Here is a 56,905-nt window from a genome sequence, read left to right as displayed (position 1 = left end):
TTGCGCTTATCTTGTTTACTACTGTGAAACACGGCCCCACTCAACTGAAAATGCCCCGCCATGAATATGCACCGCGATACCGCTGCCACCTTGGGGTTTTTGCTGTTCCCCGGCTTTCCGATGGCGTGCCTGACCTCGGCGATTGAGCCGTTGCGGGCGGCCAATGAGATCACCGGGCGGAAAGAATTTGCCTGGAAGCTGATCGGCGAAGAGGCAAGCCCGGTGCGGTCCAGTGCCGAGGTGCGCTTTGACCCGGATGTGACGTTGAGTGACGCGGCTGGGTTGGATTATCTGTTTTTCCTGTCGGCACCGACGGCGCAATTCCAGAACCCCAAGCGCGGCAATGCGCAGGTGCGCTGGCTGGATCGCTCTGGCGTGGTATTGGGCGGGTTCTCGGGTGGGATCTTTCCGCTGGTGCGATCCGGGGTGATGGATCGGCACGCGGTCTCGGTGCATTGGTGCTATGAGGCGGCGTTCAAGGCTGAGTTTCCCGAGATGCAGGCGTCGCAGGCGGTGATCTTGCGGGATCGGCGGCGCTATACGGCCTCGGGGGCCGGAGCGGTGTTTGATCTGATGCTGCGGCTGATCGAGGAGCGGCTGGGGCGCGATACGATGACGGAAGTGGCCTGTTGGTTCCAGCATCCGTTCGTGCGCACCGAAGACGCGGCGCAGAAAGTGCCGGTGCAAAAGCAGGGCGGCACCGATGATCTGTTGCCGGATACCGTGCGGGCGGCGATTGCGATTTTCGGCGAGAACATCGAGGATCCGTTGCAGATCGCTGATGTGGCGGAAGCCTTGGCCATGTCAGAGCGGCATCTTGAGCGGTGTTTCAAGCAGGCGACGGGGCAAAGCCCGTTGAAATATTACCGGCTGATGCGGCTGCGCAAGGCACGCCAGCGGGTGCTGTATTCCACGCAAAGCATCCGCGAGATTGCGCAATCGGTGGGCTATGCCAGTTCTACCCCGATGACCAAGCATTACGCCGAGGCGTTTGGGGTCAATCCGAATGACGAGCGCCGTCGGTTGGTGGGGTTGCGGGGGCTGGCCGGGGCGATGCCGCCGAATGACTAGGCTTTGGGCCAGCCCCGGGGGATTTCGCATCCCCCGGACCCTCTGCGGGATGTTCTGCGGAATATGACGACAGGCGTGTTGTTTTTCGGCAACCGCCGGGGGTTTCACACCCCCGGACCCCGGTGGGATATTTAGGAACAGATGAAAGGTTAAGAGAGCGCTTTTGCGGCGGTGGTCAGCGCGTGGTGCAGGCTGTGGGCCGAGGAGCGGGGGCCGAGGATGGTGACGCGCGTGTCCGTGCGGCGGATGACGTAACAGCCGAGATGGTCGATCACGGTGCGGGTGGCGGCCCCTGCCCCGGCCTTGTGCAGATCAAAGCTGCACAGGCGTTCAAACAGCGCGGGCAGGGTTGTTGAGGTCACATCGAAGCGCACCCAGGCGTCGGTTTGTTCGGTGATCGAGGCAGCTTCGCCGAAAATCGGTTTCAGGATCGCGGAAATGTCTTCGTGGGTGGCGAAGGCGGCCTCAACCATCCATTGCTGCGGGCCGAGCCAGATCGCGCCGTAAGTCGCTGCGGCTTCGCTTTGGCCCGGGCCGGGCAATGGGATGCCCGCTGCGGCGGCAAGGCTGGCCACTTCGGCCTCGCGCCCCAAGCGCGCGGCGAGGGAAGCGAGCGCGGTGTTGGGGTTTTCAGTGATGGTGATTGCACCGATGGTGTCGCTTTGCGGCGCGTCATGGCCAAGCGGGGTCAGGGGTTTCAATGCATTAGCCACGGAGGCGCTCTCCTTCCGGGTCAAAGAAATGGGGGCTGACGATTTCGACCTCGATATCGGTTTTCGCCAACAGGTTGACGCTGCGCAGGCGTTCGCCGCGGCGGTTGTCACCGGATTTGAGATATCCAAGCCCGATGGAATGGCCCAGATGCGGCGAATAGACCACCGAGGTCAGCCAGCCGCCGTCATTGTCGGCGGTGGCGGTGGCACCTTTGACCAGAAAATGCGCGCCTGCGGTGAGGCTTTCGGCGGGATTGACGGGCTTGACGCCGACAAGGCGGTAGCCGTTCGGGGCAGTCATGCCTTCACGCTGCGACAGCACCATGCCGATGGCGTCTTTCTTGCGCGACACCATTTTTCCAAGGCCCATGTTGAGGGCCGAGGATTGGCCGTTCAACTCATTGCCCGCGACATGGCCCTTTTCGACGCGCATCACGCCCAAGGCTTCGGTGCCGTAAACCACGGCGTCAAATTCGCGGCCAGCCTCGACGAGTGCGCGGATCATTGCATCGCCGTAGCGGGTGGGCACGGCGATTTCATAGGCCAATTCGCCCGAGAAGCTGATGCGGAACAGCCGCGCGCGGGAGCCTTGGACGGTGACAGCACCGCAAGCCATATAGGGGAAGGCGGCGTCAGAGATATCCTGATCCACCAGTTTTTGCAGCAATTTCCGCGCATTGGGGCCAGCGACGGAATATTGCGCCCAAGCCTCGGTGGTTGAGATCAGTTGCACGTCGAGATCAGGCCACAAAACCTGGCGGCAGTATTCCAGATGGCGGAACACTGGCACGGCATTGGCGGTGGTGGTGGTCATCACATATTCATTCTGCCCCATCCGCGCGGTGGTGCCATCGTCCATCACCATGCCGTCCTCGCGCAGCATCAACCCGTAGCGGACCTTGCCGACAGCGAGGCTGGCGAAATTGTTGGCATAGACGCGATCCAGAAAGGCGCCGGCGTCGGTGCCTTGGATGTCGATCTTGCCCAGCGTCGTCACGTCGCAGATGCCCGCCGATTTGCGGGTTTGCAGCACCTCACGATCAACCGATTGCCGCCAAGTGGGTTCACCGTTGCGCGGCAGCCATTGGGTGCGCAGCCAGTAGCCCACCTCGACAAACACCGCGCCTTGCTCTTCGGCCCATTTGTGGCTGGGGGTCTGGCGGGTGGGTTTGAAATCCGCCCCGCGCGCACGGCCCGCCAAAGCGCCCATCGCCACTGGCGTATAGGGCGGGCGGTAGATCGTGGTGCCGGTTTGCGGGATGGTCTTGCCGGTCAACTCGGCCATCACGGCCAAGCCAAGCACGTTGCCGGTCTTGCCTTGGTCGGTGGCCATGCCGAGGGTGGTGTAGCGTTTGAGGTGTTCGACCGAGACGAAGCCTTCCTGTTTGGCAAGCTTTACATCTTTCACCGTCACATCGTTTTGCGGATCGACCCAAGCGCGGCCCTTGCCGGAATGGACATACCAGAGCGGGGTCAGATTCAGGGGGGCGTCTTCGGCACTGGGGGTGTCGGCGGTGGCTGTGACGCCAAGATCGGCGAGGGCCGCGATGGCGTGGGCGACCCCCATGGTGAGGGCTGCATGGGTTGAGAAAGCGCCCGCAGCGGCCCCTGCGCAGGTCAGACCCGCGATGCTTTCGGGGGCGGGCAGGAAGGCCGCGATGGTGTCATCCCAGACCGGGCGGCCCCGGTGGTTTGAGGCGATGTTGAGGTTGGGGTTCCAGCCGCCAGAGACGCCCAGCGCGCTGACGTGTATCGTCTCGGTTTTGCCATTGGCGCGGCGGATGGTGATGGATTTCAGGCCAAGTCGACCTGCGGAGTCGATGACTTCGTCGCCTTTGCGTGCGTCGATCAGGGTGACGTTCAGGCCCTTGGCTTGCAGATCATTGACGGTGCGCAAGCCGTCGTCGTTGTTGGTGAACACGGCGACCTGCTCGCCCACAGCCACGCCCCAGCGGTTGGCATAGGCGCGGAGTGCGCCTGCCAGCATGATGCCGGGGCGATCGTTGTTTTCAAACGCAATCGGGCGCTCGATGGCCCCTGCCGCGAGGATTGTGCGCTTGGTGTAGATGCGCCACAGGATTTGGCGGGGTTTGCCGGGCAAGGGCTGGGCGAGGTGGTCGGAGACACGCTCAACCGCGCTGTAGATGCCGTGGTCGAAAGCGCCGATCACTGTGGTGCGGGGCAGCAGGCGGACGTTGGGTAGGCTGGCAAGTTCCAGCACCGATTGTGCGGCCCAATCGGCACCCGAGGTGCCGCCGACCTCCAGCGTTTCGGCGTTCAAGCGCCCGCCCATGCGGAAATCTTCGTCGGCGAGGATGACCCGGGCCCCTGCCCTGCCAGCCGTCAGCGCAGCAGACAGGCCAGCGGGGCCTGCGCCGATGATCAAGAGATCACAGTGCAGGAAGCCTTTGTCGTAAGCGTCGGGGTCGTCTTGTTTTGACAGTCTGCCCAGACCTGCGGCGCGGCGGATGATCGGCTCGTAGATCTTTTCCCAGAACGCGGCGGGCCACATGAAGGTTTTGTAGTAAAAGCCAGCCGCGAAGAACGGTGACAGGCGGTCGTTGATCGCCATGGCGTCGAATTTCAGGCTGGGCCAGCGGTTCTGGCTTTGCGCGCTTAGGCCATCGAACAATTCGGTGACAGTCGCGCGGGTGTTGGGTTCTTGGCGCGCGCCGGTGCGCAACTCGACAATGGCGTTGGGTTCTTCGGAGCCTGCGCTGATTGCACCGCGCGGGCGGTGGTATTTGAAGCTGCGGCCCATCAGGCGGACGTTGTTGGCCAGCAAGGCCGAGGCGAGGGTGTCGCCGGGATGGCCGGTGTATGACACGCCGTCAAAGCTGAAGCGCAGGGTTTGGCTGCGGTCGATCTGACCACCGGAAATACGGCTCATTTGCTGCGCCCCTCGGCTCGGGCCACGTCGCGGGCCATCTCGACTGCGGTGATTTCGTGGGTGGTGGTGTCGCGGGTGACAACCAGCCAGCTGCGGTCGCCTTGCTCGTGATACCAAAGCTCGCGGTGGCTGCCTGCGGGGTTGTCGCGCAGGTAGGTGTAATCAACGAAACGCTCCAGCGCGCCCTCGGCCATGCCATCGGGGCGGTGGATGAGTGCTGCATCGCCAAGATAGATAAACTCCTGAGAGTCGCGAGGCCCCAGCAGGGGATGGTTGATGATCATGTCAGACTCCTTGCGGGCGGCTGATGAAGGGAGCCGCACCGAAAGCAAACTCTGCGGGGCAAAGTTTGCCGGTGCGTTGGCCAAAAGGCCGAAGGCTGTTGGCCAAGGGGCGTAGGCCCAAGCGCGGCGCTCGGAAATCAGGCCGCGCCTGACTTGGCTGGCGCGGAAACGCGCCTGCCATAGGGCAGGCAGGCGCGGCCTGATTTGGCACGGGCCAAATTAGGCAAGACAAACGAAGGGCGGCGTTATACATCACGGCCTCAATGCAGGTTCGGCTGGGCGCCTTGGCCCTTTTCGTCGATCATCAAGCCCTTGGCGAAACGGTCAAACCGGTAGGCGGTGGCGGTCTTATGTGGCTGATCGGTGGCCAAAAGATGCGCAAAGGCCCAACCGCTGGCGGGCGTCGCCTTGAAGCCGCCGTAGCACCAGCCGCCATTGAAATAGAGGCCCTCGGTGTCGGTCTTGTCGATAATGGGCGAGCCATCCATCGACATATCCATGATGCCGCCCCACATCCGCAAAAGCCGCGCGCGGCCGATCATCGGCATCAGGGACATGCCGCCTTCGGCCACATCCTCGACCACCGGCATGTTGCCGCGTTGGGCGTAAGAGTTGTAGCCGTCGATATCGCCGCCAAACACCAGACCACCCTTGTCGGATTGGCTGACATAGAAATGCCCCGCGCCATAGGTGATCACGCCGTCGATCAGCGGTTTTAGCCCTTCGGACACAAAGGCTTGCAGCACATGGCTTTCCATCGGCAAGCGCATGCCCGCATGGGCCATCACCTTGGACGATGACCCCGCGACTGCCACGCCAACCTTTTTGGCCCCGATAAATCCGCGTGAGGTTTCCACCCCCAACATCCGGCCATTCTCAATCCGCATACCGGTGACTTCACAGTTCTGGATGATGTCGACGCCGCGCTGGTCCGCGCCGCGCGCATAGCCCCAAGCCACCGCATCATGCCGCACCGTGCCACCGCGCCGCTGCATCAGCGCGCCCTTGATCGGGAATCGGGCGTTTTCAAAGTTCAGGAACGGATACAGGCTGCGCACCTGTTCCTTGTTCAACAGCTCGGCATCTGCGCCGTGCATGATCATCGCATTGCCGCGCCGGGTCGCCGCATCACGCTGCGCATCGGTGTGGAACAGGTTGATGATGCCGCGCTGCGACACCATGGCGTTGTAGTTGAAGTCTTGCTCCAACCCCTCCCACAGCTTCATTGAAAATTCGTAGAACGGCTCGTTGCCATCGAGCAGATAGTTGGAGCGCACAATCGTCGTATTCCGCCCGACGTTACCGCCGCCGATCCAGCCCTTTTCCAGCACGGCAATCCGCGCCTGTTTGAACTCTTTTGCCAGATAGTAGGCGGTTGCCAGACCATGCCCGCCGCCACCGACGATGATATAATCGTAGGACGCCTGCGGTGCCGGATCGCGCCATGCCGGTTTCCAGCCTTTATGCCCGGTCAAAGCCTCGGCAATCACTCTCAAACCCGAATAGCGCATCTGGTGTTCCTATGGCCTGCTTGCGCTGAATATGGCGCGAAGCGCTGCGATGGGTGCTTTCATTCTCGACATGCGATCTTTCGTTTCCGCCACGCCTGTGCATTTCAGCGCGACCACCTAGACCAAGCCCAAGGCCGCCACGCCAGCAAACACAATCGCGGCCCCCAGCCATTGCGCGCGGGTCATAGGCTCGGCCAGAAACCGCCATGCCAGCAGGATTGTCACCAGACCAAAGCAAGAGGATGTCACCGAAGCAAACTCGGGCCGCGCAAAGGCTCCGGCAGCGGTGACGGCAAACATCCCCGCCACATCCAAGGCCCCCATCAGCAACAGCGTCGGCCAGATCGCCAGCGCGGGCCGGACGGGGATGCGCCGCGCCACCACCCAAAGCAACATGCCCGCAAAGCCTGCCAGCCGCGCAATCAGCGCCACGGGCAGATCGGCGACGCTTTGCGCCGCTTTGTGCAGCAGATCAAAGCTGATCGCAAAGCCAGCCGCCGCCAGAACCGCCCAAGCAATGGCGGCAGCCTGCCCACCTTGCGCCGCGCCCTTTTCTCCCTGCGCCACAACCGCAATTCCCGCCAGAACTGCCAGCCAGACCAAGGCCCCCGCATGCTGCCCCTGCGCCACCGCAATTGCCACTGACAACAAAGGATATGCGCCGCATATCGGTGCCACCAGGCGCACCGGACCAATGGCAAAAGCCCGATATAAGGCATAGACTCCAAGCGCATAGACCAAGCCTGTGCCGACGCAGAACAGCGTCAAGGCCGGGGTCAGGCGCTGCCAGCCCTCGGCGCTGGCCGCGAATGGCGCCAGCAGCAACGCCCCCATCGCCAGCACAATCAGGTAAAGCGCCGCCGCGTCGGCTTTGGCACCGATCCGGCGCACGGTGAAATCATGCACGCCCCAAAGTAGCGCCGCAACGAGCCCAAGGATCAGCGATTGCACAGGGAGTCTCCGGGTTTGAGATGCGGTTTCGGGTGGCGGTTTGTGATTTGATCAGAAACTAACCGCGCAAATCTCTTGCGGAAATCCCTGATCGCTATATTCTTAAAAAGAAACATTTTTGCCATGCATGCAAAATGAGGTCTGAAATGCTTGACACTTACCCCGTTGTGCGCCCCGGTCCACCCCGCCCCAGCCAAATCCTGACGCCCGAACCTTTGGGCGCCCGCACGGGGCTGGAACGCTTTGAGGTGCCGGGTGGCGGCGCTTGGCTGATTGCCTTGGGCGCGGGCGACCGGGTGAGCGTGGTGAACCTTGAAGGCGGTCAGCGGGTGGAATTGATCGCAGCCGATGATCAAGGCCGGGTCGATCCGGGGATTTTGGGGGTTGCCGGCAATGCCGACGCGGCCGGGCTGATCGCCTTGTTGGCCGAGGGCCGCGCGGCAGGTCTTGCGGGCTTGCGGCTGGGGATTGAACGGCGCGGGATCAAGCTCGCCGGGGCACGGGCGGTCGCCTGTTTCGACAGCCAATCGACCGCCGGGGACAGCCAAAGCTTTACCGCCACCCGCGACGGCGTGCTGATTATCGCGGCCCCTGCGGCGGCGATGTCACCCGACGCACAAGATACCGCGACGCCGATTGGGGTGCGGGTGCAGCGGGCAACCCTGCTGGGGGTCAAGCGCTATGAGCTGCCCGATCCGCTGGCCAATCCTGTGCTGGACCTGCGGGTGAAGTCGGCAACGGCGGAAAGCTATTTCGTCAAAGCTGGCGACTACATCCAGATTTTGGACGTGGATGGCCGCCAATGCACGGACTTTCAGTGCTTTTCAGCGCGGAAATTGGATAAGGGCATCGAGCATCCGCTGGATGTGACCACCTCGCGCACGCTGATGGGGCATGCCTATTCGATGCCGGGCCTGCACGCCAAATACTACGATCAGGACTGGCTGCCGCTGGTCGAGGTGATCCAAGACACTGTGGGGCGTCACGATGCTTTTGCGATGGCCTGTGCTGCGAAATATTATGATGAGATCGGCTATCCCGGCCACGTCAATTGTTCAGACAATTTCAACGCAGCTCTTGCCCCGCATGGCGTCACTGCCCGCCCCGGCTGGATGGCGGTCAATCTGTTCTTCAACACCGCGATTGACGCGCATGGCGTGCTGATCGCCGATGAGCCTTGGTCGCGCCCCGGCGATTATGTCTTGCTGCGCGCGCTGACGGATCTGATCTGCGTGAACTCTGCCTGCCCCGACGATACTTCGCCCGCGAACGGCTGGTATCTGTCCGATATTCATGTGCGCACCTATGACGGTGCCGAGAATTTCCAGCGGTCCATCGCCTACCGCCCCACCCCCACATCGGAGCCTGTGATGACCAAGGAAACCGCTTTTCACGCGCGCATCGCCGAGAAGACCCGCAACCTTGTGGAATACAAAGGCTACTGGCTGCCGCAGACCTATGCGTCGAATGGCGCGATTGAGGAATACTGGGCCTGCCGCGAAAAGGCGGTGGTTCTGGATCTGTCGCCGCTGCGCAAGTTTGAGGTGACCGGGCCGGATGCCGAGGCTTTGCTGCAGTATTGCCTGACGCGGGATGTGAAGAAGCTGTCGGTGGGACAGGTGGTCTATTCCGCGATGTGCTACGAGCATGGCGGGATGATTGATGATGGCACCCTGTTCCGGTTGGGAAAAGATCAGTTCCGCTGGATTGGTGGCGATGATTATTCCGGCATCTGGCTGCGCGAGCAGGCTGAAAAGCTGGGGCTGAAGGTGATGGTGCGCTCGTCCACCGATCAGCTTCATAACCTTGCGGTGCAGGGGCCGAACTCGCGCGAGATTATGAAGCGGATGATCTGGACCGCGCCGCATCAGCCGACGATTGAGGAGTTGGGCTGGTTCCGCCTGACTGTCGGGCGCTTGGGCGGGCCGAATGGGGCGCCGGTGGTTGTGTCGCGGACGGGGTATACGGGCGAGTTGGGGTTTGAGGTGTTTTGCCACCCGAAAGACGGTGCTGCGGTTTGGGATGCGGTCTGGGAAAACGGCGCGGATCAGGGGCTGCGGCCGATGGGGCTGGCTGCGCTGGATATGGTGCGGATTGAGGCCGGGTTGATCTTTGCGGGCTATGATTTCAGCGATCAGACCGATCCGTTCGAGGCCGGGATTGGCTTTACCGTGCCTTTGAAATCGAAGACCGATGATTTCATCGGGCGGGAGGCTTTGATCCGCCGCAAAGAAAACCCGCGTGAGAAGTTTGTCGGCCTTGAGATCGAGGCGGCCGTGGATGTGGGCCACGGCGACGGGATTTATCTGGGACGGGCGCAGGTGGGGGTGGTGACCTCGGCGGTTCGGTCGCCTTTGCTGGGCAAGAATATCGCGCTTGCCCGCGTTGACCTGGCCCATTCCGAGATTGGGACGGCGGTGGAGGTCGGCAAGCTGGACAGACAGCAAAAACGGCTTCCGGCGCGGATTGTGGGCCTTTCGGCTTATGATCCGAAGAAGACCCGGCCGCAGTCATAGGGGGCGGCACGGCCTCGGTGATCGAAAAGATCGGTAGCGAGGCGGCGGTGCAGGCTCTGGTGGATCGGTTCTATGATCTGGTCGAAACCGCGCCGGAGGGGCGGCAGATCCTGCACCTGCATTTCCGGGGGCACGGGATTTCCCACGTCAGGGCGGCGCAGTTTGAGTTTCTGTGCGGCTTTCTGGGCGGGCGGCGAGATTATATGGAACGGGTGGGCGCGCAGAGTTTGAAAGACCAGCACGCCCACGTTCCGATCAGGCCCGAGGATGCCGAGGATTGGCTGACCTGTATGGGGCAGGCTTTGCGGGATGCGGGGGTTTCCGAGCCGGTTAGGGTGCAGGTTTTCGGGGCCTTCCAGCGGGCCGCCCGGGCTCTGATAAACCGGGAGGCCGGCTCGCCTGCGGAGTAGTGTCCACGTGTGGACAGAGGGGTGGAGTTAGAGATATCAAGAGGTTAGATGGGGGTTGTTAACAGAATTTTAAGATTTTGAACTTTAGCCATCCCACCTTCGTAATTAACTAGCTTCCCAGTTTACCGCATGATCACCCTTGTTATGACTTATGTGCAAGCCCTGACAGCAATGCGTTAAAAGTTAACACATATACAGTTTTCGCTGTGCTGCCCACCTGACCATTTGCGCCCAGCTTGGTTTCAGCAAGTAATTTTGCCTTTTGAACCACATCGTAGGGGCAACGTTTAGCGATCCACTTCCCCACTCGCTCGATGTTGTACTCTTCAATCCAGTCAGCCCCAGCCCAACCATCCAAGAAAACCTCCAAAGCAGAAGCAAACTTGTCAGGGCTAGAATTCGCAGCATTCAAAAGCACTTCGCGCTCAGAAGGCCTGAACGAACCAAACAGAAACGCTAAGCTGCTCATTTGCCTAGATGACCTAGGAGCAATCATATTCATACTCTAGCTCCAAACGCTCTCAGTCTTCATCCCAAATTACCGTATCTTTGATCATCTTTTCAAACAGATCTCGAACGGCTTCGCATTGCGAACGACTCGGCGGCAAAGACCGACAGTATCTACCGGACTCTGCATTAAGATACCACAACAAATTATTTTCGTGTTCGTCAAGCAAAAGCTCACCTGCCATCCGCGCGTGACCAGAGTTCAATAGGGTAGGGTGGCCTAGCTTTTTTTCTTTTGCAGGATGAGTTGGAAACCCACGCCTGCGAGGATGGCCGTATCGTAAAGTCGGGTCAGAAGCGTCATCCGGTGGCAAGACTTCCTCAAAAGCAAGAAAGACCTTTCCCTCCACGTCCATCGCCCAAATAAACAAAAAACACGTCGCCGATGCCCGGAATAGCTCCGTAGCAGAAATCTGGCGATAGTCCTTCAGTGCTTTCCCGCTTACAGCATCTAAAAGCACCTTCGACACAGGAACGGTTTCTTGTTCCCAAGGCTGAACATTCGAAGGCGCTCGCGGCATGCCGAACATCAAATCGTGATCTATCACCGCAACAAACTCATTTTTCAATCTTGAGGACTTTGTCGGTCTTGAAATTACTTACACGCGGCATGGCGCAGACAAGCTTAAGTTGTCAAGCCTTCGCTCACTGTAATGCGCCGTTGTCCGGACGATTAGCAGAGCGATGTCACAGAAAGACTTTGGTTTTGTGCAGCAAGATTTGGAGCCTTGCTAGCGCCACGGCCAACGGAACCGTTTCTCACTTGGGTTGGAAGTAGCGTTCTATGTGATCCATGATGTCGTCCATCAGCGCGCCGGAGCGGGTTTCTGGGCCGGAAAAGCGCATGATCCAACTGTCGCCGGATTTTTCGCGCCGGATCGTTAAGCCTTGTTTCAAATGCAGAATTCGTCTGGGGCGGCCCGGTTGGGTTGCGGTGGCGTCCTCGGCGGGCTCGTCCAGCGACTCGGACAGGATCGGCAGCAGGGCTTGCCATTGCGCGGGCAAGGCAGAGCGGCGGTGGTCGCGTAAGGTGTGGTGCATCAGCTCGGACAGGCCTGCGCGCAGGGCGGCGGACAGGCGGTGCATTTGGCGGCCTGTCAGGCGTTCTGGGGTGGCGATGGCGTCTTCAAGGTCTTCGACGACCTCGGCGAAGGCGCGCAAGCGGGCGCGTTTTTGGCGCGACGCACTGGCGTGCAGGGTTTGGGTGGCGGCGTCCAGCGTGTCGAAAATGCCCTCGCGGGTCGCGGCGAGAAGGGTGGCGCCTTTCTCCCATGGGCTTATTTCCGCGCGGATTTCATTTTCGGCGACCATATCGGCCATGGCTTGCGGGATGCTGTCTGGAGTGCGGATGAAGGCTGCGATTTCGGTGAATGTGCCGTTCTGGCGCAGATCGGCGAGGCGCTGGTGGGCGGTGAGGCGGCGCAGGCCCGAGATCAGGCCGTAGCGGTGGATCTCGGTCGGTTGCGACAATTGCCAGACCTCGATCGGTTGGCGCAGACCCGAGGTGGCGATCGAGGTGGTGAGTTCGGCCATCGCCTCGGGGTCAAGTTGGGTGCGGTCGCGCGGCAGGGCTTCGGCGTCGATGTCAGCGATGGGGATAAGGATGTGATGGGTCATTGGCTGCTCCGGTTCTTTGGGGAATTGGAGCGTGGTTTGGTTAAGATGGCGTGGCGGTTGCGGGCGGTGGTGGGGGCTTTGCTACAGAACCGGGGTCAGCAGGGGGCGATTTGCGAAATGGGCGGCCAGGTTGTCGCGCATCAGCTGGCCCATGGCGCGGCGGGTGGCATGGGTGGCCGAGGCGTGGTGCGGTTGCAGCAGCGCGTTGGGAAGCGGGGCGAAGCGCGGGTTGATGTGGGGTTCGGCGTCAAACACGTCGAGGGCGGCTCCGGCGATTTGATGGCTTTCGAGGGCGTCGAGCAGGGCGGATTCGTCGACATTGGCGGCGCGCGAGATGTTGATCAGATAGCCGTCGGGGCCGAGGGCTTTCAGCGTGGCTGCGTTGACGATGTGGCGGGTTTCGGGCGTGGCCGCGGCGGTGACGAACAGAAAATCGGCGTGGGCGGCGAGGGCAATGGGATCGGGGATGTATTTGTAGGGCAAAGGTTTTTCGCTGCGGGCGGCATAGGCGATGTCGATGCCAAAGCCCGTCAGGCGGGTGGCCAATTCTTGGCCGATGCGGCCCATACCGAGGATGCCGGCTTTTGCGCCCCAGACGCGGCGTTGCAATGGGAAGCTGGTTCGCGTCCACGCGCCTGATCGGGCGTGATGGTCGGCGCTTGGGATCTGGCGGGCGATGGCAAGCATCATGCCCACCGCAAGATCGGCGCAATCGCCGGTCAGCACATCGGGGGTGTTGGTGATCTGGATGTGGCGTTCGGCGCAGAGGCTGAGGTCGATATTGTCGTAGCCGACGCCGTAGATCGCGATGAGTTTCAGGTTCGGACAGGCTTTGATGATCTCGGATGGTACCCCTGCCCCGCCGCTGGTGGCGATGGCCTCGATCAGGTCGGGGGCGCTGAGGGGAAGGTGGTGGCAGGTGTAGGTGGCGTCAAGCGCGGTTTGGTCCCAATCGGGGTAGCTGGAGAGTTGCAGGATATGCGGTTTCAGCATCGCGTGCGGCATTGGGGGGCCTCGGATTGACAGGGCGGCGTTACCGGTAACATAACTGCGCGGCGGCGCTGGTGTCGAGCGGGGGATGGGATGAAGCTGTTTGATTTGACGGGTAAGCGGGCGTTGATCACGGGATCGTCGCAGGGCATCGGCTTGGCTTTGGCAAAGGGGCTGGCAGAAGCCGGGGCCGAGGTGGTGCTGAACGGGCGCGATGCGGCGCGGTTGGCGTTGGCGGTGGCGCAGGTGCCGGGCGGGCGCGGGCTGGAATTTGATGCAAGCGATCATAAGGCGGTGCGCGCGGCGGTGGATGGCTTTGAGGCCGAGGTGGGGGCGATTGATATTCTGGTGAACAACGCCGGGATGCAGCATCGCGGGCCGCTGGAAGAATTCCCGGAGGAAGCGTTTCAGCGGCTGTTGCAGACCAATATCACCACGGTGTTCAACGTGGGGCAGGCTTGCGCGCGGCATATGATCAAGCGCGGGGCGGGCAAGATCATCAACATCGCCTCGGTGCAGACGGCCTTGGCGCGGCCGGGGATCGCACCCTATACCGCAACCAAGGGGGCGGTGGGGAACCTGACCAAGGGCATGGCGACGGATTGGGCGAAGCATGGGCTGCAATGCAATGCGATTGCCCCGGGGTATTTTGAAACACCGCTCAATGCAGCTTTGATCGCGGACCCTGCGTTCAACGATTGGCTGATCAAGCGCACGCCTGCGGGGCGCTGGGGACGGGTCGAGGAATTGGTGGGGGCTGCGGTGTTCCTGGCCTCGGCTGCGTCGAGTTTCGTCAATGGGCAGTGCCTGCATGTGGATGGCGGCATCACGGTATCCCTGTGAAAATCGTGCTGATGGGGGTGGCGGGGTCGGGGAAATCCTCGGTCGGGGCGGCGCTGAGTGCGGCGCTGGCCCTGCCCTACCGCGACGGCGACGACCTGCACCCGGCAGAGAATATCGCCAAGATGCGCCGGGGTGAGGCTTTGACAGATGCCGACCGCTGGCCGTGGCTGGCGCTTGTGGGGCAGGCTTTGGGCGGGCCGGGGATCGTGGGATGCTCGGCCTTGAAGCAGAGCTACCGCGCGCTGATTGATGCGCAGGCGGGCGGCGGGGTGGTGTTTGTGCTGCTGTCGGGGTCGCGCGCAGTGATCGAGGCGCGGATGGCGGCACGGGTGGGACATTTCATGCCAAGTTCGTTGCTGGACAGTCAGTTTGCGACTTTGGAGGTTCCGGGGGTGGGCGAGCGGGCGGTGATCGTCGACATTGATCAACCGTTGGTGGATGTGGTGGCGGAGATTGTTTTCAAGCTGGGGGCATTGGGGCTGGCCGCTGGGGGCTCGCGCCCAGACCCCGAGGATATTTGAGCCCGTCTCAAAACAAATTTAAGTTAAATTTTAGGGGATGGGGTGGGGTTTTGCCTAAAGGGCGACCCGTCTCGCACGAGTTGATGATTTCACATGGGTCCAAGTATTCCATTGGGCGGACGGGGGGGAGCGTGGCTCCCTCCCGGCGGTTGGTGAGGGGCGGCGCGGTTACAGCAGGGTCATGCTTTGGATCTCGCGTGCCAGTCGTGCGGCCACCGGCGGCAGGATCGCGCCTGCGCGGGTGACGAGGCCGAAGGGTTCGACCTCGATGCCAAGATTGATCGCAAGTTCGGTATAGGGCGCGTCCGGGTGCGCTGAAAAGCTGGTCACCACGGCGCGCGCAAGGGGCGCTATGGCGTTGGATTGTTGCAGCAGGGCAAAGATCAACAGGAACGACGCGGTGGACAGCCGTTGCGGCGGGCTGGGCAAGCCGCTGGCGTGCAGGCGGGCATGGACGGCGCGCGACAGCAGCGAGTCTGGCGGCGGCATCACCCAATCATAAGCCAGCAGATCCTCGGGGCGCGGGTTGGGGTGATTGGCCAATGGGTGGCCCTTGCGCACCACGAGGCTGACCGGTTCGGGCGCGATGGGTGTGAGGCTGAACAGATCGCGGGTTGGGCCTTCGGGCAGGCGACCAATCACGAAATCAAGGCGACCAGCCAGCATTTGCTCGCACAGAAGGTCGGAAGGCGAGACCACGACCTCGACCGTCACTTGCGGCGCGGTCAGGCGGGCGTTGCGCAGGGTTGGCAGCACGCGGTCGATGGCAGGGCCGGTCACGCTTCCGATCCGCACATGGCCAACCGTGCCAGAGGCGACCTCGGTGATGTCGCGGGCGGCGTCGCGCAGCTCCATCTGGATGCGTTGCGCGCGCAGGGCAAGGGCTTGCCCCACTGCCGTCAGCGTCATGCCGCGCCCGGTGCGATGATGCACCGGGGCACCGACGATACGTTCAACCTCGGCCAAAAGCCGCGAGGCGGCGGGCTGGGTGGTGCCGATGCGATCTGCGGCAAGGCTGATCTGACCCATTTCGGCCAAAGCTGCCAGCAGCCGCAGATGGCTGAGTTTCAGGCCGCGTTGTGCCATAATATCGGCGGTGATTGATTTTGGCATATCATTCTCGACATATATCTATGCTATTTCATCATTTGACCGATATATTTCGCTGTTGCAAGAGTGCCGCACGGTCTCGGGAGGGCCTTCATCCGTTTTGCTCTGTCGATCCGTCAGGTTTTCACGGCTTTTGCCGTTTGGGAGGATAAAGAATGCAAGTTTCAAGAAGGGCGCTTTTGGCGCTGGGCGGCGCTGCGGCTGCATCGAGCATCGTCGGTCTGCCGGCTTTCGCGCAGGACAAGGGCAGCATCGGCATCGCCATGCCGACGCAGTCTTCGGCACGTTGGATTTCGGACGGCAAGTCGATGGTGGATCAGTTCACCGCAGCTGGCTACACCGCTGATCTGCAATATGCAGAAGACGACATTCCGAACCAGCTGGCACAAATCGAAAACATGATCACCAATGGCGTGAAAGCGCTGGTGATTGCGGCCATCGACGGCACCACTTTGTCGAACGCTTTGGATGCGGCCAACAAGGCTGGCATCAAGGTCATCGCCTATGACCGTCTGATCCGCGATTCCGGCTCGGTCGATTATTACGCGACCTTTGACAACTTCAAGGTTGGCGTGCAGCAGGCGACCACTTTGGTTGACGGCCTGAAAGAGCGTTTTGCCGACACCAAGCCGTGGAATGTCGAGCTGTTCGGCGGCAGCCCGGACGACAACAACGCGTTCTTCTTCTACAATGGCGCGATGTCGGTGTTGCAGCCGATGATCGACTCGGGCGAGATCGTGATCCCGTCGGGCCAGATGGGCATGGAAGTTGTCGGCACCCTGCGTTGGGATGGTGCTGTGGCGCAGGCGCGCATGGACAACCTGCTGTCGTCGAACTACGGCGACAAAGTGCTGCATGGCGCACTGTCGCCTTACGATGGTCTGTCGATCGGGATTCTGTCTTCGGTCAAGGGCGTGGGCTATGGCTCGGGCGATCTGAAAATGCCGATCGTCACCGGGCAAGATTGCGAAGTGCCTTCGGTCAAGTCGATGATCGCGGGCGAGCAGTATTCGTCGATCTTCAAAGACACCCGCGAGCTGGCAAAAGTCACCGTGAAGATGGTGGATGCGATCCTGTCGGGTGGCACTCCGGAAATCAACGACGAGAAAACCTATGACAACGGCGTCAAGGTTGTGCCGTCGTATCTGCTGGAAAGCCAGCCTGTCACTGCAGCGAACTACGAAGCTGTGTTGGTGACTTCGGGCTATTACACTGCTGAAGAGCTGAAGTAAGCTTTTCCCGTGCCCGTCTGGTTGGGCGGGCACGGGGTTTTACGGGGGAAGTCATGACAGCACTGTTGGAAATGCGGGGGATCAGCAAGGTCTTTCCGGGCGTTCGGGCGTTGGACAATGTGTCATTAAGCGTCGAGCCGGGCGAGATCCACGCGATCTGCGGCGAGAATGGCGCGGGCAAATCGACGCTGATGAAGGTGCTGTCGGGGGTGTATCCGTTTGGCTCTTACGAGGGCGATATCATTTATGACGGCGAGACTTTGGCTTGCCGCAATATCCGCGACAGTGAACATCGCGGGATTATCATTATTCACCAAGAGCTTGCGCTGGTTCCGCTACTGTCGATTGCCGAGAATCTGTTTCTTGGCAACGAGGTGGCGAAGAACGGGGTGATCAACTGGGGCGAGGCTTATCAGCGCACGGAAGGGCTGCTGAAGAAAGTCGGTCTGAACGAATTGCCGACCACCAAGGTGGAAAAGCTGGGCGTCGGCAAGCAGCAGTTGATCGAGATCGCCAAGGCTTTGGCCAAGGATGTGCGGTTGTTGATCCTCGACGAGCCGACCGCTGCTTTGCAGGAGAATGACAGCCAGAAGCTGCTGGATCTGATGCTGGAGTTGAAGGCGCAGGGCGTCACGCAGATCATCATTTCGCACAAGCTGAACGAGATTTCCCGTGTGGCTGACAGGATCACCGTGATCCGCGATGGCGCTTCGGTGTCGACGATGGACAAGCACGAGATCACCGAAGACCGCATCATCCGCGATATGGTCGGCCGCGATATGGCGCATCGCTATCCTGAGCGGACCTCCAACCCGGGCGAGGTGTTGATGGAGGTCAAGGACTGGAACGTCTGGCATCCTGAACAAGCGGATCGGCAGATCATCAAGAACGCCGCGTTCAACGTCAAAAAGGGCGAGATCGTTGGCATCGCGGGGCTGATGGGCACCGGGCGCACCGAACTTGCGATGTCGATTTTCGGCAAGTCTTATGGGCAGGGCCACAAGGGCAGCATCAAGATGCACGGGGTTGAGGTGGATGTGTCCACTGTGCCGAAGGCCGTGAAGGCTGGGATTGCTTATGTGACCGAGGATCGCAAGGGCTTGGGCCTGATCCTTGAGGAGCCGATTGTGAAGAATATTACGCTGGCCAATCTGGCGGGCGTGGCGATGAAGGGCGTGCTGGACAAACGGCGCGAAACCCGTGTGGCCGAGGGCTATCGCAAGCAACTCGCGATCCGCACGCCGGGTGTGCAGCAAAAGGTGATGAACCTTTCGGGCGGCAACCAGCAAAAGGTGGTTTTGTCGAAATGGCTGTTCACCGAGCCCGAGGTGCTGATCCTCGACGAGCCGACGCGCGGCATCGACGTTGGTGCCAAGTTTGAGATTTACACCATCATGAAGGAACTCGCCGAACAGGGGCGGTCGATTGTGATGATCAGCTCGGAAATGCCCGAGTTGCTGGGGATGTGTGACCGGATTTATGTGATGAATGAAGGGCGTATCGTGGGGGAATTGGATCGGTCAGAAGCCAGCCAAGAGAAGATCATGGCGCTGATCCTGAAGGGCGAAGGGAAGGCTGCATAATGGCACAAGACAAGAAATCAGGCTCGGCATTGGGCGAGCGGCTGCGCGAAAACGGCATGTTGCTGGCGCTGGTGGCGATTGTGGCGCTGTTCTCGATCCTGCTGGGCTTGCAAGGCAAGACGTTCTTGCAGCCGCAAAACATCACCAACATCTTCTTGCAGAATGGCCATGTGATCATTCTGGCCTTGGGCATGCTGCTGGTGATTGTCGCCGGGCATATCGACCTTTCTGTCGGGTCGGTTGCGGCGTTCACCGGGGCAGTTGCGGCGTACCTCACGGTCAAAGTCGGCCTGCCGTTCTATATCGTGATCCCCGCGACGCTGATCGTTGGCGGCTGCATTGGTGCTGTGCAAGGCTATTGGGTGGCGTTCTGGCGGATCCCGTCGTTCATCGTCACGCTGGCGGGGATGATGGTGTTCCGGGGTGCCACGATGTGGATGCTGGGCGGGCAGAACATCGGGCCGTTTCCGAAAGAATTCCAAGCGATTTCAAGTGGTTTCCTGCCCGATCTGACCGGGATCGGCCAACCGCATGGCTTGACGGTTCTGCTGGTGGTGCTGGCGATTGGCGCGCAGTTCTGGCTGGGGTTCCGTGCACGCGCACGGGATGCAGAGTTCGGGATTGAGCCAGAGCCGATGGCTTTGTTCATGGGCCGCACCGTGTTGATCGCGGCGGCGACGGGCTTTGTCGGCTATCAACTGGCGTTTCTGAAGGGCCTGCCGAATGTGCTGGTGGTGCTGATCGTTCTGACCGTGCTCTATGCGTTTTTCACTGAAAACACCACGATGGGACGGCGGATTTACGCGGTGGGCGGCAATGAAAAGGCCGCGAAACTGTCGGGCATCAACTCGGATCGTCTGGTGTTTGCGTGCTTTGTCAACATGGGCGTGCTGGCATCGCTGGCGGGGATGATGGTGACGGCGCGTCTGAATTCGGCGACGCCCAAGGCGGGCACCGGGTTCGAGTTGGATGCGATTGCTTCGGTGTTCATTGGCGGTGCGTCGATGACCGGGGGTTCGGGCAAGATCGTCGGTGTGGTGATCGGCGCACTGATCATGGGCGTGATGAATATGGGCATGTCGATCATGGGCATCGGCATTGATTATCAGCAGATGATCAAGGGCCTTGTGCTGTTGGCCGCCGTGATCTTCGACGTATACAATAAAGCGAAATAAGGCAGAAATATCATGCTGTTGTCTCAGATTTTGAATGTGGATGGGTCGATCAGCGTCGTGGCGCGGGAAGGCTCTGAGGCGGCTGTGGTGCGCGGGGCTGTCAGCACCTATGCGCTGGCTATGGAAGCTTTGGCGCAGGGCCGTGGTCTGGCGGAAGTGATCGCGGCGCGGGGCTTGGGCGATGCGGTGGATCTGGTGGCTTTGGCTGCTGCGGGTCGGCTGGCTTTGCCGATCACTCACCCGGATCTGACCCATATGCACTTGACCGGCACTGGCCTGACGCATCTTGGCTCGGCTGCGACGCGGGACGCGATGCACGCCAAGCTGGGTGAGGCGGCGGTTTTGACCGACAGCATGAAGATGTTCCAGATGGGTCTGGCGGATGGTCGCCCGGCTGCGGGGCAAGTCGGCGTGCAGCCCGAGTGGTTCTACAAGGGCAACGGCTATACGGCGGTGGCGCCGGGTGCGGCGCTGACTTCGCCGGGGTTCGCGCTGGATGGCGGCGAAGAACCTGAACTCGCCGGGATTTACCTGATCGACACCGATGGCACCCCTGCCCGCGTCGGCTGGGCCTTGGCGAATGAGTTTTCCGACCATGTGACCGAGCGGATCAACTACCTGTTCCTCGCCCATTCCAAACTGCGCGAGGCCTCTTTTGGGCCGGAACTGCTGGTGGGAGATCTGCCTTTGGATGTGCGCGGGGCGAGCCGGATCTGGCGCGATGGCAAAGCGATTTTCGACAAGCCGTTCCTGTCGGGAGAGGCCAACATGTCGCATACCTTTGCGAACCTCGAGCATCACCACTTCAAATATGCCCTGTTCCGCCAACCCGGCGATCTGCATGTGCATATGTTTGGCACCGCGACCTTGAGTTTCGCCGATGGGCTGGCTGTGCTGCCCGGCGATACGTTTGAAATTCAGGTGGACGCCTTTGGTCTGCCGCTGCGCAATACTTTGGCCGTTGCCCCTGCCCTGCCGGGTGCGGTGACTGTCAAGCAACTCTGAGGATATGATGACCTTCAAACCTGCCGCATGGCCCCGCAAATTACGCTCGCAAACATGGTTTGGCGGCACGTCGAAGGACAATATCTATCACCGCGGCTGGATGAAAAACCAAGGCTTCCCGCCGGATCTGTTCGATGGGCGGCCCGTCATTGGCATCCTGAACACTTGGTCGGAACTGACCCCCTGCAACGCCCATCTGCGTGATCTGGCCGAGCGGGTGAAGCACGGCATCTATGAGGCGGGCGGTTTTCCGGTTGAGGTTCCGGTGTTTTCGGCTTCGGAAAGCGCGTTCCGTCCCACTGCGATGATGTTCCGTAACCTTGCGGCGATGGCGGTGGAAGAAGCGATGCGCGGCCAGCCGATGGATGGCTGCGTGCTGATGGTGGGCTGCGACAAAACCACGCCAAGCCTTTTGATGGCGGCAGCCAGCACGGATATTCCGTCGATCGTGGTGACGGGCGGGCCGATGCTGAACGGCTATTACAAGAATGAGCGGGTCGGGTCGGGGACTCACCTCTGGAAGTTTTCCGAGGCGGTGAAGGCTGGCACGATGACGCGCGAAGAGTTTGTCGATGCGGAAGCGTCGATGAGCCGCTCGCCTGGTTCGTGCAATACGATGGGCACCGCATCGACCATGGCAAGCATGGCGGAAGCTTTGGGTATGGCTTTGTCGGGCAATGCGGCTATTCCGGCGGTGGATTCGCGGCGTCGTGTGATGGCGCAACTGACGGGTCGGCGGATTGTGCAGATGGTCAAGGATGATCTGAAGCCGTCTGACGTGATGAAGAAAGAAGCATTTGAAAACGCCATTCGCACCAATGCTGCGATTGGTGGTTCTACCAACGCGGTGATCCACCTGCTGGCGATTGCGGGCCGGGTTGGGGTGGATCTGACGCTGGAAGACTGGGACCGTTGCGGGCGCGACGTGCCGACGATTGTGAACCTGATGCCGTCGGGCAAATACCTGATGGAGGAATTCTTCTATGCAGGCGGCCTGCCCGTCGTGATCAAGCGGCTGGGCGAAGCTGGGCTGCTGCATAAAGATGCCCTGACGGTTTCGGGCGAGTCTGCTTGGGATCAGGTCAAGGATGTCGTCAACCACAATGACGACGTGATCCTGCCTGCCGACAAAGCGCTGGCCAAATCCGGCGGCGTGGTGGTGGTGAAGGGCAATCTGGCCCCCAAGGGTGCGGTACTGAAACCCTCGGCGGCAACTGCTGCCCTGCTGACCCATCGCGGTCGCGCCGTGGTGTTTGAGGATATCGACGACTACAAGGCCAAGATCAACGACGAGGATCTCGACATCGACGAGACCTGCGTGATGGTCTTGAAAAACTGCGGGCCAAAGGGGTATCCGGGCATGGCAGAGGTCGGCAATATGGGTCTGCCACCGAAGATTTTGCGCAAAGGCATCACCGATATGGTGCGGATTTCCGACGCCCGGATGTCGGGCACCGCCTATGGCACGGTCGTGTTGCACACCTCGCCCGAAGCCGCTGCCGGGGGGCCGCTGGCGGTGGTGCAGAACGGCGATATGATCGAGTTGGACGTGCCGAACCGCCGCCTGCATCTGGATATTTCGGATGAAGACCTTGCGGCCCGTTTGGCCGCGTGGAAGCCGATCCATCCTTTGTATGAAAGCGGCTACGGCTGGCTGCACCAGCGCCATGTCGAGGGCGCAGATACCGGGGCTGACCTTGATTTCCTGAAAGGCGCGCGCGGCAATGCGGTGGGCAAGGATTCGCATTGATGAAAGTTGCTCTGGTTGGCATCGGCAAGATCGCCATTGATCAGCATGTTCCGGCGATTGCCAATTCCCCCGATTGGGAATTGGCCGCAACGGTGTCGCGGAAGGGATCAGTCGAAGGCGTCGAGGCGTTCGACGATTTCGCGGCGTTTCTGAGCGCACGTCCTGATGTGTCGGTGGTGTCCTTGTGCCTGCCGCCAGTGCCTCGGTTCGACTATGCCGAAGCGGCTTTGCTGGCGGGTCGGCATGTGATGTTGGAGAAGCCACCCGGCGCGACCTTGGCCGAGGTTCATGCCCTGCAGGCCTTGGCCGCTGCAAAAGGCCTGACGCTGTATACCACTTGGCACAGCCGGATGGCGCTTGCGGTGGCTCCGGCGAAGGCTTGGCTGGCGGATAAGCGCATCCTCAAAGCCCATATCACTTGGCGCGAGGATGTGCGCAAATGGCATCCGGGGCAGGATTGGGTGTTTGAACCGGGTGGGATGGGCGTGTTTGATCCCGGCATCAACGCCCTGTCGATCCTGACCGAAATCCTGCCCGCTCCGGTGCATCTGACCGCCGCCAGCCTTGAATTTCCGTCGAACCGCCAGACGCCGATCGGGGCCAAGCTGACGTTCTCGGGCAATGTCACCGCCGATTTCGATTGGCGGCAGACCGGGCCGCAGACATGGGACATCGAGGTTGAAACCGACCACGGCCCGATGGCGCTGCGGATGGGCGGCAACGTGCTGGAAATCAACGGTAAACCCGCAGGCGGCGAAAACACCATCATGGGCGAATACCCGGCGCTTTACGCGCGCATGGCCGAACTGGTGGCGCGAGGAGCGTCCGAGGTTGATCTCGCGCCGATGGTGCATGTGGCCGACGCGTTGACTTTGGGCCGACGCATTGAAACCGAGGCTTTCGACTTCTAATTTCACATTGGCTTAAATATCCCACGGGGGTCTGGGGGTGTGAAACCCTCAGCCTTCGATCAAGGAGACCATCATGCTAACAGGCAAACACCTTATCGCGGGCACTTGGGTCGCCGGCGACGCGACGTTCATGTCCTCACCTGCCACGGGTGCGGCGTTGGCTTTTGCAGTCGGCACCCCGGCGCAGGTCGATGCAGCGGTGCAAGGCGCGGAAGCGGCTTATCCCAGCTATTCCGCTCTCAGCCGTGACGCGCGCGCCGCGTTTCTGGACAAGATCGCCGAGGAAATCGACGCGCGGGGGCCGGAGATCACCGCGATTGGCACCTCGGAAACCGGCCTGCCCGCCGCCCGTCTGGAAGGTGAGCGGGGCCGCACCACCGGGCAGTTGCGGCTGTTCGCCAATCATATCCGCAAGGGCGAGTATCTCGACCGCCGTTTTGACGCGGCCCAGCCGGATCGCGCGCCCGCGCCGCGCCCCGAGATCCGCATGATACAGGTGCCCGTCGGCCCCGTTGCGGTGTTTGGGGCGTCTAACTTTCCTTTGGCGTTTTCAACAGCGGGCGGCGATACCGCCAGCGCTTTGGCCGCAGGCTGCCCTGTCGTTGTCAAAGGCCATTCGGCGCATCCGGGCACGGGCGAGATTGTTGCGCAAGCCATTGATGCGGCGATCAAAGCCTTGGGTCTGCACCCCGGTGTGTTTTCCTTGGTGCAAGGTGGCAACCGCGACGTGGGTGAGGCTTTGGTGCAGCATCCGCTGATCAAGGCGGTGGGCTTCACCGGGTCTTTGGGTGGCGGTCGGGCATTGTTTGACCTCTGCGCGCGCCGTCCCGAGCCGATCCCGTTCTTTGGCGAACTCGGCTCGGTCAACCCGATGTTCCTGCTGCCCGCCGCAGTCGCGGCGCGCGGTGACGCGCTGGCCGCAGGTTGGGCCGGGTCGCTGACTATGGGGGCGGGGCAGTTCTGCACCAATCCCGGCATCGCGGTGGTGATCGACGGGGCCGAGACGCAGGCGTTTATCGACGCGGCCAAGGCAGGTCTTGCTAAAGTTGGACCGCAAACCATGCTGACCGATGGTATTGCGCAGGCTTACCGCGCGGGCCGTGATCGGGTGGCGGCGGCAACAGGCGTGCAAGAACTGCTGACCTCGGTTTGCGACATGCGCCAGGCCACGCCCTATCTGTTTGAGGTATCGGGCGCGGATTGGCTCGCCAATCATGCTTTGGGCGAAGAAGTGTTCGGGCCTTTGGGGCTTGTGGTGCGGGTCGCGGATTTTGCTGAAATGCAGGCGGTGGCAAACGCATTGCAGGGCCAGTTGACCTGCACTTTGCAGATTGATCCGGGCGATTATCCGCAGGCCCGGGCGTTGCTGCCGGTGTTGGAGCGCAAGGCGGGCCGGGTGCTGGCCAACGGTTTCCCGACCGGCGTCGAGGTTGTCGATGCACAGGTGCATGGCGGGCCTTATCCGGCTTCGACCAACTTTGGCGCGACGAGCGTTGGCACGTTGTCAATCCGGCGCTGGTTGCGTCCGGTGGCGTTCCAGAATCTGCCTGCGGAATTGTTTCCAGCTGATTTGGTCTAGACTGATGGCGCAAGCCGGGGGGCCCGCCCCCCGGACCCCTGAGGATATTTAGGAACAGATGAAAAATAAGATTTAAATTTTAATGATTTACAGAAAGTTACGCCCGGCAAGATTGCGCATCAGGGCGGCAATGCCGAAGTTCCATTCCGGGGCCTCGGTGGACAGCTGGACGGTGTTTTGCAGCTGACCAAGCTCGGGCGCCGCGATCGTCACCACATCACCGATGTGATGGGTGAAGCCCTGCCCCGGGCCATCGCGGTCTTGCACCGGTGAGAACATCGTGCCGCAATACAGCATGAAACCGTCGGGATATTGGTGATGCCGCCCGCAGGTTTGCGCCACCAGATCGGCAGGGTCACGGCTGATCTCGCGCATCGACGACGCGCCTTGCAGCGCAAATCCGTCTGTGCCGGTGACAGTCAGGGTCAGATCGAGGTGGCGCACCGTGTCCAAAGTGAAATTGTCATCGAAAATCCGCACAAGTGGGCCGATGCTAGCCGCCGCATTGTTGTCTTTCGCTTTGCCAAGCAGCAGTGCCGAGCGGCCTTCGACATCGCGCAGGTTCACATCATTTCCCAAAGTTGCGCCGACAATCTGGCCCTTGGCATTGACCGCCAGAACCACCTCAGGCTCGGGGTTGTTCCAGCGGCTGATCGGGTGCAGGCCAACCGCAGCGCCGTAGCCCACGGCCGACATCGGTTGCGCTTTGGTGAACACCTCGGCATCCGGGCCGATGCCAACTTCAAGATATTGGCTCCATAAATTTTCCCTTTGCAGCAAGGCTTTAACCTCGGCAGCCTGCGCAGAGCCGGGGATCAGATCGCGCAGGGAATTGCCGATCACATCCGCCACCCTGCCGCGAATTTCAGCGGCGCGATCCGGGTTCCCGGCGGCACGTTCTTCGATCACCCGCTCGACCATCGAGCGCGCAAAGGTCACGCCGCAGGCCTTGACAGCTTGAAGATCATTGGGCGCAAGCAGGCGGGTCTGATCTGGCCCGGCTTGCATTGAAGCGGCGGCGATTTCTGCCAAGGTGCCGATTGCTTCGCCTGAGGTGGCGGCAATATGGTCTGCAATATCAGAGAGTTCCAACGCATCGCGCAGGGTCGGGGCTTTGCGGGTCGTGATGTCGTAAAGCATGCCTGCGCGCAGGGTCACAAGGCTGGGGCCAATGCCCGCACGCCAAACGCGGCCCAGCCAAAGACCATCAGGAAGGCGCAGCGTGCTGTCGGACATCGGGTTTCCTTTGCAAATCCACCGCCAGATTGAGCAATTTTCGCGGCGCTGTCGAGCGCTGGCTTCAGCGCACTCCGCCGCCCGCCCTGATCCAGCCGAAGTAATCCGCGCTGCCCATTTGGCCACCCTTCAACGCCAGTTGCAGCCCGTCATGCACACCATTTCCATGCGCTTGAAAAAGTGCTGCCCCCGGGATGGTCGGGGCAAGGGCGGTCAGCGCGAACAGGTCCAACTGGCGCGCGCCGTGGCCGGATGTATCGCCGCCCGAGATCACCGCGCGGCGGATGCGCGAGGCGCGCAGGCTGGCATCCAGAACGCGGCCAAGGCTTTCGCCGATGCGCTGATTGGCGGTCTCGGCGCTGATGTCGCTATGCGCAAGGGCCGCACGGAAGCCCGCGACGGCAGGATCATCCGGGCCAGCGGCGGTCAGGATCAGCGGGCTTTGACCTTGGGCGATCAGGTTCAGGGCTTTGGCAGTGGCGTCGGCCTCGGCGGCTGCCGGGCTGTGCAGCAGTGTCGAAGCGTCCAGACGCACCAGCCCAAAGCCATGTTCCGCCGACCAAGCAATCTGTGCTGCGGTGATCGGCGAGACGGAGCCCGACACCGCGATGATCTGCGGCACCGCCCCAACCGAGACGGCGGCAGGTACGACAGGAATAAGCCCGTTTCTTTGCCAATGTTCGATAAGTGCATATTCAACGCCCTGCGACCCCACCAAAAGCCGTAGTTTATCGCGATTGTGCCAAAGTAGTTGACCAACAGCAGCATCATTTTCTGCGTTCAACGTATCGAAGCCAAGCAGTTTCGCCGTTTGCAGCGCGCTGTTCAGCGCGGATTGACCGCCATCTGGGCTTGCCAAAGCCTCGATATCTATCAGCGCGGACGGAAGGCTAGACTGCGCGGCAAGGTGGCGCAAAACGTCAGATTCCGCCATCGGGGTGACCGGGTGTTGTGCCATCACCGGGTGGCGATCCAGCCGAAACACCCCCTGCGGCGTGCCCGCAAACAGATGCCCGAAGGCTTGATATCGCCGCATCCGGGGCGCTGCGGTCAACACCGGAACGCCTTGCGACGGGCAGGCCACCAAGGCGAGGTCGATGGCGGTGCCGATGTTGCCGACCTCGGGGGCTGAATCGAGGGTTGAGCAGATCTTATAGTGCAAAAACGGCGCGTTCAGCGTGGCAAGATAGGCCAAAGGCGCGGGCATATGCGCAGCCATCCACGCCGGGCTATGACTGCGGGCTGTCGAGGCGATTCCCAAACCGCGCATGTCAGGAAAGCGGGCGATTTGCGCCCGCGTTGGTGTGTCGAAAAACAGCACAGACGGCAGACCCACGAAGGTTAACGCCTCCATCACCGCAGCGGATCCGGTGAAATCGTCGCCATACCACGTCATCAGCAGGCCTTTCGGCAGGGTTTCAGGCGCAGTGCGCGGCATTGTGCTTCCTTCGACTTGACGTTGTCATATTATCTTATCATACCAGTTGAGCAAGAGCCTTTAGGAGAGACATCATGACGAAGATTGCGCTGTTTGGAGCGGGCGGGAAGATGGGCGTGCGGCTGTCGCGCAATCTGGCGAAAACCGATTACACGGTCGCCCATGTGGAGGTGTCGGAAGCCGGTCAGGCGCGGCTGAAAGAGGCGGTCGGCGCGGACTGTGTCGCCCCTGCGGCGGCTGTGCAGGGCGCTGATGTGGTGGTGCTGGCGGTACCGGATACCGCGATTGGCAAGGTCGCGCAGATGGTGGTGCCGATGGTGGCCCCCGGGACAATTGTGATCTGTCTGGATGCCGCCGCCCCCTTCGCGGGCCACCTGCCACCGCGCGCCGACATCACGTATTTCGTCACCCACCCCTGTCATCCGCCGATTTTCAACGATGAGACTGACCCGGAAGCAAAGCGCGATTTCTTCGGCGGCGTGGCTGCAAAACAGGGCGTCGTTAACGCTTTGATGCAGGGGCCGGAAGAGCATTACGCGGTTGGCGAAGCCGTCGCGCAGGCGATTTTTGCCCCAGTTGTGCGCTCGCATCGCGTGACGGTTGAGCAGATGGCGATGCTTGAGCCGGGCTTGTCCGAGACCGTTGTGGCGTCGCTTTTGGTGGTGATGCGCGAGGCGATGGACGAATGTGTGGCACGCGGTGTGCCGCAAGCAGCGGCGCGGGATTTCCTGTTGGGCCATATGAATATCCTGGCTGCGGTGATCTTTGACGAACAGCCGGGGGTATTTTCGGACGCTTGCAACAAGGCGATCGAGTTCGGCAAACCGGTACTGATGAAGGATGATTGGAAGCGCGTGTTTGAGTGGGACGAAATTACCGCGTCTATTCAGCGGATTACCTGAAGAACCTTATGTAAAAACGCCCCCCGATTGGTTTCGGAGGGCGTTTTTCTGTGCTGTGGCAAGCGATGCTTACTTGCCACCAAATTTCTGCAATGCTTGCGCTAATGCTTTGTGATCTTTAGCATAATCGACCAAAGACACACCTTGAACCGCAGCCTCCCATGCTTGGCGAATGGCCGCAACGCCACTGGCAGCACCACCCGGATGGCCGTGAATGCCGCCGCCGCCAAGATACATCAGATCGGTGGTTTGGCCGGTTCTAGCGTAGGTTTCCACCGCCTGACCGCCCCATTGACCAGATCCGACGACCGGCAAAGGGCGGTCTTTGAGCGAGAAAATCGGTGTTGCACAACTCTGGAACGAACGTACGAAACTGTCGTCAGGCTCCCAATACTTCGCAGCTATACCATTGATTTGAAACTGATCTACCCCCAGAAGCCGCCAGATTTTACCATAGGCTGCGAACTCCATCCCTAGGCCCGTATGCCGGGTCAGAATGTCCCAACCATTGCGGTGGGCGTGCAGGCAAAGCTGTGACCGCTTGCGCAAAAACGTCATGCCGCCGTAACCGATCGAGTTTATGTTGATCACTCCCGCGTTGCCACCAGCGCGGACGACAAGATCATGGTTTTCCATCATCTGATCTGGGTCGGCGGATGAAATTCCCCAAGCATACATCACCCGCTTGCCCGTGTTTTGCTCATGCGCGTCGATCACCGGCATCACGGCGTTGATGCGATCCGCCAAGGGCGAATAACCGGGACTCATCAGTTTTTCATCATCTTTGATAAAGTCCACGCCGGCCTCGCACAGCTCTTTCACCATCACCGCCGTATCCGCCGGAGCCAACCCCAAAGCGGGCTTGATGATAGAGCCGATGATCGGGCGGCCATAGACATTGGTTAACGCACGCGAGCCGTCGATACCAAATTGCGGGCCGGGATGGCGGGCAAAAGCGGGCGGCAAATCAAAGTCCATCACGCGCACGCCAGACAGCCCGCGCACCGAATAAACCCCGCCAACGGTGATCGTCATCAAGGCGGCAATGTCGGTGCCAACGGCTTCTAGCGGGTAGCCAATCACCACATCGGCGCGGTGAAACCGGTTGCCTTCGGTGGGGAAAGACGGTGTTTCGGTATCGGCCAGGGTCGTGACCGACAGCACGCGTGCGGCGCAGCGGGCTTTGACCTCGGCAGTTTCCCCGGGCAAAACGGTGAAGGTTCCCGTCGATTGATCAGAAGCAATTTTCGCAGCCAGTGCCGCCGGATCGCCTGGAGTTTCCAGTCGGTAAGTGACGCGGATCATATCTTCGGACATATGGCTGCCTTTCCTAACTGTGTCTCTTGCATACTCATCATACCTGTTGAATTCAAGCGTCTCGCGTGGCAAGATTTGGCGGAAGATAAGGAGCCTTGGTGTGAGCAAACCTCTGAACGGTGCAGTGATTGGCTGCGGATTTTTTGCGCAAAACCAGCTGCACGCTTGGGCGGCGCTGCCCGGCGCGCAAATTGTTGCGCTTTGCGACCGGGATCCGGTGCGGCTGGCCGAAACGGCGTCGCGGTTTGGCATTGTGCGCACCTATGCCGATGCAGCCGAGATGTTCGTAGCGGAGCGTCTGGATTTCGTCGACATCGCAACCACCGTTGCCTCGCACCGGCCTTTGGTCGAGATGGCGGCGCAAGCGGGCGTGCATGTGATCTGCCAAAAGCCGTTCGCCGCCAACATGACGGATGCGCGGGCGATGGTGGCTGCGGTCGAGGCCGCAGGTAAGACATTGATGGTGCATGAGAATTTTCGCTGGCAATCAGCCGTGCGGCGGGTAATCGAGATTGTGCGTGCAGGCACACTGGGCGAGGTGTTTTTTGGCCGGGTCAGCTTTCGTTCTGGCTTCGATGTGTTTTCGGGGCAACCCTATCTGGCCGAGGGCAAGCGGTTTATCATCGAGGATCTTGGCATCCATACCCTTGATATTGCACGGGCTTTGTTCGGGGATGTGATACGGACGGCGGCCACAACGCGGCGGATCAATCCGTCGATCAATGGCGAGGATGTCGCGACAATGCTGCTGACGCATCGTTCGGGCGCGACCTCGGTGGTGGATTGTTCTTATGCGACCAAGCGGATCCCGGAAACTTTCCCGGAAAGTTTGATTGAAATTGACGGCACTTTGGGCAGTTTGCGGCTGGATGCAGGGTATCAATTGGTGATGCAGGGGTGCGTGGAAGATCTGTCGCCGCCGCTGTTGGCTTGGGCCAGCCGACCCTGGCACAATATTCAGGAAAGCGTATTGATCATTCAGCGGCATTTTCTGGAATGTATCGCTGCGGGGGCGGCGCCTGAAACCTCGGGTCGGGACAATTTGCAGACGCTGGCGCTGGTCGAGGCGGCGTATCTCTCCGCCGCCGAAGCACGAACGGTCGATCTGGCAACGCTATGAAAATTACTGCGGGGGCGTTGAGTTTTGACTATGACTCGGGCGCGCTGCGCCAGATCAGTCTGGATGGGGTCGAGATCATCCGCGCCATAGCTTATCTGGTGCGCGATCGCGATTGGGGGACTCTGAGCCCCGTTATCAGCGAAGAACATATTGATTCTGAATATATTTCCTTTCAAGCGAGGTACGCCAACCAAGGGGCCAGTCTGCTGGTTTCGATGCGGATCGACTTTGCGGATGGGCTGACATTTACCGCAGATGCGCGGGCGATTGGTGCGTTTGAGACCAATCGGGCTGGCTTTACCGTGCTCCATCCGATCATCGGTGTCGCGGGGCAACCGGTGACAGTTGAACATTGTGACGGCGTGGTCCGCGAAGCAGAATTCCCGCTGTTGATCGCGCCGTGGCAGCCGTTTCAAAACCTGCGGGCGCTGACGCATGGTTTGGGCGGCTGGCAAGTGCGCTGCCAGATGGACGGCGATACGTTTGAGATGGAAGATCAGCGGCAATGGGGCGATGCAAGTTACAAGACCTATGTGCGGCCCTTGGCGCTGCCTTGGCCGTATCGGATCGCCGCCGATAGCGGCTTTTCGCAAGCCGTTCGGCTGAGCTGGCAGGCCGCAACCCGTGACAGCCATGCCCCACCGCCCGCGCTGGTGACCGGTGATTTTCCGCAAACTGCGCTTGTGATCACAGCAGAGGAAGCGCTGCGTGCAGCCTTGCGCCCGCACGATCTGAACGTGGTGAAACCGCAACGGCTGTTGTGCCATTTCGACGCGACTCAGCATGGGCTGGCCGAATTGCAGGCCTTTGCCGCGTTGCAGACCCTGTATGATGCCGCCTATGATCTGGAGCTGATTGCGCGCTGCGATGGCCCGCTTGATCTGGAATTTTCATGCTATGCCAAAGACTTGTCGGTCTCTGGCTTGAAGGTGGCTTCGATTATGGTTTGCCCTGCCGTGGACCGGCAATCAACTCCGCCGGGGTCGCCTTGGCCCGATTGCCCACCATTGGAAGATATTCACCGCGCCGCGCGGCAGGCGTTTCCGGATGTGGTTTTGGGTGGTGGCATGGTCAGCTTTTTCCCAGAGTTGAACCGCAAGCGCCCCCCCGTTGCCCTGCTGGATTTCGTCAGTCACGGGCTTTGCCCGATTGTGCATGATGCGGGCGATGGTGCGGTGATGCAGACTTTGGAAGCGGTGCCGCAGATCACCGCCTCGGCCCGCGCGATCATCGACGACACGCCCTATCGGCTTGGGCCAAGCACGATTGCGATGCGGCAAAATCCTTATGGCGCGCGCACGACTCCAAACCCCGATCAGGGTCGGGTCTGCATGACTGACGACGACCCCCGCCATCGCAGTGATTTCGGCGCGGCCTATGCTGTCGGATTGGCGGCGGCTTTGGTGGGATCAGGCGTGCAAGTATGGACACCCGCCGGGCTTTATGGCCCACGCGGGGTGATGGACGTTGAAGGCAACCCCTACCCTGTCGCCGCCGTGTTGCGTGAATTGGCGGCACAGGCCGGCCAAGCCGTCACCGCAGCGCTTACACCGAGCAAATTCGCACGTTTAAGCTTTCAGAACACCGAACTGCGCGCTAATCTAGCAACATATGGACCGGTGACGTATGGGTGACTTTGGCGTTGCAGCCAAGAGTGAGGGCGTGATGGTTACGGAAAAGATCACCCGGCAAAAGCTTTCCGATCAGGTGTTTGAGCGTCTGCGTGCGATGATCCTGACAGGAGAGCTTGGCGCAGGGGCGATTGTGCCCTCGGAGCGCGCCCTGATGGAACGCTTTGGCGTGGGTCGCCCTGCGGTGCGCGAGGCTTTGCAGCAGATGCATACGATGGGGCTGATCACCATTGCCCATGGCGAGCGTAGCCGGGTTAAGCCTTTGAATGCAGGCGCAGTTTTGGGGCAGGTCGATGCGGTAGCACAACTGCTGCTGTCGGCGGAACCCGAGGCATTGGCGCATCTGAAAGAAGCGCGGCGGATGTTTGAGGCAGGCATGGTGCGCATCGCCGCCGAAAAATCCATCGAGGCCGATGTGGTGGCCCTGTCGGATATTCTGGACGAACAACGCCGCTGTCTTGGCAATCCACGCGCCTTTATCGCCGCCGATATGGCCTTTCACACCCGGATTGCCGCGATGACTGGCAATCCGATCATGCTGGCAGTGTCGGAAGCCATGCTGAAATGGCTGTTCCAATATCACGCAGCATTGCTGCACTGGTCGGGCAAAGAAGAAGTTACTTTGCTGGAACACGCACGAATTCTAGAGCGGATCGCGGCAAAGGATGGTGCCGGTGCTGTGAGCGCGATGCAGGCGCATATTGCGCGCTCTGCGGATGTAATCGGGCATCACGGGTAAGGTCTTTGGTCATCCTCTCTGTCTAAATATCCCCGCCGGAGGCATCTACATGGGTCGAAGGAGCCTCCGGCGGGGATATTTAGACAGAGAGGATGACAATTTTAGGCAAATTTTAGCGGTTCAGCCCAAGGCGCGGGCAAATTCTGCGATTATCATGCTGGCCGAAACCGCGCCTGGGTCTTTGTGACCCAAACTGCGCGCGCCAAGGGTTGCGGCGCGGCCCAAGCTGGCCTGCATCTGTGCGGTGGCATCGGCTCCGGTCTGCGCGGCTTGCAGAATTTCGGGCCATGAAGCGCCGGATTTGGCGGCCTCGGATGCAGGATGCCACGCGTCGATCATGGTTTTTTGCCCCGGCGCGGCTTTACCACGATGCGCGATGCCTTCGGCCATTGCGGTGATCAGGCTGGGGGTCTCGGCGCGCGGCATTGCGGCGCGGGGGCCTGCAGCTTTGGCGGCGCGCATCAAAGCAGTGGCATAAAGCGGGCCGGAGGATGCGCCAACGGCGTTCAGAAAAGCCTTGGCTGCGGCGTTGAACTGATCTTGCAGCGTCGCGAGATTTTCGACGGCGAGGGCTGCGGCGGACATGCCTTGCGCCATCGCAATGCCATGGTCGGCGTCCCCAATCAGACCATCCAGCGCGCAGAGGGCATCCCGCTCGGCTGCCATGCGGGCAGCGAGGGCGGCGAACAGATCGGTGCAGTTTTGCGTTGTGAAATCCATCGCTTAGCCCACCCTGAACATGGCGCAGTCGCAGGGATGATCCAGCATTTTCGCAAGCTCATCATCCAGATGCATCACGGTAATCGACGCACCTGCCATCTCCATCGAGGTGCAATAGGGGCCGACAAGGCTGCTGTGGATGCCGAGGCCAGCCAGCTTGAGGCGTTCGGCGACGCGGGCGTAAAGGATGTAAAGCTCCATCAACGGGGTGGAGCCGAGCGAGTTCACCAGCACCGCAACCGATGCACCAGCGGGGGCGGCCATTTCGGCCAAGATCGCATCCATCATTTCATCCACCACCGCATCGGCGGGCTTTAACGGACCGCGCCGGATGCCGGGTTCACCGTGGATGCCCATGCCGATTTCCATCTCGCCTGCCGGTAAATCGAAGTTAAGGCGGCGGGTTTGTGGCAGGGAACAGGCGGAAAGTGCCACGCCCATCGTGTAGGTGCGGGCGTTCGCGTGGCGCGCGATGCGCTCTACCTCGTCCAGCGGCAGCATCAGATCGGCGGCAGCGCCCGCGGCTTTGAAGATAAAAACATTGCCCGCAACGCCGCGACGTTTGGCAGGGTTTGGCGAAGAGGCGATGTCGTCGGTTGTCAGCACGGTGCGGGCTTCGACGTTGTCCATTTGCAACAGCTCGGCCGCCATGTCGAAATTCATCACATCACCGGCGTAATTGCCATACATCAACAACACCCCTGCCCCGCCGTGCGTCGCAAGCGCTGCATCCACCACCGGCTGCGGCGGCGGCGAGGCAAAGACATTGCCCACTGCACAACCATCGGCCAAGCCTTTGCCAACAAAGCCTAAAAACGTAGGCTCATGCCCCGATCCACCACCAATGATCAGTGCCACTTTACCCGGACGCGGCCCGCTTTTGGCGATCACGGCGCGGGGGGCGGCAAGTGCCAGATGGTTCGGGTGGGCGGCTAGAACCCCCGCCAGCATTTCATCCACCGTGTGGTTGCCGTCGTTGATCAGCTTTTGCGTGGGTGCCATAGGTGCCTCCGGTTTCGGCAAAGATGCCTTGGGCTTGGAATGGAAACAAGCCCGGCCGAGGAGGAGACCGGGCTTGTTCAGCCTCGCGGTTGAGAGCGCAGCCGCGAGGTTACGAGTATTTCTGATCCAAAGCGTTGATTGCATCGACATTGGTGGCCGAGCGGCCATTTTCATCGAAGTTTTGCGCCAGAAAAGCGTCGGCGATGGCTTTCGCCAACTCTGACCCGATCACCCGCGCGCCCATGGTGATGATTTGCGCGTTGTTCGACAAAGCCGCACGTTCGGCGGAATAGGTGTCATGGGTCAGCGCTGCGCGGATGCCCGGCACTTTGTTGGCGGCAATGCACACACCTATGCCAGTGCCGCAGACCAGAATGGCGCGGTCGTATTTGCCTGCCAGCACGTCATTCGCCACGCGGTCGGACAGATTGGCGTAGAACGCATCCGGCCCGGCCTCGGTACGCGAAATCTCGGCGACATCATGCGCGCCCTTCAGATGTTCAGCGAGGAATTTAGCAAGGCCTTCGCCCGCGCTGTCACCAGCGATTGCAAGTTTCATTGGATTTCCTTTCACAAAGTTGCGGCGACGCGGGCGAGGATGTCGAGATAACCCGCGACATTCCAGGCCGAGCGGCCAATGAACAGCCCGTCGATATGCGGGCAGGCGATAAGTTCGGCAGCGTTGCCGGGGTTGACCGAGCCGCCGTAAAGGCAGGGGATGCGGCGGCCAAGCAGACGTTCGGCGGTGGCGACAATCTCGGCTTGACGGGCATCAGCATAGTCAGAGGTGGCAGGGATCCCATTCGCTCCAATGGCCCAGACCGGCTCGTAGGCCAGCAGGATTTGTGCGGATTTTTGCGAAGGCGCAAGTTTGCCAAGCGCGCCTGCAACCTGTGCTGCAAGGGTTTCCGTGGCTTTGCCCGCTTCGCGTTGCGCTAAGGTTTCACCTATGCAAATCAATGGGATAAGGCCGTGACGCACAGCGGCCTCGACCTTTAGGCCAACGGTTTCATCGGTTTCGTTGAAGAACTCGCGGCGTTCGGAATGGCCAAGCTCGACGATATCAAGGTTGCAATCTTTCAGCATTGGCGCAGAGATTTCGCCCGTCCAAGCGCCGTCATCCGCCCAGTGCATGTTCTGCGCGCCGACCTTCACAGAGCTGTGCGCCAGCGCCGATTTGACCTCGCGCACCGCGGTAAACGGCGGGATCACAAAACGCTGGATGCGCGGATCGGCCTGCTGCGGCAAAGCCTGCGCAAAGGCAAGCGCCTCGGCCAAGGTTTTGTTCATTTTAAAGCTGGTGCCGACCCAGACGTGTTTGCTCATGCGGTGTCTCCTGCGATGCAAAGGTGAAGCTCGGCACGATCCAAAGCGGCGCGGGCTTCGGGCTCGGGCGGGGCGTCGGTGATGATGATGTCAAAATCGGCAAGCTCGGCCAGAACGTGCAAGGCTTGGCGGCCAAAGCGCTGATGATTGACCAAAAGGCAGGTCTTGGCGGCGGCGGCGATCATCGCGCGTTTGGCACGCACGACGTTGTCATCCATGTGAAACGCGCGGGAGCCCTGCACGGCTGGCGCGGAAATGAAGGCTATGTCGGCGCGCAGGCGGGCAAGGCTTTCTTCGGTGACAACCCCAAAGAAGCCATTGAACTTATAGGAATAAACCCCGCCGAGCGCGATCAGGGTGATCCCATGTTCTGCCCGCAATGCATCAATCACCGCGGCATTGTTGCTGATCACCGTCAGCGGACGCTTTTCAGGAAGCAGCGCACCCAGAACGGCTGCCATCGAGCCATCATTGATCATCAAAGTCATGCCCGGCTCGACCAAATCAAGCGCTGCACGCGCCATGCGGGCCTTGGCACTGCCCTCTTGCCGAGCGCGAAAGCGGAAGTCGGATTCAAACTGTGTGCCTGCGTCAATCGTCGCACCACCGCGAATTTTCCGCAAAAGCCCCTCGGCTTCCAGATCATCAAGATCGCGGTGAATGGTCATTTTAGACACGGCAAACCGCTCGGCCAGATCATCAAGATCGACCATATGCTGTTCCACCAGCAGATCCATAATCGCCTGTTTGCGATCTTCGCGCTTCACCAGATTCCCCCCTGCCTTGATCGCTTCTAACATTCGGACTGCTCATTGAAAAGTTATTTATGTGATTTTGTTATTGTTACTTGTTATATTTTTGATCGCCGTTTAGGTTTTAGCGCAAGCATAAAGGCAAAAGTTCTGCCCGCAGCGTCAGTTCCGCGCAGAAATCGGGCTTATATTGCCCTCATGTTATCAAAGGCTTGGTCGCTCTATACTTGACCAAAACCGACATTCTTAGATTCGCCAAGGATCGGGCGGCCAGCGGCCAGATGATCCTTTCGCGCGATAGGCCGGGCTAACCGTGGTGGGCCAGCCCGGCCTCATTTCTCGGCAAGCAGCGCCCGCGCGGTTGCCTCGTCCGTGATCAGACCGCTGAGCCTGCCGCTGGACAGAACCGCCCGGATCGCCTGAACCTTATCCGGCCCCCCGGCGACGGCGAAAATATGATCGTCCGTATCAGCAAAGCTGACCGCCAAAGTCCGCGCGGTTAACTGCGTTTGCAGGACACGACCTTTGGCGTCAAAGAAATGGCCTAGCAACTCTCCCATGCCGCCCGCTGATTGTATCGCCTTGATTTCCTTAGGCTCTATCATCCCCGAGGCCACCAGTTGCGCATCCGCCTCAACCGTGCCGATACCGACCAGCTTTAGTTTCGCGGCTTGTGCCATCGCAAACACTTCGCCAACGCCGCGTTGAGCCAAAAGCACCTCGCGATCCTCGGCAGTGTTGGCGAAAAACGGCACCGGCATCACATAGGCGCGCGCGCCGGTTTTCTCGGCAATGCGGTGCATCACATCATGCGGATTGGCAGAGTAATTCCGTGTAAGCCCGCCCAGAAGCGAGACAAATTTCAAATCTGGCGCATCAAGGCGCGGCAGATGCAGCACCATCGCGGCCAAAGTGCGGCCATGCCCCAGACCGATCACCGGGGCGTGGCCCAGCTCTATCTGGCGGCGCAGAAACCCCGCGCCTGCCATGCCCAAACTGCGGATCGGCAGGCCGATCTCGTCCAGATCTGGCGAGACTTCGCAAAAATTCAGGCCGTAACGGGCAGCAAGCTGGGCCTCCAGTGCGACACATTCGACAATATCGCCGTCAATGCAAACCTTTACAGCACCATCCGCCACCGCCCGCGCGATCAGACGGTGCGCCTTGACCGAGGTGACGCCCAGCCGTTTCGCCACCGCCGCCTGCGTCAAGCCGCCGATGTAATGCAGCCAAGCCGCGCGGATCGCCAGCGATTGCTCTGGATCCACGGCGCGGCTCATGCCGTGGCCATCAAAATCGCCAGATCCTGCACCGACAACCGCACTGGATTGGCCTGCATTGAGGAAGAGGCCGCGGCGGCCTCGGCGGCTTGGCGCAAATGCTGTGGCGTGAATCCCATCTGCGCAAGCGTGGGCAGACCGTGTTCACGCGACCATTTCACCAAGTTATTCAGGGCGCTTTCCGGTTTTGTTTCAAAGGCTTCTGCGATCCAACCAATCACTTGATTGATCCGCGCAGGGTCATCGGCGCGGGAGGCGTTGATCGCAAGACCATGCGGCAACAGCGTGCCGCAAATCGCACCATGCGGTGCCGCGATCAAGCCGCCCAACGGTCCGGCCAAACCATGGATCACCCCCAACCCCGCATTGGCCAAAGCCAACCCGCCGCACAGGCTGACCCATGCCATGTCATCGCGTGCTCGCGGGTTTTCAGCCTGCATCAACTGCCGCAATGCGCGCAACCCCTGCGGGATCGCGTCGCGGCACAGCGCATCGGTCAGACGGTTGGCGCGGGTGCAGATATAGGGCTCGATCACTTGCGTGATGGCATCAAGGCCCGAGGCGAGGGTGATGTGTTTTGGTGTATGATCGGTCAGGCTTGGATCAATGATCGCCAGCGCGGGCAGCATCCGCTTGTCGCGCAAGCTAACTTTGCGCTGATGCGCAGGCGAGCCGATCACCGCATTGCGGGTGACTTCAGCGCCAGTGCCGGCGGTGGTGGGGATCGCAATGAATGGCAGCGGCGGGTGATCCAGCGGCAAAGATTTGCCAATGACTTCAAGATGATCCATCAGGGGACGCGTGGCCGGGATCATCGCAGCCACCGCTTTGCCCGCATCAATCACCGCACCACCACCAAGCGCCATGACAACTTGCGTGCCCTTGGCGGCGCTGGTTGCGGCCTCGATCATCGCCACGTCAGGCTCGCCATTCACGACAAAGCGGGTGACGCTGCAGCCCTGCCCGGCCAGCGCCTCGGCGAGCCAATCGGCGCGGGTCGGAGTGCCATGCAGCAGGAAAAGCTGCGTCCCCATAGCCTTGGCCCGCACCGCCGATTGCGCTGCTTGGCCGCGCCCGAACAGGATTTCCGTGGCAGTCAGGAAGGCGAATGAAGACATGGAACCCCCGTCATATGTGAAGATCTTCGACACCGCTGTTAATATGTGGCGCCCAAAACGCAATGCTTTCGGCAATTTGCGTGATAACCTCGCGGTCATTCGGATCACGCTCTTTGAACGACAGCTCAAGGCAGATTTCGTTGTCTTTTGCACCGCCTTCGGCGAAGGCCGCCAGCAAAGGTTCGGGCTGAATCCGCCCCTCGGCATTGAAGGCAGCAGTGAAGGGACGGTGACCGCCCTTATCCATAAGGCTTTGCTTTATATGGATAATTGGTGATACTTTTGGCACGGCGCGCGCCCAGGCATAGGGGTCAACATCATCTGGATTTGGGCTGGTCAGATCGCCGTGGTCGATGTCGGCCATCATCCACATTGGCACCGCCATTTTGGCAGCCGTCAGGCGGGATTGCAGGGCAAGGGCGGCAGAAATGGTTTCGCCAAATTCGCGCCCGACACTCATCGGTTCCCAAAAAACATAGGAGAGCCCCGCCGATTTCGCATGCTCTGCAACCTCGCCCCAGGCCTCAATCGCAATCTGGATCAGGTATTCGCGGCGCTTTTGATCATCAAAATCGCGGTAAGTGAAGATCGCAAACTGGGTGCCGACGCTGGTGCCGCCCAGATCGGCGGTAATGTCGGCAAAGGTCTTGAACCAGTCGATATAATAGCGGCGCACGTCACGGTCCGGATGGCCGAAATGGTTCAAACGGCCATAGGGCCCGGTCATGCCTGATGTGATGCGGACGCCGGTGCGGGCCTGCGCCGCCTGCATCTGGCGGGTCAGCCGACGGATCACCGGAGCAGGCCATGACGGGTTGATAAACTCATGCGTTAACTGCAAATCGCGAATCCGCAGATCGCGGGCGACGGTTTCGATCAGATCGTCCGGGTCAGCAAAGCGGTTCACAAGCGGGTTGGTGTTGAGCGAAAGTGTTAACATTTCACGCCCCCTGCCGCATCCAAGCGGTGAAAGCCGCCTGCTGATCGGCGGACAGATGCAGGTTGTGCTTGGTGCGACGGGTCAGAACATCTTCCGCCGTCTGCGCCCATTCACGGGTGATCAGATAGCGGGCTTCTGCCTCGTATAGATCACCGCCGAAATGCTGACCAAGGCCGCTGAGATCGCTTGCGCTGCCGACCAGATCGCGGGTGCGGGCGCCGTAATGGCGGCCGTAATGCGCGATCAGGCTGCGCGGCATCCAAGGGTAGGCCACACGCAAGTCATTGGCAAAGCTTTCATAATCGGCACTTGGCATCTCGCCGCCCGGTAGTGTCGCATGGGCAGTCCAATCCGCACCCATTTGCGGAAAGATCGCTTTCAAGCGGTGCAAACCGCGCTCTGCCAACTCGCGGAACGTGGTGATCTTGCCGCCAAATACGTTCAGGAGCGGCACGCCGCCCGTCTCATCCAGATCAAAAACATAGTCGCGGGTGACCGCTGAAGGGTTGCCCTTGCCGTCATCAAACAACGGACGCACCCCCGAGAAATGATGCACCACATCAGAACGCCGCAGCTTTTGCTTGAAGTAACGGTTAACGGCGGCCATCAGATACTCAATCTCGGGCTCTGACGCCGTGACTTCTTCTGCGCGGCCTTCGTAGGCGACGTCAGTGGTGCCGATCAGTGCCTTGTCGCCTTCGTAAGGGTTAATGAAGATGACCCGTTTGTCATGGTTTTGCACCAGATAGGCGTGATCACCCGACCAGAATTTCGGCACAATGATATGGCTGCCCTTGACCAGCCGCACATTGCGGGCAGAGTTCGATCCAGCCACCCGTGTCACGATATCGGTGACCCACGGCCCCGCCGCATTCACCAGACATTTGGCGCGGAAGCTGCGTTTTTCGCCGATGTGATCGGTGGTTTCCACCGTCCAAGCGCCGTTCTCGCGCCGGGCCGAGGTGCACGCCGTGCGGGTCAGCACCTGCGCGCCCTTTTCTGCTGCATCCAACGCGTTCAGCACCACCAATCGCGCATCATCGACCCAGCAATCCGAATATTCAAAGCCGCGTTTATACTGATCCATGATCGGCGCGCCCTGCGGATCGCGGCGCAGATCCAGCGTGCGGGTTCCCGGTAGTTTTTTGCGCCCGCCAAGGTGATCATACAAAAACAGCCCCAGCCGCACCAACCATGCGGGGCGATCGGTGGGCGAGTGCGGCAGCACAAATCGCATTGGCCAGATGATATGTGGGGCGGCGTTCAAAAGCACTTCGCGCTCGATAAGCGCTTCGCGCACAAGGCGAAATTCGTAATATTCCAGATAGCGCAGGCCACCATGCACCAGCTTGCCTGACCGCGACGAGGTGCCCTGCGCAAGATCGTCTTTCTCGCACAAAACCACCGACAGCCCACGCCCCGCTGCATCTCGCGCAATGCCTGCACCATTGATACCGCCCCCGATCACAAACAGATCAACCAGATGAGAGTCAGATTTATTAGGGTCAGAATTTCTATCGTTAGAAAATCTATCGTTAGGATGACTAAGGCTCATTGTGCGGTCCTGTCTTTGGCGTGGCGCGTCTCGGCAAGGGTCGCCCAAGCTGTGGCAAGCCCTTCGCGAGCGGATTTGTAAGCGGGATAGGTTTGGGCATAGAGGGCAGTCAGGGCCGGATCGGCGGGTTCAGCCGCACCCAAAAGCGGGGTGACCCATTCGGCAATGCAAGCATCCATCGACGGATAAGCTCCAATCGCCACCGCCGACATCATTGCCGCCGCAGCTGCGCCAGCCTCTTCGCGCTCTGAGACGCGCACGGGGGCGCCCGTGGCCGCGGCCAGAACGCCGCGCAAACCTTTAGAGCGGGCAGCCCCACCCGTTAGACGCAATTCCAATGGCTTAGAGCCCATCGCCTCGTAGCAATCGCGAGCAGCCATGCCCAGACCTTCGACCACCGCGCGCAACATATCGGCAAAACGATGGTTGAAATTCAACCCGACAAAGCCCGCACGCGCATCGGCATTGACGAAGGGCCCCCGCTCTCCGGCCTCGGAAATATAGGGGTGATAGAGCACCGCGCCGGGTTTGCTGGCGGCAAGCCAGCTTTCGATTAGCGGCACGAGGTCGGCATGTTTGGTGGGCCGCCCGAAGTCTGACATCAGATCGGCTGCCATCCGCAAAATCCAGTCGATGTTCAGCGTCGCCGACATATTCGTTTGTACTTGCGTCACCATTCCCGGCACCGGCAGGCAGATCACATAGCCGGTGCCCTCGGCGTTCAGATGCACGCCCTCAACCGGGGTCGCGCGCATGTGCACGCCAGTGGATCCGACGGTCGAACAGGCCGCCCCCGCAGCCCCGGTATGCACCCCCGCCCCCAGCGCAGTCATCACCATATCGACAAAGCCAAGACTGACCGGGGTGCCAGCAAGCAGCCCGGTTTGTGCGGCGGCTTCGGCGGTCAAAGGATGGGTGATCTGGCTGCCATCGATGATTTCAGGCAGCAGTTTGCGTCGGTGCGATAGCCCCAAGGCGTCAATGACGCTGTCATCATAGGCGCGCGTGCGGAAGTTGCCGAAAGTAAAGCTCGCCTCGGAAGGGTCGGTCGCACGCACGCCAGTGAGATTAAGGTAAATCCAGTCTTTACAATGCAATACAACCTCGGCTGCGTCCAGCAGCTGGGCGTGAAAGCGATCCATATGCGCCATCTGCGTGCCTTGCTGGCAGGTGTTCAGCCCGGTGCCAGTTGCCTCAAACCGCGCGCGATTGGCGGGGCTTGCGGCAAGGCGCTGCACCGTGGGGGCCGCGCGGGCATCCAGCCAAAGCCAAGCGTCACCGACGGGCTTGTTGCCCGCGCCCACCAGCCAGGTGCCGTCGCCCTGCGCAGTCACAGACACAGCCGCGGTGCGGGTGGCAAGGTTTGGCACCTTTTCACCCAGCCCGCGCAAAGCCTGCGCGCAATCGGCCCAGGTTTGGGTCAGCGATTGCGTCGCGGCACCATCCGCCCCGGAGACATAGCTGTTGGGCACCGCGTGGGCGGCGATCTGCAGGCCCGAGCGGCTAAACGCCACAGCCTTGACCACCGAAGTACCAGAATCAATGCCGATCAAAAGCTCTGCCATGCCGCCTCCCTGACGCCGCCAAATTCCCAACCCCTCCGATTGGTACCGAAGTATTATCACATAGCAATAACACAAGTGATGAATTATTTTGCGGACATCGTAATTTCTTTCAGATAAACTGAGTTGTGTCAACTGATGCTGGAGACACAGTAGCCGGAGATTAGCTTGCGCGGATCGCTGTGAGAGGACTGCAGCAGTCTTGCCGCCCAGACCCGCCTTAAAATGACGCAAATACAATATATTAGGTGATAAATACCCGCATGGTGGCAAGATTATTCGCCGCAACGCAGCGCTTTTCGCAGGCGCAGAATAGCCCTGAGACTCGGCTGCAAATGCATGACATAAGCCGCGGAATGCTAAGAAGATGAGCGTGTCGCCTGCAAAAGACCCGATTGACAGACGGATTAACATATAACAGTATCTTAACAGTTGATACCATAACTCTATCACGATTGTGGTGCTTAGACGGTCAAATCATCCAGCGGGAGGAAATCGTTGGCTGGCTTGGTGAAAAGGGGGGAGTCATGTCAAATTTGCAGCCGCATCGCGGCCGATCGCGCCGTATGTGCTTGCCACATCGGGCATTTTTCGCATCCACCCTGCGCCTCACCGCCACTTCACTGCCCTTTTCAGCCCTATCCAAGGTCACCGTCAGATGAGCCAACAGCCAGACACCGCTTTCGCGCCGCAACGCAAACGCAGCCTGCTGATAACCGCAGCCGCTGTCGTGCTGGTTTTGGGCGCGATGGCGCTGGATACCACCGTGGTGCAGATCGGCTCTGATCAGGATGTGCGCGCGGCAAAATTCTCACCCGAAGCTTACGGCGCCGCGACCTTCCCGAAAGTGCTGGAAAATATCACCAGCCGCGCGGTGGATGCGGTTGAACTGGCCACCGCGATTGCCGCCGACCCCAAGGCGGCAGAGGCGAAATACTCTGTCGGTGGCGTTTATCCGGTAAAGTTTGAAGGTGTCGTTGCAGAGGGCAAGTCTGGCCTCTACTTCGTCGATGTTGCAGGGATTCCGGCACCGTTGCGGCTGCGGGTGCAGACCGGCCCCGCGATCAATGGCACCGAACTTCGCGATGCAAGCGGCGAGATCAGCTTTAGCCAATTCACCAATCAGATCGAATATCAGGACGCAGGTTCTGCGCTGAACAAAGAGATGAAAAAGCTCGTGCTGGATGGCATCGACAACAGCGCTTTGACCGGAAAAACCGTTGAAGTTACGGGCGCGTTCAAGCTGGTGAACCCGAAAAGCTGGATGATCACCCCGGTTGTACTGGTGGTGAAATGACCGCGCAACCCGTTCTTTCTGCACGCAATATTGCCAAGGCTTATGGCAATATCCACGCTTTGAAGGGGGTGAATTTTGACATTCATCCGGGGCAAGTCACGACCCTGTTCGGCGAAAATGGCGCTGGCAAGTCGACACTGATGAAGATTCTGTCGGGCGTGGTCAAACCCACCTCGGGCGAGATCGTGCTGGATGGGGCAGCTGTCACATTCGCCAATTCAACCGATGCGCGCAATCGTGGAATTTCGATTATCCACCAGGAACTTAGCCTTGCCCGCAATATGAACGTGCGCGACAATATCTTCATGGGCCGCGAAATCATTGGGCGCTCTGGCGTCGATTTTGCGGAAGAAGAACGTCAGACCCGCCTGCTGATGGCAGAGCTTGAGGAAGACATCGACCCGCTGACCCCGGTGGAAGAACTTAGGCTTGGCCAGCAGCAAATCGTTGAAATTGCACGGGCTTTGTCGGTAAACAGCCGCATCCTGATCATGGACGAACCGACAAGCGCGCTGTCGGCCACCGAGGTCGAAGTGTTGTTTAAGGTGATCCGTGATCTGACCGCGCGGGGCGTGTCGATTGTGTATATTTCTCACCATCTGGAAGAGGCCTTGCAGATCACCCATCATGCTGTGGTGCTGCGCGACGGCGCGATGACGGCCTATGCAAAGCGCAGCGAAATCGACCTTGAATGGATCGTGCGCAACATGGTCGGCGAGAATTTCGATCTGGGCAGCCCGCCTGAGGGCTATGCGATGGGCGAAACCGCTTTAAGCATCGAAAACCTGTCTGTGCCAGACGCGGCGGGGGTGGGCTTTTCTGTCGTGGACCGCCTGAGCCTTTCGGTGAAGGCCGGGGAAATCATTTGTATCTATGGGCTTATGGGCGCAGGCCGCACCGAGTTGTTGGAATGTGTCGCCGGTCGGCTGGCGCCTTCGGGCGGTCGGGTGATGTTGCAGGGCCGCGATGTAGCGGGCCTGACGATCGCACAACGCATCGCCCGCGGCCTGGTTTTGGTGCCAGAGGATCGTCAGCGTGATGGCCTTGTGCAGACCATGTCGGTTGGCCAAAACTTGTCACTGGCCAGCATCGGCGCGTTTACCAAGGGCCTGTTTACGTCTCGGAAAGCCGAAACTGCGGTGGTTGCTGAGGCCATTCGCAAGGTCACAGTGAAAACCGATGCCTCTGGCGCAGCCCCGATTGGGTCTTTGTCGGGCGGCAATCAGCAAAAGGTGGTGATCGGCAAGATGCTGGCCACCAACCCAAAGGTGATCGTGCTGGACGAGCCGTCGCGCGGCATCGACATTGGCGCGAAAGCCGAGGTGTTCCGCCTGTTGGCAGAAGGCGCGAAACAGGGCCTCGCGGTGATCTATTCGACTTCGGAAGTCGGCGAGTGCCTTTCGATTGCCCACCGTATCATCGTTATGCACCGCGGCCGGATCTCGGCTGAATTTGATCACACCGTCGCCAAAGAAAAGATCATGGCCGCCTCTGGCGAAGCCGTGGCTCACTAAGCGCAACTGGAGCACCTCATGTCATCGACCCCAAAGCCGAATACAAAACAAGGGTTTGACCCGATTGCCCTGCTGCTGGAGGGCCGTGCTTTTTTCGCGCTGATCGCCATTATCGTGGTGTTCTCGTTGCTAAGCCCGAACTATCTGTCGGTGGCAAACTTTCTGGTGATGGCCAGCCATGTCGCGATCTACGGCATCCTTGCGATTGGGATGCTGCTGGTGATCCTGAACGGCGGCATTGATCTTTCGGTCGGCTCTACGCTTGGGCTGTCGGGCTGTATCGCGGGTTTTCTGATGCACGGTGTGCTGATCGAATCGGCGGGCGTGATCCTGTATCCGCCTGTCTGGGCGGTGGTGATCCTGACTTGCACGATGGGCGCGTTGGTTGGTTTTGTGAACGGCGCGCTGGTGGCTTTGTTCAAAGTGCCGGCCTTTGTCGCCTCGCTGGGGGTGATGTATGTGGCGCGCGGCATTGCGCTGTTGATGACCAACGGCCTGACCTTCAACAACCTGAGCGGCAAAGCCGAGTTGGGCAATCAGGGCTTCAACTGGCTGGGCTTTAACCGGCTGGGCGGCGTGCCGATCGGGGTGCTGGTGCTGGCGACTTTGGCGATTTTAGCGGGGCTGACGCTGTCGCGTACTGCATTTGGCCGCTGGCTTTATGCCTCGGGCGGCAATGAGCGGGCAGCGGAACTGTCGGGCGTGCCGGTCAAGCGGGTGCAGATCACGGTCTACGTCCTGTCGGGCATCTGTGCCGCCATCGCTGGGTTGGTTTTGTCGTCGCAACTGACTTCGGCTGGCCCCACCGCAGGCAACTCTTACGAGTTGACCGCGATCGCCGCTGTGGTGATTGGCGGCGCGGCCCTGACGGGCGGGCGCGGCACCATTCGCGGCACAATGCTGGGCGCATTTGTGATCGGCTTTCTGTCGGATGGTCTGGTGATCATCGGCGTGTCTTCTTACTGGCAGACGGTTTTCACGGGTGCTGTGATCGTGCTCGCCGTGCTGCTGAACTCTATTCAATACAAGCCGAAGGCTAATGCCTGAGGCCCCGAACTTCACCGGCGCGGTCCCTATCCGTGCCGGAAAGACCCGGCCAAGTGATTGGCAAACCAAGACGAATTCAACCAAGGGAGAGAGACTATGTTCACCATGACCAAGCGCGCGCTGCTTGCCGCTGTCGCCATCAACGCCCTGCTTGCAGGCACTGCGATGGCCGAAGGCCTGATCACCATTATCGTCAATGACCCGGCGAACCCCTATTGGAAAACCGAAGGCGACGTGGCCGCTGCTACCGCTGAATCGTTGGGCTACACCGCAGCCGTTTCGGCACACAAGGGCGACACCAACGCGGAATCGACGATGATCGACACCGCAATCACCAACAAATCCGTCGCGATCATCCTTGATCCGGCAAATGCGGATGGCTCTATCGGTGCGGTGCAAAAGGCAGTTGACGCGGGCATCCCGGTGTTCCTGGTCAACGCTGAGATCAACAAAGAAGGCCTCGCGAAAGCGCAGCTGGTGTCGAACAACGCCCAAGGTGCGGCTTTGGGCGCGCAGCAGTGGGTTGCTTCGGTTGGTGAAACGGGCAACTACGCCGAACTGTTCGGCAACCCGGCTGACAACAACGCAGCCACGCGCTCGAACGGCTATGAAACCGTGCTGACCCAATACCCCGATCTGGTGAAAGCCGCCAAAGAAGTCGCCGATTGGGACCGCACCAAGGGCCACGACAAGATGCAGTCGATCCTGCAAGCCAACCCCGACATCATCGGCGTGATCGCTGGCAATGACGAGATGGCTTTGGGCGCGATTGCCGCGCTGAAAGAGGCCGGCAAGCTGGAAGGCGTCAAGGTTGGCGGCTTTGACGGCTCGCCGGATGCGGTCGCTGCGATCACCGCAGGCGAAATGCAATACACCGTGTTGCAGCCCGTCGCCGTGTTCTCGGCCGAAGCTGTGAAGCAGGCCGACAGCTTTATCAAGACCGGCGCCACCGGTGCTGCGACCGAAAAGCAGCTGTTTGATTGCCTGCTGATCACCAAAGACAACGTCGCCAACTACACTGGCCCGTTCACCCTGTCGCAATAACCTAACCCGGGGGAGCGCTGGCACCAGCGCTCCCTTGCTTTTCGGTCCCTGCGCAGGCATCGCTAGAACAACCCGAGGGGCGACAAAATGACCGATATGAAACCGCCCTCTGGCCTTATCGCTGGGGAATTGCCATCTGACAGCCGCCACGCCCGCCAACTCGCGCGTCGCCAGCTGATCACCGAATCCGTGATGGCTGAAGGCTCTATGCGGATCGAAGATCTGACCGAGCGTTTTGGCATTTCGCTGATGACCGCTCACCGCGATCTGGACGAGCTTGTTGCGCGCGGGCTTTTGCGTAAATCGCGCGGCATTGTATCAGCCGCACCGACAAGCCTGATCGAGGCCTCTGACGTTTACCGTTTCTCGCGCCAATCTGCCGAGAAAAAGGCGCTTGCCGCCGCCGCGATGCAGTTTGTTGAACCCGGTCAGGCGATTTTCTTTGACGATTCCACCACTGTTTTGCAGATGGCAGCCCACCTGCATGCCAAAGTGCCGCTGACCGCGATCACCAACTCTCTGATACTGATGAACGAGTTGAACGGCATCCGGGATCTGTCGATCCTGGGGCTTGGTGGTCAATTGCATAACTGGTGCAACGCCTTCATGGGCCGGATGACCACCAACGAAATCAAACGCTTGCGGGCGGATACGCTGTTCTTGTCGATGCCTGCGATTACCGATGACATCGTGTTTCACCAATCGCCCGAGATGGTTGAAACCAAACGCGCGATGTTTGATTCCGCGCAGCGCCGCATCCTTTTGGCCGATCACACCAAATTCAGCCGCCGCGCCTTGCATGCCTTTGGCGATCTGACCGAATTCGATGTGGTGATCGTCGATCATGCCACAGATGCCGCCCATATCACCCGGATGCGCGCCAAAGGGATTAACGTGGTGATCGCATCCGAAGCCGCGCAACGGGTCGAGCTTGACAGCGAAGATGCATAATGTAGCGCCTATTGCTGTTACAATCTCACTATGTCATGTTCACTTTATCAGAGCAGCGGCAGCGCAAGGGTAAAACATGACCAGCATTCTGGGCATTGATAATGGACTTACCGTCACCAAAGCGGTAATTTTCGATGTTTCGGGCCAGCAGATCGCCGTTGCCCGCCGCCGCATCCCACAGCTTTTGCCCGCCCCGCATCATGTCGAGCGTGATATGGAGGGTCTATGGCGCGCCACGGCCGAGGCGATTGCCGAAGCGATCCAAGCCTCGGGCCGCCCTGCCAGCGATATTGTCGCCGTTGCCGCCACAGCGCATGGCGACGGGCTTTATCTGCTCGATCACGAAAACCGCCCCTTGGGCAATGGCATCTTGTCACTGGATGGACGCGCGGGGGCAATCTGCGACGGCTGGCGCGACCGTGCCGATGCGGCGCTGAAACTCACCGGGCAGATCCCGCCTGCGTGTTCACCCGCTGCATTGCTGGCGTGGGTGCGCGACAACGAGCCTGATCGCTTCGCCCAGATCGGCACCTTTCTGGCCTGCAAAGACTGGTTGCGGTTCTGTCTGACCGGCAGTATCGGCACCGACCGAACCGAGGCTTCGACCGCCTTTACCGATGTGCAAACCCAAGACTATACCCTTGATGCGCTTCAGCTTTTTGATCTGGAAAACGTCGCCCACGCCCTGCCCGACATCGCAGGATCAGCCAAGATTGTCGGTCATATCACGCCCGAAGCCGCGCGCCTGACCGGGTTGGTCGCGGGCACGCCAGTTGCCGCTGGCCTGCATGATGTCACCGCCTCGGCATTGGGAATCGGCGGCCATGCGACGGGCGTGGTGGCTATCGTCGCGGGCACATATTCGATCAACGAAGTCGTCTCAGATGCGCCCAACACCGATCAGCGCTGGCTGTGCCGCAATGCGATCCTGCCGGGCCAGTGGAACAATATGGCTTTATCGCCCGCCTCGGCCGCCAATTACGATTGGTTTATCGAGACCCTGTGTCAGGCCGAACTGAGCGCCGCGACCAAAGCGGGCGCCTCAATCCACGCAGCCCTTGCGGTTGAGATTGATGCTGCGTTGTCAAAGCCTACGACGTTGATTTTCCATCCCTATCTTTACGGCTCGCCCTATGGCCCGCAAGCCAGCGCCAGCTTTACCGGCCTGCGCGGCTGGCACAATCGCGGCGATATGCTGCGTGCGGTGCTGGAAGGCATCGTGTTCAACCACCGCACGCATATTGATGCCTTGCGCGCGGGCTTCTCGGTGACCGAGGCGCGGTTAACCGGCGGCGTCGCCCGCAACCCCGCCTTTGCGCAGATGTTTGCTGATATTCTGGGCATACCCGTCACCACCAGCCAGACCGAAGAAGCAGCCGCTTGGGGGGCTGCCCTGTGCGCCGGGGCTGCGGTTGGGCTGTATGACAGCCCGCTGCACGACCCCCGCGATATGTCGCTTTTGGGCCAGACCTACAGCCCCGACCCTGCCCGCGCCGCGGCTTATGAGGCGCGCTTTCAGCTTTACAACAAAATCACCGACAGTCTCGCACCGCTGTGGCCCGAGATCGAAGCCCTTGTGCCATGACCTCCGAGACGCCCGCGCCCCCTGCCCCAGACTCCCGCACCCCAGATACCCGCGCCAAAGAAAACCGCCGCGAGGAAATCGCCGCCTATGTCTTGCGGCAGGGTGAGGCCCGGATCGACGATCTGGTGCAACATTTCGGCGTCTCACGCATGACCATTCACCGCCATATTGACCAGCTGGCGGCCTCTGGCCTGCTGCGCAAACAGCATGGCGGGGTCACTGCCCTGCCCTCGGGCGTGTATGAAAGCCTGTTCCGCTATCGCCAGACCGTGGCCACAGCCGAGAAATCCAGCCTCGCCCGGGCCGCCTTACGCTTTGTCGAACCGGGGCAAGTGGTGATGCTGGACGATTCCTCCACCAGCCATGCCGTGGCGGGTTTACTGCCGCAACTGGCCCCGCTGACCGTGATCACCAACAGCCTTGCCAGTCTACAGGCCTTGACAGGCATGGATGAGATCAGTCTGATTTGCCTTGGCGGTCAGTTTCACCCCACCTACAACGCGTTCATCGGCCATCTGTGCGAAACCGCTTTGCCAGCCTTGCGCGCAAATGTGCTGATCTGCTCGGCTTCCGCCGCGCAAAACGGTGTCGCCTATATTCAGGATGCGCAAGTGACCCGCACAAAACAGGCGATGATGGCCAGTGCAAACCGCCGCATCCTCCTGTTGAACCACGAGAAATTTGGCCGCAGCGCTTTGCACGCGCTGGCCCCGCTAAGTACGTTTGACGCCGTTCTGACCGCCTCCACGCTGCCCCATGCTGAAATCCAAGCCCTGAAAGCCGCCGGAGTGCGACTGCATCTGATCGAAACGGACCCAAAATGACCGACCAATCCCGCCTGCAAGACCTGTGTGACAATGGCATTGACGTGCTGATCCTTGGCGCTGGCATCAATGGGGCTGGCCTGTTTCGTGACCTTGCCGAACAGGGCTTGCGGGTGCTGATGGTTGAAAAGGGCGATTTTGGCGGCGGCACCTCGGCGGCACCGTCACGGATGATCCACGGAGGGCTGAAATATCTGGAAACCGGCGAGTTTCGCTTGGTCGCGCAATCAACGCTGGAACGCAATCTGCTGTTGCGCAATGCGCCACATGCGGTGACGCCGCTGCCGACTCTGATCCCGATTTTCTCATGGACCAAGGGGGTTTGGGCGGCTTTGCGCACGCTGTTCGGATCAACCACCGCCGCGCGCAGCCGGGGAGCTTTGCTGCTAAAGGTCGGGCTGTCGATCTATGATCACTACGGCAGCCGCGCCAATGTGATGCCGCGCCACCAGATGAAATCCCGCGCCAAAACCTTGGCCGAATTCCCCCAAATGACCCCGCGCATCGTCGCCTCGGGCCTGTATTACGACGCCAAGATCGCCGGACCCGAGCGGCTGGTGTGGGAGCTTCTGGCCGATGGCATGGCCGCCTGCCCCAATGCTTTGGCGCTGAATTACACCACCCTCACCGCACACAACGGCGCGGAAATCACCTTCACCCGCGAGGATGGCCACCCATTCACCACCAGACCCAAGCTGGTGATCAATGCCGCAGGCCCGTGGATTGACCGCGTCAACGCCGCGTTGGGGGTCGAGACCAAGCTGATCGGCGGCACCAAAGGCTCGCACATTTTGCTTGACCACCCAGAGCTGATCAAAATGCTCAACGGTCAGATGATCTACTTTGAGGCCGACGATGGCCGCATCCTGTTGGTCTATGACTACCTTGGCCGCGCACTGGTGGGGTCAACCGACATCAAGGCTGCGGACCCCGAAAACGTGCGCTGCGAAGATGACGAGATCGCCTATTTCCTGACCAGCCTGCGGGCTTTGCTGCCTGGCCTGCCGTTTGAGCACAGCCATATCATCTATGCTTATTCCGGCATCCGGCCCCTGCCCGCCTCGGATGCCGCCATGCCCGGCCTGATCAGCCGCGACCATTCCGCCCCGGTGCTGGAAGCCACACCCAGCCGCCCCTATCCGATCATCTCGCTGGTGGGCGGCAAATGGACCACCTTTCGCGGCTTTGCAGAAGAGGTCGCCGACACCTGCCTTGCCCGCCTGAACCATCCGCGCCGCATCAGCACACGCGATCTGGGTATTGGTGGCGGCAAAGCCTACCCCGTTGACAATGCAGCTAAATCCAAGCTGATCGCCACCGCTGCCGCGATGGGAAACCTGAACATCGCCCGCGCAACCGAGCTGTTCGCGCGCTACGGCACCAGCCTTGCCAGCTTTGTCGCGCATAAATCAAAGCAAAGCGACGCCACCCGCCTGCCGCATGCGCACAGCTACAGCATGGCCGAGATCGACTGGCTGGCCCGCAGCGAGGCCGTAGAACATCTTGCCGATCTGGTGCTGCGCCGCATCACTTTGGCGGTGACAGGCGCGATCAATGCCGCCGATCTGGCGCAGATCGCCGCTATCATAGCCGAGGCCAAAGCCTGGCCGCCCGAGCGCGCAGCCACCGAAATCGCACAACTGACCGCCCAGCTTGCCCACACCAACCGCCAAAGCCTTGCGCGATGAAGCCCGGCACAAACACCCTGCTGCGGTTCTATTTCGGCGGGCTGAAACTGGGCCCCGGCAAGGTGCAGCTGCTGGAGCATATCCGCGACACTGGCTCGATCTCCGCAGCCGGTCGCGCGATGGAAATGAGCTACAAGCGCGCGTGGATGCTGGTTGAGGAAATGAATTCGGCCCTCAAAACCCCCGTGGTGGACAGCACGCGCGGCGGAGCAAAGGGCGGTGGCGCGCAGCTGACCGCGACGGGGCTTGCCATCATCGCGCAGTATCGCGCCGCCGAAGCCGCCAGCGCGCAGGCCACCGCCCCGCATATCGCCGCCCTGCAATCGCTGCTCCGCGATATTCCCGAGCAGAAATAACGCTTGCACGCAGGCGTCCCGTCGATATGTTCACCCAAACATATCACAGGAGTCCCCATGCTAACCCGCAGCCACGCCCTGACCGCCGCTTTGCTGGCGAGCCTTGCTTTTCCTGTTGCTGCTCCTGCCGCAGAAATCACCGTCTTTGCCGCAGCCAGCCTGAAAAACGCACTGGATAGCATCGCCGCCGATTGGCAGAAAGAAACTGGCAATAGCGTGGTGATCTCTTATGACAGCACTGCGAAACTGGCGAAACAGATCGAGCAAGGCGCGCCCGCCGATGTGTTCATCTCGGCGTCGAAAAAGTGGATGGACACGCTTTCAGATGAAAATTTGATCAACAAAGACGGCCGCAAAGACTTGCTGGGCAACACTCTTGTTCTGGTCGCATCGGGCAAGGCAAACCCGGTAGACATCAACAAAGACCTTGATTTGAAAGCGCTTCTTGGTGACGGCAAGCTGTCGATGGGCACCGTCGACTCCGTCCCCGCTGGCCAATATGGCAAAGAGGCCCTCGAAAGCCTTGGGCTCTGGGCCAGCGTCGAAGCCAATGTCGCGCAATCCGATAACGTCCGTGCCGCCCTCGCTTTGGTTGCTGCGGGTGAAGCCCCTTACGGCATTGTCTATGGCTCGGATGCTATCGCGGATGATGAAAGCGGCGATAAGGTTTCGGTGGTCGCCACCTTCCCCACAGACAGCCACACGCCAATCGTCTACCCTGCGGCGGTAACCGCCCAAAGCGTCAAACCCGAAGCGCAAAGCTTTCTGGATGCCTTGTCCAGCGATGCCAGCGCCGCCGTGTTTGTCGCCCAGGGCTTCACCGTTCTGAAGTAAGGCTGCATGTCCGACTGGCTTTCCCCCGATGAATGGCGCGCCGTGGCATTATCGCTGCGTGTCTCACTTTGGGCGACCGCGCTCAGCCTGCCTTTCGGGATCGCGGTCGCGCATGTTTTGGCGCGGCGCGACTTCTGGGGCAAACAGGCGCTGAACGGCCTTGTGCATCTGCCTCTGATCCTGCCGCCTGTGGTGACGGGCTACCTTTTGCTGCTGGCCTTCGGGCGCAAAGGCTTTATCGGTCAATACCTTGACCAATGGTTCGGGCTGGTGCTTGCGTTCAAATGGACGGGAGCTGTGCTTGCCGCCGCCGTGATGGCCTTTCCCCTGATGGTCCGCGCCATTCGCCTTTCATTCGAGGCGGTCGATCCAAAACTGGAACAGGCCGCTGGCACGCTGGGTGCATCGCCCGCTTGGGTTTTTCTGACCGTCACCTTGCCGCTGATCCTGCCCGGCGTCATTGCGGGCGCGGTCTTGGCCTTTGCCAAAGCGATGGGCGAGTTTGGCGCCACGATTACCTTTGTTGCCAATATCCCCGGCCAAACCCAAACCCTGCCCTCGGCAATCTACACATTTCTGCAAGTGCCGGGTGGTGATCCGCAAGCCTTCCGGCTGGTGCTGGTGTCCATCGCCGTCGCCATGGCCGCGCTGGTAGTCTCTGAACTGCTCGCCAGCCGCGTCGCGCGCAAGGTTGCAGGCAGATGACGCTTTCGGTCGCGCTAAATCACCAATTTCCCGGCTTTACACTGGATGTGAACTTCGTGGCCCCGCCCGGACTGACCGCCCTATTTGGCCGTTCTGGCTCTGGCAAAACCAGCGTTATCAATGCCGTTGCGGGCATCCTGCGCCCCGACCAAGGCCGCATCAGCACCGCAGACACCATCCTGCTTGACACCTCTAGCGCCATAAACCTGCCCCCCCACCGCCGCCGCTTGGGCTATGTGTTTCAAGACGCCCGACTGTTTCCGCATTTGACCGTGCAACAAAACCTGAGCTATGGCCGCTGGTTTGCCCGGCCCTCCAACGGCCCGAATTTCGATGACATCGTGGGTTTGTTGGGCCTGCAAGCGCTGCTGCAGCGCCGCCCCGGCGCTTTGTCGGGCGGTGAGAAATCCCGCGTAGCCATCGGCCGCGCCCTGCTCTCGAACCCCGCGCTTTTGCTGATGGACGAGCCCTTCGCGGCCTTGGACGATCCCCGCAAGGCCGAGCTTCTGCCCTATATCGAAACCCTGCGCGATCAGACTCAAATCCCGATCCTCTATGTCAGCCACGCGTTGCCCGAGGTCGCCCGCCTTGCCACCACGCTGGTTGTGCTCGACCAAGGACGCAGCCTGCATGCAGGCCCGGCCGCCGATTTGCTGGCCGACCCCGATCTGGCCCCGGCCCTTGGGTTGCGTGATGCGGGTGCGATGATCAGCGCCGAAATCACCGCACAAGGCCCCGATGGCCTGACTGAACTGCACAGCGCGGGCGGCCCGCTCTGGTTGCCGCAGATCGCAAGCCCCCCCGGCACCCGCCTGCGCATCCGCATCGCCGCGCAGGATGTGATCCTGTCGCGCCAGCGCCCCGAAGGTCTGTCCGCCCTGAACATCATGCACGGCCAGATCACAGAAATTCGCCTCAGCGATGACGGTGCGCTGGTCCAGTTGGCCATCGGTGCCGAGCATCTGCTGGCCCGCATCACCCAACGCTCGGCCACGGCGCTGCGGCTTGCACCCGGAGATCCAATCTTTGCCATTGTGAAATCCGTTGCCGTTGCGCAGAAAGATATCGGCAAAAGGTAAGGGGCGCTTATGATCATCCGCGACAAACCCCGCGCATGGGAACTGGCTTTCGCTTTGCGCGGGTCCATCTTGCCACATATCGCTTTTCCTTTGGCGGGTGTTGTGGCGCTCTCGGCGCTGATGGTGCTGCTCGACCACCATTTTGGCCTGTTGCCGCATATCGAGGGCATCCCT

52 protein-coding genes (1 of these 52 running past the window's edge) are annotated in these 56,905 nt (G+C 60.6%); 29 read left to right on the top strand and 23 right to left on the bottom strand.

Translation table 11 applies throughout. The features are described 5' to 3' along the window. The first annotated feature begins 60 nt into the window (after positions 1–60). Positions 61–1,071, top strand: a complete 1,011-nt coding sequence (locus QQJ98_RS16145; protein WP_348523142.1) for a GlxA family transcriptional regulator — start codon at positions 61–63, stop codon at positions 1,069–1,071. A 149-nt stretch (positions 1,072–1,220) separates the two neighbouring features. Here the strand turns inward: QQJ98_RS16145 and QQJ98_RS16140 are convergent, their stop codons facing one another. The 5 genes from QQJ98_RS16140 to QQJ98_RS16120 all read right to left on the bottom strand — a co-directional run bounded on the left by QQJ98_RS16140 (position 1,221) and on the right by QQJ98_RS16120 (position 7,420). Then, positions 1,221–1,784 (bottom strand): sarcosine oxidase subunit gamma, encoded by a 564-nt coding sequence (locus QQJ98_RS16140; protein WP_284326392.1) that lies wholly within the window; start codon positions 1,782–1,784, stop codon positions 1,221–1,223. Next, on the bottom strand, positions 1,777–4,674 hold the full coding sequence (locus tag QQJ98_RS16135; protein WP_284326391.1) for a sarcosine oxidase subunit alpha family protein: 2,898 nt from the start codon (positions 4,672–4,674) through the stop codon (positions 1,777–1,779). The genes QQJ98_RS16140 and QQJ98_RS16135 overlap by 8 nt, the downstream gene beginning before the upstream one ends. After that, entirely contained in the window at positions 4,671–4,958 is a 288-nt protein-coding gene (locus tag QQJ98_RS16130; protein ID WP_284326390.1) for a sarcosine oxidase subunit delta, read from the bottom strand. Before QQJ98_RS16130 ends, QQJ98_RS16135 begins: the two co-directional genes overlap by 4 nt. A 260-nt stretch (positions 4,959–5,218) precedes the next feature. Beyond that, positions 5,219–6,469 (bottom strand): sarcosine oxidase subunit beta family protein, encoded by a 1,251-nt coding sequence (locus QQJ98_RS16125; RefSeq protein ID WP_284326389.1) that lies wholly within the window; start codon positions 6,467–6,469, stop codon positions 5,219–5,221. 117 nt (positions 6,470–6,586) lie between these two features. Further along, positions 6,587–7,420, bottom strand: a complete 834-nt coding sequence (locus QQJ98_RS16120) for a DMT family transporter (RefSeq protein WP_284326388.1) — start codon at positions 7,418–7,420, stop codon at positions 6,587–6,589. Between the two features lie 146 nt (positions 7,421–7,566). Here QQJ98_RS16120 and QQJ98_RS16115 point away from each other — a divergent pair, with 146 nt between their 5' ends. Together QQJ98_RS16115 and QQJ98_RS16110 are read left to right on the top strand one after the other, a co-directional pair. Beyond that, positions 7,567–9,936: a trimethylamine N-oxide demethylase gene (locus QQJ98_RS16115; protein ID WP_284326387.1), complete on the top strand. Its 2,370-nt coding sequence runs from the start codon at positions 7,567–7,569 to the stop codon at positions 9,934–9,936. A 17-nt stretch (positions 9,937–9,953) separates the two neighbouring features. Next, a complete protein-coding gene (locus tag QQJ98_RS16110) occupies positions 9,954–10,346 on the top strand; it encodes a globin domain-containing protein (RefSeq protein WP_284326386.1) in 393 nt (130 codons plus the stop codon). 142 nt (positions 10,347–10,488) lie between these two features. Here QQJ98_RS16110 and QQJ98_RS16105 read toward each other — a convergent pair whose 3' ends face one another. The 4 genes from QQJ98_RS16105 to QQJ98_RS16090 all read right to left on the bottom strand — a co-directional run bounded on the left by QQJ98_RS16105 (position 10,489) and on the right by QQJ98_RS16090 (position 13,463). Then, positions 10,489–10,848 carry a hypothetical protein gene (locus QQJ98_RS16105; protein WP_284326385.1) on the bottom strand — a complete coding sequence of 120 codons (360 nt, stop codon included), beginning with the start codon at positions 10,846–10,848 and terminating at the stop codon, positions 10,489–10,491. Positions 10,849–10,867: 19 nt separating this feature from the next. Further along, positions 10,868–11,422, bottom strand: coding sequence for a hypothetical protein (locus QQJ98_RS16100; RefSeq protein ID WP_284326384.1), 555 nt, complete (start codon positions 11,420–11,422; stop codon positions 10,868–10,870). 190 nt (positions 11,423–11,612) lie between these two features. Next, a complete protein-coding gene (locus QQJ98_RS16095; protein ID WP_284326383.1) occupies positions 11,613–12,470 on the bottom strand; it encodes a ParB/RepB/Spo0J family partition protein in 858 nt (285 codons plus the stop codon). A gap of 81 nt (positions 12,471–12,551) precedes the next feature. Further along, on the bottom strand, positions 12,552–13,463 hold the full coding sequence (locus tag QQJ98_RS16090; protein ID WP_284326382.1) for a 2-hydroxyacid dehydrogenase: 912 nt from the start codon (positions 13,461–13,463) through the stop codon (positions 12,552–12,554). 90 nt (positions 13,464–13,553) lie between these two features. On the opposite strand from QQJ98_RS16090, the gene QQJ98_RS16085 reads away from it, so the two are divergent. Further along, positions 13,554–14,303, top strand: a complete 750-nt coding sequence (locus tag QQJ98_RS16085; protein WP_284326381.1) for an SDR family oxidoreductase — start codon at positions 13,554–13,556, stop codon at positions 14,301–14,303. Next, positions 14,300–14,824 carry a gluconokinase gene (locus QQJ98_RS16080; RefSeq protein ID WP_284326380.1) on the top strand — a complete coding sequence of 175 codons (525 nt, stop codon included), beginning with the start codon at positions 14,300–14,302 and terminating at the stop codon, positions 14,822–14,824. Before QQJ98_RS16085 ends, QQJ98_RS16080 begins: the two co-directional genes overlap by 4 nt. A 168-nt stretch (positions 14,825–14,992) precedes the next feature. Here QQJ98_RS16080 and QQJ98_RS16075 read toward each other — a convergent pair whose 3' ends face one another. Further along, a complete protein-coding gene (locus QQJ98_RS16075) occupies positions 14,993–15,937 on the bottom strand; it encodes a LysR substrate-binding domain-containing protein (protein WP_284326379.1) in 945 nt (314 codons plus the stop codon). Positions 15,938–16,089: 152 nt separating this feature from the next. On the opposite strand from QQJ98_RS16075, the gene chvE reads away from it, so the two are divergent. The 7 genes from chvE (at position 16,090) to QQJ98_RS16040 (ending at position 25,169) form a co-directional block, all read left to right on the top strand. Next, positions 16,090–17,166: a multiple monosaccharide ABC transporter substrate-binding protein gene (gene chvE, locus QQJ98_RS16070; protein WP_284326378.1), complete on the top strand. Its 1,077-nt coding sequence runs from the start codon at positions 16,090–16,092 to the stop codon at positions 17,164–17,166. 53 nt (positions 17,167–17,219) lie between these two features. After that, entirely contained in the window at positions 17,220–18,749 is a 1,530-nt protein-coding gene (gene mmsA, locus QQJ98_RS16065) for a multiple monosaccharide ABC transporter ATP-binding protein (RefSeq protein ID WP_284326377.1), read from the top strand. Beyond that, complete coding sequence (gene mmsB / locus QQJ98_RS16060; RefSeq protein ID WP_284326376.1) at positions 18,749–19,924, top strand: multiple monosaccharide ABC transporter permease; 1,176 nt, start codon at positions 18,749–18,751, stop codon at positions 19,922–19,924. Before mmsA ends, mmsB begins: the two co-directional genes overlap by 1 nt. Positions 19,925–19,936: 12 nt before the next feature. Continuing rightward, the gene (araD1, locus tag QQJ98_RS16055; RefSeq protein ID WP_284326375.1) at positions 19,937–20,929 is read left to right on the top strand and encodes an AraD1 family protein; all 993 of its coding nucleotides are present in this window, start codon (positions 19,937–19,939) and stop codon (positions 20,927–20,929) included. Positions 20,930–20,936: 7 nt separating this feature from the next. Continuing rightward, positions 20,937–22,679 (top strand): L-arabinonate dehydratase, encoded by a 1,743-nt coding sequence (gene araD / locus QQJ98_RS16050; protein WP_284326374.1) that lies wholly within the window; start codon positions 20,937–20,939, stop codon positions 22,677–22,679. Then, a complete protein-coding gene (locus tag QQJ98_RS16045) occupies positions 22,679–23,590 on the top strand; it encodes a Gfo/Idh/MocA family protein (RefSeq protein ID WP_284326373.1) in 912 nt (303 codons plus the stop codon). Before araD ends, QQJ98_RS16045 begins: the two co-directional genes overlap by 1 nt. Before the next feature lie 73 nt (positions 23,591–23,663). Further along, positions 23,664–25,169, top strand: a complete 1,506-nt coding sequence (locus QQJ98_RS16040) for an aldehyde dehydrogenase (NADP(+)) (RefSeq protein ID WP_284326372.1) — start codon at positions 23,664–23,666, stop codon at positions 25,167–25,169. Positions 25,170–25,256: 87 nt separating this feature from the next. On the opposite strand, the gene QQJ98_RS16035 is transcribed toward QQJ98_RS16040, so the two are convergent. Both QQJ98_RS16035 and QQJ98_RS16030 read right to left on the bottom strand, forming a co-directional pair. Next, positions 25,257–26,405: a fumarylacetoacetate hydrolase family protein gene (locus QQJ98_RS16035; protein WP_284326371.1), complete on the bottom strand. Its 1,149-nt coding sequence runs from the start codon at positions 26,403–26,405 to the stop codon at positions 25,257–25,259. Positions 26,406–26,469: 64 nt separating this feature from the next. Then, positions 26,470–27,843, bottom strand: coding sequence for a four-carbon acid sugar kinase family protein (locus QQJ98_RS16030; protein ID WP_284326370.1), 1,374 nt, complete (start codon positions 27,841–27,843; stop codon positions 26,470–26,472). 74 nt (positions 27,844–27,917) lie between these two features. Between QQJ98_RS16030 and QQJ98_RS16025 the strand changes: the two genes are divergently transcribed. Further along, positions 27,918–28,745, top strand: a complete 828-nt coding sequence (locus QQJ98_RS16025; RefSeq protein ID WP_284326369.1) for a phosphogluconate dehydrogenase C-terminal domain-containing protein — start codon at positions 27,918–27,920, stop codon at positions 28,743–28,745. A 69-nt stretch (positions 28,746–28,814) separates the two neighbouring features. Here QQJ98_RS16025 and oiaX read toward each other — a convergent pair whose 3' ends face one another. Continuing rightward, positions 28,815–30,062, bottom strand: a complete 1,248-nt coding sequence (oiaX, locus tag QQJ98_RS16020; protein ID WP_284326368.1) for a 3-oxo-isoapionate-4-phosphate decarboxylase OiaX — start codon at positions 30,060–30,062, stop codon at positions 28,815–28,817. Between the two features lie 100 nt (positions 30,063–30,162). Between oiaX and QQJ98_RS16015 the strand changes: the two genes are divergently transcribed. Genes QQJ98_RS16015 through nanR form a run of 3 tightly spaced genes read left to right on the top strand, consistent with a single transcriptional unit; the run spans position 30,163 to position 33,552 of the window. Further along, on the top strand, positions 30,163–31,182 hold the full coding sequence (locus tag QQJ98_RS16015; RefSeq protein WP_284326367.1) for a Gfo/Idh/MocA family protein: 1,020 nt from the start codon (positions 30,163–30,165) through the stop codon (positions 31,180–31,182). Then, positions 31,179–32,816, top strand: a complete 1,638-nt coding sequence (locus tag QQJ98_RS16010; RefSeq protein ID WP_284326366.1) for a D-apionate lactonase family protein — start codon at positions 31,179–31,181, stop codon at positions 32,814–32,816. The genes QQJ98_RS16015 and QQJ98_RS16010 overlap by 4 nt, the downstream gene beginning before the upstream one ends. Before the next feature lie 31 nt (positions 32,817–32,847). Continuing rightward, positions 32,848–33,552: a transcriptional regulator NanR gene (gene nanR, locus QQJ98_RS16005; RefSeq protein ID WP_284326365.1), complete on the top strand. Its 705-nt coding sequence runs from the start codon at positions 32,848–32,850 to the stop codon at positions 33,550–33,552. A 120-nt stretch (positions 33,553–33,672) separates the two neighbouring features. Here the strand turns inward: nanR and dhaL are convergent, their stop codons facing one another. The 10 genes from dhaL to QQJ98_RS15955 all read right to left on the bottom strand — a co-directional run bounded on the left by dhaL (position 33,673) and on the right by QQJ98_RS15955 (position 43,810). Beyond that, positions 33,673–34,272, bottom strand: a complete 600-nt coding sequence (gene dhaL, locus QQJ98_RS16000; protein ID WP_284326364.1) for a dihydroxyacetone kinase subunit DhaL — start codon at positions 34,270–34,272, stop codon at positions 33,673–33,675. Positions 34,273–34,275: 3 nt separating this feature from the next. Continuing rightward, positions 34,276–35,274 carry a dihydroxyacetone kinase subunit DhaK gene (locus QQJ98_RS15995; RefSeq protein WP_284326363.1) on the bottom strand — a complete coding sequence of 333 codons (999 nt, stop codon included), beginning with the start codon at positions 35,272–35,274 and terminating at the stop codon, positions 34,276–34,278. 109 nt (positions 35,275–35,383) lie between these two features. Then, positions 35,384–35,833, bottom strand: a complete 450-nt coding sequence (gene derI, locus QQJ98_RS15990) for a D-erythrulose-4-phosphate isomerase (RefSeq protein WP_284326362.1) — start codon at positions 35,831–35,833, stop codon at positions 35,384–35,386. A gap of 11 nt (positions 35,834–35,844) precedes the next feature. Beyond that, the gene (locus tag QQJ98_RS15985) at positions 35,845–36,600 is read right to left on the bottom strand and encodes a triose-phosphate isomerase (protein ID WP_284326361.1); all 756 of its coding nucleotides are present in this window, start codon (positions 36,598–36,600) and stop codon (positions 35,845–35,847) included. After that, positions 36,597–37,400 carry a DeoR/GlpR family DNA-binding transcription regulator gene (locus QQJ98_RS15980; protein WP_284326360.1) on the bottom strand — a complete coding sequence of 268 codons (804 nt, stop codon included), beginning with the start codon at positions 37,398–37,400 and terminating at the stop codon, positions 36,597–36,599. The genes QQJ98_RS15985 and QQJ98_RS15980 overlap by 4 nt, the downstream gene beginning before the upstream one ends. A 284-nt stretch (positions 37,401–37,684) precedes the next feature. Further along, positions 37,685–38,632 carry a sugar-binding transcriptional regulator gene (locus QQJ98_RS15975; RefSeq protein WP_284326359.1) on the bottom strand — a complete coding sequence of 316 codons (948 nt, stop codon included), beginning with the start codon at positions 38,630–38,632 and terminating at the stop codon, positions 37,685–37,687. Continuing rightward, positions 38,629–39,750, bottom strand: a complete 1,122-nt coding sequence (locus tag QQJ98_RS15970) for an iron-containing alcohol dehydrogenase (protein ID WP_284326358.1) — start codon at positions 39,748–39,750, stop codon at positions 38,629–38,631. Before QQJ98_RS15970 ends, QQJ98_RS15975 begins: the two co-directional genes overlap by 4 nt. Positions 39,751–39,760: 10 nt before the next feature. Further along, positions 39,761–40,690 (bottom strand): sugar phosphate isomerase/epimerase family protein, encoded by a 930-nt coding sequence (locus tag QQJ98_RS15965; protein WP_284326357.1) that lies wholly within the window; start codon positions 40,688–40,690, stop codon positions 39,761–39,763. A 1-nt stretch (position 40,691) separates the two neighbouring features. Continuing rightward, positions 40,692–42,245, bottom strand: coding sequence for a glycerol-3-phosphate dehydrogenase (locus QQJ98_RS15960; RefSeq protein WP_284326356.1), 1,554 nt, complete (start codon positions 42,243–42,245; stop codon positions 40,692–40,694). After that, positions 42,242–43,810: an FGGY-family carbohydrate kinase gene (locus tag QQJ98_RS15955; protein ID WP_284326355.1), complete on the bottom strand. Its 1,569-nt coding sequence runs from the start codon at positions 43,808–43,810 to the stop codon at positions 42,242–42,244. The genes QQJ98_RS15960 and QQJ98_RS15955 overlap by 4 nt, the downstream gene beginning before the upstream one ends. Positions 43,811–44,465: 655 nt before the next feature. Here QQJ98_RS15955 and QQJ98_RS15950 point away from each other — a divergent pair. The 13 genes from QQJ98_RS15950 to QQJ98_RS15890 form a co-directional block, all read left to right on the top strand. After that, complete coding sequence (locus tag QQJ98_RS15950; RefSeq protein WP_284326354.1) at positions 44,466–45,104, top strand: DUF2291 family protein; 639 nt, start codon at positions 44,466–44,468, stop codon at positions 45,102–45,104. Further along, complete coding sequence (locus QQJ98_RS15945) at positions 45,101–46,618, top strand: sugar ABC transporter ATP-binding protein (protein WP_284326353.1); 1,518 nt, start codon at positions 45,101–45,103, stop codon at positions 46,616–46,618. The genes QQJ98_RS15950 and QQJ98_RS15945 overlap by 4 nt, the downstream gene beginning before the upstream one ends. An 18-nt stretch (positions 46,619–46,636) precedes the next feature. Further along, the gene (locus QQJ98_RS15940; protein WP_284326352.1) at positions 46,637–47,665 is read left to right on the top strand and encodes an ABC transporter permease; all 1,029 of its coding nucleotides are present in this window, start codon (positions 46,637–46,639) and stop codon (positions 47,663–47,665) included. A 96-nt stretch (positions 47,666–47,761) separates the two neighbouring features. After that, complete coding sequence (locus tag QQJ98_RS15935; protein ID WP_284326351.1) at positions 47,762–48,709, top strand: D-ribose ABC transporter substrate-binding protein; 948 nt, start codon at positions 47,762–47,764, stop codon at positions 48,707–48,709. Between the two features lie 87 nt (positions 48,710–48,796). After that, positions 48,797–49,660 carry a DeoR/GlpR family DNA-binding transcription regulator gene (locus tag QQJ98_RS15930; protein ID WP_284326350.1) on the top strand — a complete coding sequence of 288 codons (864 nt, stop codon included), beginning with the start codon at positions 48,797–48,799 and terminating at the stop codon, positions 49,658–49,660. A 76-nt stretch (positions 49,661–49,736) separates the two neighbouring features. Continuing rightward, entirely contained in the window at positions 49,737–51,245 is a 1,509-nt protein-coding gene (locus tag QQJ98_RS15925; protein WP_284326349.1) for an FGGY-family carbohydrate kinase, read from the top strand. Continuing rightward, positions 51,242–52,069 carry a DeoR/GlpR family DNA-binding transcription regulator gene (locus QQJ98_RS15920; RefSeq protein WP_284326348.1) on the top strand — a complete coding sequence of 276 codons (828 nt, stop codon included), beginning with the start codon at positions 51,242–51,244 and terminating at the stop codon, positions 52,067–52,069. The genes QQJ98_RS15925 and QQJ98_RS15920 overlap by 4 nt, the downstream gene beginning before the upstream one ends. Further along, positions 52,066–53,757, top strand: coding sequence for a glycerol-3-phosphate dehydrogenase/oxidase (locus QQJ98_RS15915; protein ID WP_284326347.1), 1,692 nt, complete (start codon positions 52,066–52,068; stop codon positions 53,755–53,757). The genes QQJ98_RS15920 and QQJ98_RS15915 overlap by 4 nt, the downstream gene beginning before the upstream one ends. Further along, positions 53,754–54,113 carry a winged helix-turn-helix domain-containing protein gene (locus tag QQJ98_RS15910; protein WP_284326346.1) on the top strand — a complete coding sequence of 120 codons (360 nt, stop codon included), beginning with the start codon at positions 53,754–53,756 and terminating at the stop codon, positions 54,111–54,113. Before QQJ98_RS15915 ends, QQJ98_RS15910 begins: the two co-directional genes overlap by 4 nt. Before the next feature lie 57 nt (positions 54,114–54,170). After that, on the top strand, positions 54,171–54,947 hold the full coding sequence (modA, locus tag QQJ98_RS15905; protein ID WP_284326345.1) for a molybdate ABC transporter substrate-binding protein: 777 nt from the start codon (positions 54,171–54,173) through the stop codon (positions 54,945–54,947). 6 nt (positions 54,948–54,953) lie between these two features. Next, a complete protein-coding gene (gene modB / locus QQJ98_RS15900; RefSeq protein ID WP_284326344.1) occupies positions 54,954–55,652 on the top strand; it encodes a molybdate ABC transporter permease subunit in 699 nt (232 codons plus the stop codon). Further along, the gene (modC, locus tag QQJ98_RS15895) at positions 55,649–56,731 is read left to right on the top strand and encodes a molybdenum ABC transporter ATP-binding protein (RefSeq protein WP_284326343.1); all 1,083 of its coding nucleotides are present in this window, start codon (positions 55,649–55,651) and stop codon (positions 56,729–56,731) included. Before modB ends, modC begins: the two co-directional genes overlap by 4 nt. A 9-nt stretch (positions 56,732–56,740) precedes the next feature. Beyond that, positions 56,741–56,905: the beginning of a bestrophin family protein gene (locus tag QQJ98_RS15890; RefSeq protein ID WP_284326342.1), read on the top strand. The gene runs 726 nt beyond the window's last position; the window shows 165 of its 891 coding nt (coding positions 1–165); it begins with the start codon at positions 56,741–56,743; the stop codon falls past the right edge of the window.

It is taken from the genome of Cypionkella aquatica (assembly GCF_030161095.1).
Classification (GTDB): Bacteria; Pseudomonadota; Alphaproteobacteria; order Rhodobacterales; family Rhodobacteraceae; genus Cypionkella; species Cypionkella aquatica.
This window is presented reverse-complemented; position numbering and strand designations above follow the sequence as displayed.

What these genes read in the sequence shown, in the direction of transcription:
- QQJ98_RS16145 (WP_348523142.1), top strand. Translation starts at nt 61, where the DNA reads ATGAATATGCACCGCGATACCGCTGCCACCTTGGGGTTTTTGCTGTTC.
- QQJ98_RS16135 (WP_284326391.1), bottom strand. Translation starts at nt 4,674, where the DNA reads ATGAGCCGTATTTCCGGTGGTCAGATCGACCGCAGCCAAACCCTGCGC.
- QQJ98_RS16130 (WP_284326390.1), bottom strand. Translation starts at nt 4,958, where the DNA reads ATGATCATCAACCATCCCCTGCTGGGGCCTCGCGACTCTCAGGAGTTT.
- QQJ98_RS16125 (WP_284326389.1), bottom strand. Translation starts at nt 6,469, where the DNA reads ATGCGCTATTCGGGTTTGAGAGTGATTGCCGAGGCTTTGACCGGGCAT.
- QQJ98_RS16115 (WP_284326387.1), top strand. Translation starts at nt 7,567, where the DNA reads ATGCTTGACACTTACCCCGTTGTGCGCCCCGGTCCACCCCGCCCCAGC.
- QQJ98_RS16105 (WP_284326385.1), bottom strand. Translation starts at nt 10,848, where the DNA reads ATGAATATGATTGCTCCTAGGTCATCTAGGCAAATGAGCAGCTTAGCG.
- QQJ98_RS16095 (WP_284326383.1), bottom strand. Translation starts at nt 12,470, where the DNA reads ATGACCCATCACATCCTTATCCCCATCGCTGACATCGACGCCGAAGCC.
- QQJ98_RS16090 (WP_284326382.1), bottom strand. Translation starts at nt 13,463, where the DNA reads ATGCTGAAACCGCATATCCTGCAACTCTCCAGCTACCCCGATTGGGAC.
- QQJ98_RS16085 (WP_284326381.1), top strand. Translation starts at nt 13,554, where the DNA reads ATGAAGCTGTTTGATTTGACGGGTAAGCGGGCGTTGATCACGGGATCG.
- QQJ98_RS16075 (WP_284326379.1), bottom strand. Translation starts at nt 15,937, where the DNA reads ATGCCAAAATCAATCACCGCCGATATTATGGCACAACGCGGCCTGAAA.
- chvE (WP_284326378.1), top strand. Translation starts at nt 16,090, where the DNA reads ATGCAAGTTTCAAGAAGGGCGCTTTTGGCGCTGGGCGGCGCTGCGGCT.
- mmsA (WP_284326377.1), top strand. Translation starts at nt 17,220, where the DNA reads ATGACAGCACTGTTGGAAATGCGGGGGATCAGCAAGGTCTTTCCGGGC.
- mmsB (WP_284326376.1), top strand. Translation starts at nt 18,749, where the DNA reads ATGGCACAAGACAAGAAATCAGGCTCGGCATTGGGCGAGCGGCTGCGC.
- araD1 (WP_284326375.1), top strand. Translation starts at nt 19,937, where the DNA reads ATGCTGTTGTCTCAGATTTTGAATGTGGATGGGTCGATCAGCGTCGTG.
- araD (WP_284326374.1), top strand. Translation starts at nt 20,937, where the DNA reads ATGACCTTCAAACCTGCCGCATGGCCCCGCAAATTACGCTCGCAAACA.
- QQJ98_RS16045 (WP_284326373.1), top strand. Translation starts at nt 22,679, where the DNA reads ATGAAAGTTGCTCTGGTTGGCATCGGCAAGATCGCCATTGATCAGCAT.
- QQJ98_RS16040 (WP_284326372.1), top strand. Translation starts at nt 23,664, where the DNA reads ATGCTAACAGGCAAACACCTTATCGCGGGCACTTGGGTCGCCGGCGAC.
- QQJ98_RS16035 (WP_284326371.1), bottom strand. Translation starts at nt 26,405, where the DNA reads ATGTCCGACAGCACGCTGCGCCTTCCTGATGGTCTTTGGCTGGGCCGC.
- QQJ98_RS16030 (WP_284326370.1), bottom strand. Translation starts at nt 27,843, where the DNA reads ATGCCGCGCACTGCGCCTGAAACCCTGCCGAAAGGCCTGCTGATGACG.
- QQJ98_RS16025 (WP_284326369.1), top strand. Translation starts at nt 27,918, where the DNA reads ATGACGAAGATTGCGCTGTTTGGAGCGGGCGGGAAGATGGGCGTGCGG.
- oiaX (WP_284326368.1), bottom strand. Translation starts at nt 30,062, where the DNA reads ATGTCCGAAGATATGATCCGCGTCACTTACCGACTGGAAACTCCAGGC.
- QQJ98_RS16010 (WP_284326366.1), top strand. Translation starts at nt 31,179, where the DNA reads ATGAAAATTACTGCGGGGGCGTTGAGTTTTGACTATGACTCGGGCGCG.
- nanR (WP_284326365.1), top strand. Translation starts at nt 32,848, where the DNA reads ATGGTTACGGAAAAGATCACCCGGCAAAAGCTTTCCGATCAGGTGTTT.
- dhaL (WP_284326364.1), bottom strand. Translation starts at nt 34,272, where the DNA reads ATGGATTTCACAACGCAAAACTGCACCGATCTGTTCGCCGCCCTCGCT.
- QQJ98_RS15995 (WP_284326363.1), bottom strand. Translation starts at nt 35,274, where the DNA reads ATGGCACCCACGCAAAAGCTGATCAACGACGGCAACCACACGGTGGAT.
- derI (WP_284326362.1), bottom strand. Translation starts at nt 35,833, where the DNA reads ATGAAACTTGCAATCGCTGGTGACAGCGCGGGCGAAGGCCTTGCTAAA.
- QQJ98_RS15985 (WP_284326361.1), bottom strand. Translation starts at nt 36,600, where the DNA reads ATGAGCAAACACGTCTGGGTCGGCACCAGCTTTAAAATGAACAAAACC.
- QQJ98_RS15980 (WP_284326360.1), bottom strand. Translation starts at nt 37,400, where the DNA reads ATGTTAGAAGCGATCAAGGCAGGGGGGAATCTGGTGAAGCGCGAAGAT.
- QQJ98_RS15975 (WP_284326359.1), bottom strand. Translation starts at nt 38,632, where the DNA reads ATGAGCCGCGCCGTGGATCCAGAGCAATCGCTGGCGATCCGCGCGGCT.
- QQJ98_RS15970 (WP_284326358.1), bottom strand. Translation starts at nt 39,750, where the DNA reads ATGTCTTCATTCGCCTTCCTGACTGCCACGGAAATCCTGTTCGGGCGC.
- QQJ98_RS15965 (WP_284326357.1), bottom strand. Translation starts at nt 40,690, where the DNA reads ATGTTAACACTTTCGCTCAACACCAACCCGCTTGTGAACCGCTTTGCT.
- QQJ98_RS15960 (WP_284326356.1), bottom strand. Translation starts at nt 42,245, where the DNA reads ATGAGCCTTAGTCATCCTAACGATAGATTTTCTAACGATAGAAATTCT.
- QQJ98_RS15955 (WP_284326355.1), bottom strand. Translation starts at nt 43,810, where the DNA reads ATGGCAGAGCTTTTGATCGGCATTGATTCTGGTACTTCGGTGGTCAAG.
- QQJ98_RS15950 (WP_284326354.1), top strand. Translation starts at nt 44,466, where the DNA reads ATGAGCCAACAGCCAGACACCGCTTTCGCGCCGCAACGCAAACGCAGC.
- QQJ98_RS15945 (WP_284326353.1), top strand. Translation starts at nt 45,101, where the DNA reads ATGACCGCGCAACCCGTTCTTTCTGCACGCAATATTGCCAAGGCTTAT.
- QQJ98_RS15940 (WP_284326352.1), top strand. Translation starts at nt 46,637, where the DNA reads ATGTCATCGACCCCAAAGCCGAATACAAAACAAGGGTTTGACCCGATT.
- QQJ98_RS15935 (WP_284326351.1), top strand. Translation starts at nt 47,762, where the DNA reads ATGTTCACCATGACCAAGCGCGCGCTGCTTGCCGCTGTCGCCATCAAC.
- QQJ98_RS15930 (WP_284326350.1), top strand. Translation starts at nt 48,797, where the DNA reads ATGACCGATATGAAACCGCCCTCTGGCCTTATCGCTGGGGAATTGCCA.
- QQJ98_RS15925 (WP_284326349.1), top strand. Translation starts at nt 49,737, where the DNA reads ATGACCAGCATTCTGGGCATTGATAATGGACTTACCGTCACCAAAGCG.
- QQJ98_RS15920 (WP_284326348.1), top strand. Translation starts at nt 51,242, where the DNA reads ATGACCTCCGAGACGCCCGCGCCCCCTGCCCCAGACTCCCGCACCCCA.
- QQJ98_RS15915 (WP_284326347.1), top strand. Translation starts at nt 52,066, where the DNA reads ATGACCGACCAATCCCGCCTGCAAGACCTGTGTGACAATGGCATTGAC.
- QQJ98_RS15910 (WP_284326346.1), top strand. Translation starts at nt 53,754, where the DNA reads ATGAAGCCCGGCACAAACACCCTGCTGCGGTTCTATTTCGGCGGGCTG.
- modA (WP_284326345.1), top strand. Translation starts at nt 54,171, where the DNA reads ATGCTAACCCGCAGCCACGCCCTGACCGCCGCTTTGCTGGCGAGCCTT.
- modB (WP_284326344.1), top strand. Translation starts at nt 54,954, where the DNA reads ATGTCCGACTGGCTTTCCCCCGATGAATGGCGCGCCGTGGCATTATCG.
- modC (WP_284326343.1), top strand. Translation starts at nt 55,649, where the DNA reads ATGACGCTTTCGGTCGCGCTAAATCACCAATTTCCCGGCTTTACACTG.